The organism is Chryseobacterium sp. C39-AII1, assembly GCF_039672645.1.
Lineage (GTDB): Bacteria > Bacteroidota > Bacteroidia > Flavobacteriales > Weeksellaceae > Chryseobacterium.
In genome coordinates this window covers 1-56254 of record NZ_JBDFPQ010000017.1, presented here as the reverse complement: position 1 = coordinate 56254, position 56254 = coordinate 1, and the positions used below count along the sequence as shown (strand labels likewise).

Sequence of the window (56254 nt, the reverse complement as noted above, 5' to 3'; positions counted from 1 at the left end):
ATCACATGTAACTTATATAGTTTTAAACGTTATAAACGAAAGTTTGTAGCGTTTTTTGTTTTAGTAAGGTTTTAGTTAAATAATATAATAGAATATGGAAGCTGGGGGCTGGAAGATGGAAGTTGTGTAGAGTTATAAAAATCAAAGTCTTTCCTTTTTTCCTTATTTTTTATCATCATCAGAAAATGAAGAATTCAACGAGCCTCCATCCTCCATCTTCCAGCCAAATTCTTATTCTTGAATTTAGTTATTTAAGAAACTTTAAAATTTTGTTAAAATCCCACATTAAATTTCACAAAAACTAAATCCTTGCCTAATTTTGTAATCTTAATAAATAAATTCAGCGGGTTATTTTCATTAATCGCTTACGATTTTCAGAATCCTATTAATCATTTTTTCATTAATAACAGCTCCTGAATTTATTGGGAAATACTATACTATGAGCGTTTTGCTGTTTACTCTTTTTGTTTTATTAGGTTCTGTCTGCGCAGGAGTCATCGGTTCACTGTCCGGTCTGGGTGGTGGAATTGTTGTCATTCCGCTTTTATCAATTGTCTTAGGCGTAGATATTCATTATGCCATCGGGGCGGCTTTGGTATCGGTGATTGCAACCTCTTCAGGTTCCGCAGCAGCGTACGTAAAAGAAGGAATTGCCAATATGCGATTAGGAATGTTCCTCGAAATTGCAACCACAGCAGGCGCGGTAGCCGGAGCATTGATCTCAAGCGCAGCACCAAGTTCGTTTATTGCAATTCTTTTCGGATGTGCCTTAATTTTTTCTGCCGGAAATTCTTTAAGAAAAAAAGGAGAAGCAGTTGTGGAAAATTCAAGCAAAATGGCCATTGCACTAAAATTGCCTTCTGATTATCCGATTAATAAAGAAACGAAAGTAAAGTACGGAACAAAGAATGTATTAGGCGGTTTCGGAATGATGGGATTGGCAGGAATGCTTTCGGGAATGTTAGGAATTGGTTCCGGTGCCTTCAAAGTAATTGCGATGGACACGATTATGAAAATTCCGTTCAAAGTATCGACTACCACGAGTAATTTCATGATGGGAGTTACGGCTTTGGCGAGTTGTGTGATCTATATTCAGAAAGGCTATATCGTTCCTGATATTTGCCTTCCCGTAATGATCGGCGTTTTAGTAGGCGCCATGATCGGATCTAAAATATTAATGGCAACCGACCCGAAAAAATTAAGAACAATTTTCGCTTTTATCATCTTCTTTTTAGCAGCGAATATGATTTATAGTGGAATTAAAGGAAAAATTTAAGAAATGACAGTTACAGACGATACTATAAAAAAACTCGTAGGAAACGTCCTGAAATATGGTGTTCGTACCGTTTTATTCATCGGGATTTTAGGTGGCCTTGTGTATCTTTTCAATCACGCAAACGATACGGTAGATTATTCTCATTTTGAAGAAAAGGAAGAAAGTATTTTTGCCGTGATTGGAGATATTTTCAGAGGTGTTAAGCAAATGAATGGAAGCAGCATTATTTATGTGGCCATCATTATTTTGTTTCTTACGCCATTTGTAAGATTGTTGCTTTCTTTAGTGAGTTTTATTCTGGAAAAAGATAAATTATATGTCGGAATTACACTTTTGGTACTTTGTATTATCTGCCTGAGTGTATATTTTGGTTTTGGGCATTGATTTTTTTAATTTCATTCAAAACAAATTCTATATTTTTTTGTGTAAGATTTTTATATCCATGTTCATAAATACTTTGTAATTGAGAATTATTAAAAGCATCTTTTTTACTTTTAAGTAATAAATCACGTAGTGAGATGATTTCTTCTGCAGCCTGAACTTCGGTATTTAAATAAGATGAAATATTTTCAATATTTCCGACGCATCCTGATTGATATTTCATTATTAAAGGTTTTTCAAAATAATATTTATAAATTTCTAAAAATCTTCTATCATTTCTTTTAAATAATTCTTGACTAGAATATAACTTTAATGAATTACTGCCATTTTGAGCCAAATAATAAAGCTCATCATTGGTAGCGCTTGCAGATAATTTTTGAAAGTATCCATAAATTTTACTTTTCTCTCCGTCAATTCCAATATTATAAGATTCTGCATATGAAATTGTATCTAAAGGTTTTGCCAATTCTATTGTTTTTTGAGAAAGTTGAGCGTCCACAAAAGTAAATTGGATTATCAAGATTAAAATAAGTGGTAATTTCATTCAATAAATATATAAAAATGTATAAGATAAATTTTTCAATGGTTTTACTATTTAGAAAAATACCTACATTCGTATAGTTTTAAAATTCAAAATTATTATAAAATGAAATTCTCAAAAATAGTAATCATATTAGGATTGTTCCTGTTTCAACTCAACTTTGCGCAGGAAAAGGCAGATGTTGTGCTGAAAAAAGCATTGACCGAAGCCAAAGCTGGCAATAAAAATGTTTTATTGGTTTTTCACGCTTCGTGGTGTAAATGGTGTAAACTGATGGAGCATAATATGAATCTTCCGGAAACAAAACCGATTTTCGACAAAAATTTTGTCACGGTTTATATAGATGTTCAGGAAAGAGGCGAGAAGAAAGCCTTGGAAAATCCGGGCGGACAGGAAATCATGAACAAATATAAAGGTCAGAATGCAGGATTACCATTTTGGTTGATTCTGAATCCTAAAGGAACTGTACTTGCCGATTCTTTTGATCAGAAGGGAGATAATTTAGGTTCGCCGGCAACCCCAGACGAAGTGCAAGCTTTTCTTGCTAAACTGGAAAAAGGAGCCAAATTAAATACAGAACAAAAGCAAACCATCCAGAATGTGTTTGTGAAAAAATAAAAAAATTCCTCGATATGCTCGAGGAATTTTTAAATTAAATTTTATTTACCAAAGAATATTCTATCCTGTTTTTGCTGATCATTATAAATGATCTGGAAACTGATTGGCATATACTGATAAAGCAGTTTCCAATGCTGAATTTTTGCATGCTTTTTAAAGCTTTCAAATGACCTTACGAACAGGTTTTCAATCATTCCTTTTACATAAGAATCGCCACCTTTGTAGATCATATCCATCAGTTTGATGTGGTGGGCAATGATGCTTACTTTTGCTTCTAATAAAAGCTTTTTCAGATAATTTACGGTCGCCTGAATAACGCCCGGAAAGTTATCCTGCACAGACAACTGTGATATTTCGCCTCTTAGGGGTGCATAGAAAAATTTTAAATATTCAATAGCTATTTTTTGATTAATAGTCTGCATTTTTACATTCATCATAATTAATATTTTTCAGAACTAATTTATTTCCGCGAAAACTGTACCAAACTTTACAGGCAAGCCGCAAAAATAAATACTCCTACAATCACGGCAATGTGAGTTGCTAATATCTCGAAATTGTGTCTGCGGGTCGTAGTTTTGAAGGTTTTCCAGTCGGATATTTTTCTGATCTTTTTTTTCATAAATAGTTGATTTTTAATGGTTTTTTATTTTGATGAATTGGGTGCTTTTGTAATGAAAGTTTTTAAAAATGTAACAAACCTGATTTTTACTATGTGCCATGGCTGTAGATTTGTCTCGAATGTATTTTCTGAAGTTCCTGAGAAATGTGACTAAAGATCACTTTTCGGTATTCTTCGCTGCAAAAAGCAGTTGAATTGTCCAGAGAATAAATAAACGTACATTCAACGGCGTATTTTAGCATAATGTCGCCGTCGCGGTAAATATTATTCATCTTTTTAAGACATTTGAACAATAGATTTCGGTCATTTTGCCGAATCATCTTTTTAATATGATCGTTGAAAGTATGGATCACGCTATATGAGCTTGGTGTTTTATTTTCTTCCAGTTCTTCTTCAATACATGGGATCACTTCCGAGATCTCCTGAATGGCTTTTAAATAATTCATATTCTATCGTTTTGAAAGACATGATACCAATGGCGTACCTTTACAATTTGTTTTAATTAAATATCAATAAATCAGTATTTTAATTTTTGTTTAATTGAATTTTAGTTAAAAAAATCCTGTCAAAATGATAGGGTTTTTATCAGAATGAAAAGAAACAGAAAGAAGGATCTTATTTTTATGTTGGAAAGGATAGAATGAATATCTTTGCAATCCAAAATATTCAAGAGATGTTTTCAAAAATCATAGTACACAGAGTCGGAAATAAAATCAACGGAGAATCTTTAACGCTTTCTCAGGAAGAATTGCAACTGGAAGAAGGAATGGCAGAACTGCTGGAAGACTATTTTTTAGGTTCGTTCAAGTCGGAGGAAACATTCCATTTTTACAGCGATACCTATTTGGTGAATAACCCTGTTTACAGCTCGGTGTCTGAGATTTTTGATGACAAATCGAAGTTTCTTTGGGAATCTGAAAATATTGCAAAACACCTTTTTGAAGCGGCGGAAAATCCAAGAGTTCAGGGTGGAGAATTGTTTATCGTTTATTTTGAAGACGAAAGAGAAGGCACAGAAAGAGTCGACAAGATCGGAATTTTCAAAACTGAAAAAAGAGAATCTTTTCTTAAAATTTCTCCTCAGGATGAAACGTTTGATATTGAAAAAGATCAGGGAATCGGTTTGTCTAAAATTGATAAAGCGGCTTTAATTTATAACAACGATAAAGAAACCGGATATGTACTTTCTGTGGTTGATAACAACAAAAACGGAGATATGTACTATTGGTTTGAGGATTTCTTAAAGGTAAAACAGCGTGATGATGAATATTTTCATACACAGGAAGCATTAATGGTGTATAAAGATTATATCACTAAACAATTACCTCAGGAATTTGAAGTTTCTAAAGCGGATCAGGCGGATTTCTTAAATAAATCAATCAATTTCTTTAAAGAAAAAGAAGAATTTAAACTGGATGAATTTGCCAATGAAGTATTGGGCGATGAGCACGTAATCGAAAGTTTTAATAATTTTAAAACAGATTATGAGCAGGATATGCAGATTAATATTGCTGAAGAATTCCCCATCAATGAATCTGCAGTAAAGAAAACACAGAGACATTTCAAAAGCATCATTAAATTAGATAAAAATTTCCACATCTACATCCACGGTGACCGTCAGAAACTGGCTACCGGAGAAGATGAAAATGGAAAATATTATATGCTGTATTTCGATAAAGAAGTTTAAGAATATTTAGAACTAAATCAACTTTCACTAAACCTTATAGGTTTCTAAAACCTATAAGGTTTGATAAAATGATGTTTGAAAATCAAATTATTCCAATTATCTTTTCCTAAAAAACAGCGCTCTGCTGTATTCATAATTCATTCTGGCAATATTCAGCACAGAAATTCCCTGCGGACATTCGACTTCACAGGCTTCGGTATTTGAACAATGCCCGAAATGCTCAGAATCCATCTGCTTAACCATATTTAAAACACGGTTGTTTCTTTCCTCTTTGCCTTGAGGAAGCAAAACCATATGTGTAATTTTTGCTGAGGTAAACAACGCTGCACTTCCATTTTTACACGTCGCAACACACGCTCCACAACCAATGCAAGCAGCAGAATCAAAGGCTTCTTCGGCAGTTTGATGACTGACTGCAATTGCCGTTGCATCGGGAGCTTGACCTGTATTCACGGAAACAAATCCGCCCGAAGAAATAATTCTGTCAAACGCAGAACGGTCGACTTTTAAATCTTTTTTAACGGGAAAAGACAACGCTCGAAAAGGTTCAATCACAATCGTTTCGCCATCTTTGAAAGAACGTAAATGAAGCTGGCAGGTTGTCGTATGTTCCAAAGGCCCGTGAGCCAATCCGTTGATCATCATTCCGCACTGTCCGCAGATTCCTTCACGACAATCGTGGTCGAATTCTACGGGTTCGCCGCCTTCTTTAATTAATTTTTCATTTAAGGTATCGAGCATTTCAAGGAAAGACATGTGAGGATTGAGTTCTTTTAAATCATAATTCACAAGTTTTCCTTCACTTTGTCGGTTTCTCTGTCTCCATATTTTTAGGTGTAAATCCATAAGTTCTGTGTTTTTTGTAATCTTTAATGGCAAGTGTATTTTATATCAATGGCTTCTTGTCAATATCTTCACCTCAAGCACTTGGCTCTTTTTACTTTTACCTTTTTACTTCAATATTATTTATAACTTCTTACAGTCGGCTGTATTTCTTCGAAAATCAAAGGCTCTTTTATCAATTCAGGCTCATTATTTTCTCCTTTCCAAGCCCAAGCCGATATGAATTGAAATTCAGAATCATTCCGCAACGCTTCACCGTCGGGAGTTTGAAATTCTTCACGAAAATGCGCTCCACAAGACTCATTTCGTGTTAACGCATCGTAGCACATCAGCTCGCCAATTTCAAAATAATCGGCAACGCGACCCGCTTTTTCGAGTTCGGTATTCATTTGATTGCCTTGCCCGGAAACTTTTACGTCTTTATAAAATTGATGTTTGAGTTTTCGGATTTCTTCGATGGCATATTTTAAACCTTCTTCATTTCGCGCTAAACCACAATAATCATACAGTAATTTTCCTAAGGTTTTATGAAAATAATCAACCGTTTTTGTTCCGTTGATATTGATAAAACCTTCAATTTGTTTTTTAACTTCATTTTCGGCTTTTTCAAATTCAATATCATCTGTTGAAATTTTTCCGGTATGAATTTCATTTGATAAATAATTCGCAATGGTATAAGGTGCAATGAAATAACCGTCAACAGAAGCCTGAAGCAAAGAATTTGCCCCCAGTCGATTGGCTCCGTGGTCAGCAAAATTAGCTTCTCCTAACGCAAATAATCCGGGAATGGTCGTCATTAATTCATAATCAACCCAAAGTCCGCCCATCGAAAAGTGCGCAGAAGGGGAGATCATCATCGGTTCTTCGTAAGCATTGTAACCTGTGATTTTAAGATACATATCAAATAAATTCCCATATTTCTCCTGAATTTTTTCTTTTCCCTGTTCATTAATGGCTTTAGAAAAATCAAGATACACGGCATTCTTCAAGGGACCAATTCCGAAACCGGCATCAATTCTTTCTTTTGCAGCTCTTGACGAAATATCTCTTGGTGCTAAATTTCCAAAAGCGGGATAACGTCTTTCTAGATAATAATCTCTTTCATTTTCAGGAATATTGTTTGGTTTTCGGGTTTCATTTTCTTTTAGAGGAACCCAAATTCTGCCGTCATTTCGTAAAGATTCGGACATCAAAGTCAATTTCGATTGATAATCTCCCGATTGCGGCAATGAAGTAGGGTGCACTTGAATCCAGCTTGGAGAAGCCATCAACGCTCCTTTTTTATGCGCTCTCCAAATCGCAGAACCGTTACAGCCCATCGCTAAGGTTGATAAATAATAGATTTTTCCATAACCGCCCGTCGCCAAAACAACGGCGTGAGCGGAATGTCTTTCAATTTCTCCGGTATCTAAATTTCTAACAATAATTCCTCTTGCTTTTCCGTTTATCATTACTAAATCCAACATTTCGTGTCTTGAAAATAACTGTACACTTTTCTTGCCGACTTGTCGCATTAAAGCTTGATAAGCTCCTAAAAGCAATTGTTGTCCGGTTTGTCCTCTGGCATAAAAAGTCCGGCTCACCTGAACACCACCAAAAGAACGATTATTCAGATAACCGCCATATTCTCTTCCAAACGGAACACCTTGTGCAACAGCTTGATCGATGAGGTTTAAAGAACATTCAGCCATACGATAAACATTGGCTTCACGCGCTCTGAAGTCGCCGCCTTTTAAGGTGTCAACGAACATTCTGTAAACGCTGTCACCGTCATTTTTATAATTTTTAGCCGCATTTACACCGCCTTGAGCCGCCACAGAATGCGCTCTTCTCGGGCTGTCCTGAAAACAGAAGGATTTCACATTATAGCCCATTTCGCCCAAAGATGCAGCGATAGAACTTCCAGCTAAACCCGTTCCGACAACGATAATATCCAATTTTTTTCGGTTGGCAGGATTGACAAGCTTGGCAGTTTTTTTATAATTTTCCCATTTCTGTTCTAAAGAACCTTCCGGTATTTTTGAATTTAACATCATGATTTTTCAATTTAACGGTACGTGAAGAATACATAAATCGGCATTAAGGCAAATCCAACACTAATGATGATTGAATAAGCGATTCCAACGGTTTTAAACCATTTTACAAACTTTGGATGAAACAATCCCAACGTTCTGACAGCACTGTAAATTCCGTGAATTAAATGATAACATACAGCTATCATCGAAATAACGTAAATAATAACATACCACCATTCTTTAAAAACAGTGACAACCAGAATGTACAAATCTTTATTTCCGTTTTCATCCAATGGCGGATTTCCAAATTTGTAGACATACCAAAAATTCTGAAAATGAATCACTAAGAAAAACAACAATATTGTTCCAAGAATTCCCATATTTCTAGAATACCATTTACTGGCTCTTCCTCGTCGATCGGATTTGTAATTCGCTCCTGATTTTTTATTTTTCAATGTAATAATTAAACCATCCAACGCATGAAGAATAATACTTGCATACAAAACATAGGAAACAAGTTTAATGACAATATTGCCCGACAGAAAATGCGAATAGGCATTAAACTGAAGATGCGCCTGTTCCTGCGGTAAAAAAAGCTGAAGATTTCCCAAGAAATGAATCAGCAAAAAGAAGCTCAGGAAAAGCCCTGTAAGACACATCAGCATTTTTCGTGATAAGGTTGACAGCATGTTTTTTTGATTTTTGATTAATGGCTTGAAGATGGAAGATGGATGCTGGAAGTTTATGAAAAGTGATGCTAATATGCACTAATAAAACCTCCAGCTTCCCGCTTCCAACTTCCAACTTTTTAATAATACCCTAAAACTTTCATCCAAAGTCCACCAACTCCCATGTAAATTATTAAGAGAACAATTCCGATTTCCAAGCCGCGAAGCCACCATGCTTTTAAATCAACATAGCCGCTTCCGAAAAATACGGGAGCAGGACCGTGACCGTAATGGGTTAATACTCCATAAATTGAACCTAAAAAACCAAGCATCATCGCCAACAACATCGGAGGAATTCCAACGGCAACACCAACTCCTAACAAAGCGGCATACATGGCTGCAACATGGGCTGTCGCACTCGCGAAAATATAATGACTAAAAAAGTAGACGAGAATAATCACCGGAAATGCGACCGTCCAGGTCATTCCACCAATTTTCATTTTAATTAAATCGCTGAACCATCCGATAAATCCTAATTCGTTTAATGAGCTCGCCATCATCACCAAAACGGCAAACCAAACGATGGTATCCCAAGCTCCTTTTTCAGATTTTACGTCTTCCCACGTTAACACTGAGGTTAATAAAAGTAATGTTAAACCAATAAAAGCCGTTGTGGTTGCATCAATCGATAAAGCACCACCGAAAATCCAAAGAGCCAATAAAATGAAAAATGCTAATAGCATCAGCCATTCATTTTTAGAAATCGGTCCCATTTCTTTTAATTTTTGAGCGGCCATTTTCGGAGCGTCACCCGTTTTCTTCAATTCAGGCGGATATAATTTGTATAATACCAAAGGCACTACAAAAAACGCTACCAATCCCGGAACAAAACCTGCGGCTGCCCAAGACATCCAAGTGATATTAATTCCCAGATTTGCTGCAAATTTCTGACACATCGGGTTACTTGCCGTTCCTGTCAGGAACATGGAAGAGGCGATGAGGTTCATATAATAGCTGTTCAATGTTAAATATGCTCCTAATTTTCTATGGGTTTCAGGTTTGTCAGGAACAGAATCGAAACTTATCGCCATCGATTTCATAATCGGATAAATGATTCCGCCACCTCTTGCCGTATTACTTGGAATGGCTGGAGCTAAACAAACGTCTGCCAAACCTAAACCATAGGCCAAACCCAATGAACTTCTGCCAAAAACTCGGATGAATAAAAAGGCAATTCTGTTTCCCAAGCCTGTTTTAATAAATCCTCTTGCGATAAAAAAAGAGATTCCAATCAACCAAATCACTTTATCTCCAAATCCTGAAAGTGCTTTTGTGATTGATTTTCCTGCATCTCCCGGAGCTACAACCTGTGTAAGGGCGGTAAATCCAATGGCCATCATACACATGGTTCCCATCGGAGCAGCTTTTAAGATAATTCCTAAAATGGTTGCTGCGAAAATGGCGAATAAATGCCACGCATTGTCTGTAACGCCTTCCGGAGCGGGAATAAACCATATGATAAGAGCGACAGCAAAAGTGATTGCTACAGCTTTAATATTTATTTCTTTCATAATAGTTAGTTTTAAAATTTAAAATCTACTTTGTACCTGAACAATAAATAGATTGTTGTTATACTGAGAGGTATTTTCTACTTGATGCTTGTACCTGTCGAATTGCATTCCCAGTTGAATTCGTGCACCATAATTTTTCAAAAATTCTAAACCGAACATTGGCGTAATGGTCTGTCTGGGATTGGAGTTTAATCTGAAATTAGTATCCAAATATTCATAACGGCAAGACAGTTCAAAGGCGCTGAGGTTTTTATGGTTGATTTCATATCGCAAATTCGGAAGGAAATAAGCCCCTCGAATTAAATATTCATCAGGGTTTTCAGGTCTTAGCTCAGGATCTACAGCAAAATACAAAGGGTGATTGGTAGCCTGTTTGGCTTCCAGCTGCATATCTAAGCTCCATTTAGGATCAAAATGAATTAACGAGCTCAGATCAATTCCTACAGCATAGACTTTCTTGCTGAAAACGTCGCCTATCCCGCCATTTAAACCAAGATTTAAATTATATTTTTTAGCTAAACCAAAAACCAATCTTGTGGAATATTGTTTTCCGTTGTCATTATCATTGACCTGATTTTTTCCATTTCCATTCACGACAGAAACAGCGTATTGAAACGGAATTTCACCTAATTCCAATTGTCCTGTTGCGGAAAGCCCGATCTGAAAGCTCGTCCAGCCTAATTTCCCGAATTCGGTGTATTGGTTAGACCAGTCCAGCGATTTAATAATATCAATAGGATAGGTTTCCTCAATCCCGAACCAAGGTCTAAACTGCCCGACGGTAATGGCTAATTTTGGATTAAAAGTATATTTTAGGTACGCATTTTCAAGCACTCTTGATTTCGGATCATTTTTAAAATCTGCGAGATTGGCAAGAACCACAACTTCTGTCCGTTTGCTGATTTGGGCACGCATCTGAACCCTCATGTATTTAATCATGAAATTGTTATCTGTGCCGCTGCCATCGGCATGATGAAGTCCGTTTACATCAACATCTTTGGTCATTCCTACGAGATATCGGGCCTGAAAAAGACCTTTAATTTGAAGCTGAGGATATTTAATATTGTCTTCCTTTGGTTCTGTTTTTACAGAATCAGGAATCTGTGCAATTGCCTTACAGCAGAGAAGCATCAGGCAAAATAACAGACTCTTTTTAATTGGGTAAAAAGTCATAAGATTTGTGTTTTGGTGAAAAGGGAGTTTTTAAATTTAATTCAGTCCTAAAAATTTGAAAGGCTGTGATTCTTTAAAACTGTTGTTGGCTTTTCCGTTATAGGTTTGATAGTTGCTTAAATCTAGCTTCATTACTTTACCTTTCGGGCTCAAATCAAACTCTTTAAGATCAACCCAAAATGTATTGGGTGTAAAAACTGTTTCAAAATAGTAAGTAAGGTTTTTTTGGTCAGAAACAGAACGCCATCTTGTAGAAGAAATATTAGGTTCCGTTTCAGAGGAAATTCCGTACGGAACAGAACAGTTTCTGATGACGCTGAAAACACTTGCTACGGCTTTTCTGGTATCCGAAGTTTGCGGAATAGCATTGATATAATAAGAGGCTCTTACAAAACGGTCGGCGGCACGGTTCGTTCCGGGAAGCATTACAGTTCCCGGAATGCCCTTCCAATAGTTGTTTAAAGCCAATTGTTCTTCAAAAATAGGAGAGTTGGTCATCACATTATAGTCTGAAGAATGATGAATAACTAGTTTACCTTTAATATATTCAAAAACGGCATTATCACCCGAAGCATCTGAGATAGAAAGATGAACGGTGGTAAATCTTTCCGTGCCTGGAATATAATCGCTTACGATAATGAATGGTTCTTTCGCTACATAATCTACCGCTTCTTTCACGGTTGCAAAATTGTCGAGGAAATATTGTGCCCAAAGCGAAATGGCAATCCCTTTTTTTCCTCTTTTGGGATCAAATTTTGGATATTCAGATTCGCCAAGCCACAGAAGATTCGCCACCAGACCTTTTTCGTTCATTCCGTCTGATGAAGCGATGTCCCAAGAACTGCTGATAACGCTTCCGTATTTAGATTTCCACTTTTCAGAACGTGGCCCTACTTCTCCGGTGCGGTCTATGCCTTTAGGAAAAATCCATAAATTGGCCGGAATTTCATCACGCCAATCCATCGAACGGGCGGTGAGAACAGTATTTTCCGGACCTTTGTAGACAACTCTTGTACAGGCTTTGTATTCGCTCCAAATTGCAAATGAAAAAACGAATGAAAAAAGAATTAAAGGGAATTTTTTCATAATATTATCTTTAAGTGAAAGTATGTCTCGAATTTTCAAACGAAGATTCAAGTGTTTTTTATGTTTTCAAGATTTGGTGAAATAAATTTAACTATTTTTGTTTAATTAACATAAATTTTTAAAGAATTAATATTTTATTTATGTTAATAATCATATTTGTAAAAATTAACTTGAAAGAGTCTTAATTTTTTTGTAATTTGTAATGAAATATGCATTTAAATGTTAAATGTTCAAATTATTTCTATCGTTCAAAAGTATTGGATTTTATAGGTCTGGGGCATTTTATACGCATTTTTAACATTTTTAAGAATGTGATACCACAAGGTAATACAGCTGGAAAAAATTCGTTATCTTTGATATATCAAAGAAATATATGAATTTTGTAGAGTGTCATGATGAGCCCATTCATATCCCTGGGTACATACAAAGTTTTGGTTATCTGATTGGCATTGACGCAGCTACTCATTCCATCAACTTTTTCAGTGAAAATATACGGGATATCTTCAAGCTGGAAAACTTCGAACTGCTTTTCGGTAAAAAAGTTACAGACTTTCCCGAACTTTTTAAAAGTATCCTCGAATCTGATATTTTTTCTGATCTCGAAGCCAATACGGCAAGAGAAAATATCACATATTTTGATAAAATTTTTGTTGAAAATCAACAATATCATTTTTCTGTTTTTCGTACGGGAGAAAATATTTTCTTAGAATTTGAAAAAGTACAGGAAAACCCGCATAAACGAATCAATAATAAATATGATAATTTTTATATTATTGATAACGAACAGGAAATTTGGGATCAGCTTTTGAGTACCCTTTCCAAAATCGTGAATTATGATCGAATGATGATCTACAAATTCATGATGGACGGTTCTGGAAAAGTAATTTCAGAAAAAACAAATAATGAGCTGGAAAGCTATATGGGGCTTCATTATCCTGAATCTGATATTCCGAGACAGGCTCGTGAACTTTATCTTAAGAAAAGAAAAAGAATTTTCAGCGATGTATATTCTGAGCCTGTAAAGTTAGTGAGCAGAAAAAATGAAACAGTAGATCTTACTTTTGCCGCGTCACGGGCAATGTCGCCTATTCATGGGCAGTACGTGAAAAATTCCGGGGCGTCTTCAAGTTTCAGTGTTTCTATTATTATTGAAGATCATCTTTGGGGATTGGTCACTTGCCAGAATTCCGAAGCAAAACATATTGATCTAGAAGACAGAGTGCAGGCGGGAATTTTTACCGCTTTGGCAGCCAATGCCTATTCGTCATTCAAATCTAAAAAAGAATTAGATTATCAATTGGCATTAAATGAAAAAGCCTCTCAATTAAAGTCTGAATTTTTAAAATATAATACCCTTTTCGAATCTTTAGTCGAAAATATTTCTAAAATAAAAGATCTTCCGGAAGCGGACGGATTGGCCATTATTTCTCATCAAGATATTGTAAAAGAAGGATTAACCCCTACAAATTCTGCAATCGAAAAAATTGTAGAGTGGGCACACGAAAATACAAACGAAAGTATGTATGTGAGCCGTAATTTTCTGAAAAAATACAGACACGATTTAGATATCAACGAAAATACGGCGGGAATTATTATTTATTTCATCGACAGAGATAAAAATGAGCTGTTGATCTGGTTCCGAAAAGAGTTTGATGAGCACATCAAATGGGCCGGAAATCCTGAAAAAACGATTGGCGTATTTTCTCAAAATGGAGAAGAAAAACATATTATTTCGCCACGAACTTCTTTCCATGCTTTTACGGAAAATATTAAAGGAAGCTCTAAAAGATGGGACTCTCGCAATATAAGTGCCGCGCATGCAATTCGTGATGTCATTTTGGAGACGTCTCACAAACAATATACGGTCATTAAACAGTTGAATGAAGAGCTGAAGCAGGTAAATGAAGAACTCGACAGCTTTTCGTATACAATTTCTCACGATTTGGGAACGCCTTTAACGGTAATGAAACTGAATGCCCAAATGTTGTTGAATTCTTTAACGGACGGTTCAGACAAAAGCAAACGCAAAATCAATTCTATTATTGAGGAGATTGATAATATGGCGGTGATGATGCATGATGTTTTGCAACTGAGCCGTGCTAAACACAGCGAAATAGAACTGGAAGTTATTCAAACTGAATCTACTATTCTGAAGATTGCTGAAAATGCTAAAATGACGTTTGACAGCCCGGCAAGTGAGGTTATTATTAAAAATTGTCCAGATGTTTTGGCAGATAAAACGATGCTTCATCAGGTGTTTTTAAATATTATCAATAATGCGGTAAAATATTCTTCTCATAAAGAGGAACCCAAAGTAATCATCGAAGGTCTTGTACAAGGTGATTTTGTGATGTACAGCATTTCAGACAACGGAATCGGGATTCCTGAAGAGGAAAAACATAAGATGTTTAAAATATTCAACAGGATGGATAATGCGAAAAAATTTAAAGGAAATGGAGTAGGCTTATCTATCGTATACCGAATTATGAAAAGAATCGGCGGAAATGTTGATTATGAAAGCAATAAAGAAGGTACATGTTTCTTTTTAACGTTTAAAAAGCCTTACATTTGAGAAAACTTTTAAAACGTTATTATGGTATCAGAATATCTTAAACAAAACACGGCAGAATATCACGATGCTGCTGAAAAACTTTTTAACTCTGAGAAAATTTTTAACAAAACTTTCACTTTAGATGATTATAAAAAAATCATCAACACCAATTATCTGATGCTTCTTCACAGTGAAGACAAAATATTCAATAGCCTTTCTGGTAATTTTTCTGAAAAACTTCAATTGAATGATCGAAAAAAACTTCCTTTAATTGAAAAGGATCTTTCAAGTTTAGCATTGGAAAACAGAACGGCTTCTCAAACTCTTGAATTCGAAAACGAACATGAAGCATTAGGAGCAATGTATGTAATTGAAGGTTCTACTTTGGGTGGAAACGTTATTGCAAAGCAGCTTTCTAAAACAGAAGGATTTGACAATGTAACGTTCAATTTCTTCGGATGTTATCAGGAAAATACAGGCCCGATGTGGAAAAACTTCAAAGAGGTTCTGGATACTGAAGTTGCTGAAGAAAAGTATAATGATGTACTTTTGGGCGCAAAAAAGCTTTATACGTTCTTATTAAACGTAAACTAATTTCTTAAAAAAATATTAAACAATCGTTTTATATACAATTAAATTCCCGAAAAATTGCTCAATTTTTCGGGAATTGTTAAATTTGGGAAGTTTCAAAATTAAAACTAAACTATAAAATAATTAAAAAATAAATCAAATGAAAGTAACTGTAGTAGGAGCAGGCGCTGTAGGAGCTAGCTGTGCGGAATACATCGCTATGAAAAACTTCTGTTCGGAAGTAGTTTTAGTAGATATTAAAGAAGGTTTTGCGGAGGGTAAAGCAATGGATTTGATGCAGACAGCGTCTCTAAACGGATTCGATACAAAAATTACCGGAACAACAGGAGATTACAGCAAAACTGCAGGTTCTCACGTTGCTGTGATCACTTCAGGGATTCCTAGAAAACCTGGAATGACGAGAGAAGAGCTTATCGGAATCAATGCGGGTATTGTAAAAGAGGTTACTGCTAACTTGGTAAAGCATTCTCCGGAGGTTATCATCATCGTGGTTTCTAACCCAATGGATACAATGGCTTATTTGGTACATAAAACTTCAGGTCTTCCTAAGCACAAAATCATCGGAATGGGTGGTGCGTTGGATTCTGCAAGATTCAAGTACAGATTGGCTGAGGCTTTAGAAGCTCCAATTTCTGATGTAGACGGAATGGTAATCGCGGCTCACAGTGATACAGGGATGCTTCCTTTATTGAGCAAAGCTACAAGAAACGGAGTTCCTGTAACTGAGTTCCTTGATGATGAGCAACAAAAATATGTAATCGAAGAAACTAAAGTAGGAGGTGCAACGCTTACTAAATTATTAGGAACTTCTGCTTGGTATGCGCCAGGTGCAGCTGTTTCTGTAATGGTTCAGGCGATTGCTTGCGATCAGAAGAAAATGATCCCTTGTTCTTTAATGCTTGAAGGTGAATACGGACAAAACGATATCTGCCTGGGTGTTCCTGCAATTATCGGAGCAAACGGTGTTGAGAAAATCGTAAATATTACATTAACTGCTGATGAGCAATTGAAATTTGCTGAAGCTGCTAAAGCAGTAAGAGAGGTTAATGGTGATTTGAAGTTTTAATGAAAAGCTTTATATAAGTAGACTCCGCGCCCGAAGGGCGCGGAGTTTTTTAATTTACATGACCAAACTTCTCAAAGAATTGATCTCGTTTTTTTTCATTATAAATATATGGATCTGCAAATTCTTTAACCCAATTTTCTTTGATTTCAGAAATATTTTTTCCAACAAATTTTTCCAAGTCTGATTTTCTTACATCAATTTCATAAACTTTGTTTTCAAAAGGTAATATTATTTTTACCTCATTAATGAAATCAAGATTTTTCATTAATCTTGCAGGACTACCAACAAGCATTTTTTTTATCGCATTTCCTGTTGACCAATATGACTTTAAATCATTTTCTGTTAAGCGAGATTGAGGATTTAGATCTTTATATTCTTTGTAATTTTTAACATAAGTAAGTATAGCTTTTCCATTTTCTAATTCAACTGTTTTAATTGAACCACCTCCATTTAATCTTGATGCTTCAGTTCTAAGCTGCTCAATAGGTGTGATTTTCTCATTTTGAGATGAGTGATTGACATTCGAACCCGAACTTTTCTCTTCTTTGTTACTACTAAAGGAAATTAATGCTGTGAAAACAAGTACTACATAGAGTTTTTTATTCATAATCTTTTTTATAAGATTCAAAACTAGAAAGCTTTTTGGTCGCTTTATTACGGTAAACCATAATAGAAAATCAAGCTTAGAATATTTTTAAAAACTTAATTTTGATTGATAATGATCTTCAACTCATCCAAAGAAAGCACATAATCTTTTCTTCTGTGAACAATTCTATGGCAATTAGAACATAGCGGAATAAGATCAGTTTGCGGATTGACGACTTTAGAATCTTCATAACGCTCCAACGCTACCGTATGATGAATTTCAATAAAACCTTCACCGGCTTTTCCGTATCGTTCAACAAAATTAAAGTTGCATCCGAAGCAATTCGTTCCATGTATTTTGATGGCTAAACTTCGCAATAGCGCATCTCTTTCAGCTGCTTTTGATATGATAATTTTTTTCCCGTCTTCCGATCTTACTTCATACACGTCATCAAGATCAGGTTGATTTACATTGAAGTTTGGTTTGGCAATGGTTTGACAAAATTCTATATATCTTCTGAAAGCACTACTTTTTTTCGTACCACTTACTTTTTCTTCTTCTATAATTTGAGGAATAGTATGAAATCTATTAAAGTAATCGTTAAGAATATCTACATCGATTATGTTGAATAGCGAAATAAAACTATTTTCTAAATACGTTTTAATATCATGATACACAACATCTATCGCTAAACCGTAATTGTAAATGGTAGATGGAGCATAATTTTTACCATATTTAACGGCGGAGGTTAGGTACTCCATGAATTTCTCTTTTGAGGTCATTTTCGTGGATTATTAGTTTAAAGCCTCAAAATTAATGAATAACTTAATAAATATCAATTATTTGAATTGAAAATTTTAAGCTATTTAAAATAAGATTATAAAAAAAACACATCCTTAAAAGAATGCGTTTTTATTATAAAAAATGTTTTGTATTAATTAGTTGATGAATACAATCACATTTCCATTTCCTGGAGTCCCTATATAATTCCATGTTGCTGTAATATTGCTTGGGGTGCTTCCGGAAAATCCTCCTTGATTGCTATTAACAAATCCGCAATCTCTTCCAAGTTGTAAAAATTCTCCGTTGTCGAATTTCAAATCAATAGATTGCCACGTTGTTGTGTGAGTGATGATAGAAGGAATAACGGCTCCCGCAGATACGTTGTAAACCTGGCTGGGAATTGATATAGCATCTGATATTACATTCCATTCATAAATAGGTGGATTTCCCAAATGGCTTGTATTGTATTGATTATACGATACACTATTTGAAGGAGTTAAAGGTATCGCAGAATAACCTTCTACGATTGGTTGGCAGTCGATAGGTTGTGTATTGTCATTGGTTCCTACCAATCTGTAATTAACATTATGAGTAGAAAAATTATATATCGTGATTGGATAAATCTGAGAATATGCGAAAGTTCCGATTAATAATAAAAGGAATAATGAAAGTTTTTTCATATTGATGAGTTTAGGATAAAATTATAAAGAAGAATTTTTGTAATTATTTTGGAAAATTTCCATCGCCCAAGCAATGATTTTCCCTTTATCTCCACTGGTAGTTTTTTCTATTTCTTCTTCTTTTACTCCCGTAGATTTTATTAAGTGTTTAGCTGCAGGAACCAGAATATCTTGTCTTTGTTCGCCCATTTCAGGAAAAGAAGAACCTTTTCTTCGTTTTTCTTTTACAATCGGAAGGTCTTTCGAATTGTTCATTTCGATGATCGCACGTTTAAAATTCTGAACAGCTTCAGTTGTTTGATTTTCCTGTGCTACGGTTGGAATACTTTCGTTATTACATGATGTTGCAACAACAAAGCATGCAAAAGCAAATAAAAATGTTTTTTTCATAGTTACTTTTATATTGGATTAATTTGATATTAATTGTAGTCAGAATTTAATTTATAAATACAACAACGTTGTTTCCTAAAACATTCCAGCTTGCCGTTATATTACCAGTAGTTGTCCCGCTGAATATTCCGGTACCACCGCCTCCGCAATGTACACCTACATTGATGAAGCCACCATTAGAAAAGTTAAGGTCAAGAGAGTGCCAGTAGGTTGTATTCACAATTTGTGCTGGAATAACAGCTCCTCCAGCTACATTATAGGTCTGGCTCGGAATACCAATTTCTTCTGAAATTACATTCCATTGATTAATAACAGGGTTTTGAAGATGGCTGTTATTGTATAAAGGATAAGTTACAGTGCTGGAAGGAGCAAGAGGTGTTGCAGAAAACCCTGTTACAACAGGTTGACAGTCAATATTAAAAGAAGTAATATCGGAACCTATCAATCGGTACGTAACATTGTAAGCTGAGAAATTATAGATCGTCATCGTTCCACTTTGCGCATAAGAAAAAGCGCCGATTAATAATAATAGGAATAGGGATACCTTTTTCATAAGAATTTTTGAATTAAAAGTTTAGGATTATAAAGAAGTGTTTTTATAATCATTTCGGAAAATTTCCATTGCCCATAAAATGATCTTGGCTTTATCACCTTTAGTCGTTCTTTCAATTTGTTCCTCCTTTATTCCTGTAGATTTAATGAGATGCTTTGCAGCTGGTAAAATGAGATCTTTTCGTGCGTCACTCATTTGTAGATATTGAAATTCTTTACTGCGACTTTCCTCTGTAATAGGAAGATTTTTAGAATTATTCGCAGTAACAATAGCGCGCTTAAAATTCTGAATGGCTTCTGTAGTTTGATTCTCCTGACTCATGGTCGGGATGCTTTCATTGTTGCATGAGGACATGACAAAACATGAAATTGCTAACAAAAATGTTTTTTTCATAGTTATTATTTTATTTTTAGTGTGACGTAAAAATAAATAAAATACTATATATTTCAATTAAAAGTGATAAAAATATTAAAATTATGTTATGTTTTTTATGTATTGAATTAGATATCAGTTGATTATTTGATGATTAATGAAACGATCTCTTAGTTATTAAATTTCTTTTGCTCTTTAAACTCTTTTGCTTCTTTCAGAATTTCGCTGTACGTTTTTCCTTCCACAGGTAATTTTCTGAATTTTGCGATAATAAGATAGGCTGCCATCAATTTTTCTTCGTCCTGATTCATTTTTCCGGCTTTGGAAATTTCGGTGAAATCTTCTCCGAGCGTTGCTTCATTATATTTTTTGTCCATAGGATTAGAGCAAGAAATGATAACAAGTGCAGAAAGGCACAGAATAATTTTTTTCATAATGGTTTAAATATTAGTTTTTTTGAATTCAAATTATGTTGGACTTTTCAAATGTAAAAAATAAACCAATCAGGTTTTCAATTTTTCTTTAATCTGTAAAATAATAACAATAAGGTAAGTAATGATGAAAATAGCCAACGGGACAGTGAATACCCAATAATTAAACGATTCAACAGGAGCCTGAAATAAACGTGAAATAATAGGTGAAATCATAAACAGGAAAGCAATAATTGATTTTAAAACACCTTCTTTCCACGAAATAAAAGTCAGAACAATTCCAACGATTCCCAGTATGGCAAAAACCTGATCTATGTTTCTAAAATCTATGGCTGTACCTATCAAAAATAAGATCATCGGAACAGCAATCATCATTCCCATAATCAAAATGCAGCAGTAGGAGAGTACTGAAATAATTTTTATAATCCTCATGATTATTTTAATTTTCATCAAGATATTAAAAATTAAAATATATTTTTCTATATATATTAAACTTTCAAGATTTTAAAGCTGTTAGTTAAAAGATTGTCGAAATTCCAAAGGCGAAACCTGCGTTTTATTTTTGAATAATTTACTGAAAGACTGTGGATGTTCAAACCCTAATTCATAAGCAATTTCACTGATGGATAATTGAGAAGTAGAAAGTTTTTCTTTTGCTTTTTCGATCAGTTTTTCATGAATATGCTGCTGAGTGCTTTGTCCCGTTAATACTTTTAATAATCCGGTTAAATAACTTGGCGAAACGTTCAGTTTTTTGGCAATTCCGTGTACAGTTGGAAGACCTTTTGTGATGAGGTTTTCATTGTTGAAATAATCTGTAAGTAGCTCTTCCAGCGAATCCAGAATTTTATGATTGGTAATTCTTCTGGTAATAAATTGCCGCTGATAAAACCGTTCACCATAATTCAGCAAAGTTTCAATTTGTGAAATAATAATGTTTTGGCTGAATGCGTCAATCGAAGAATGGTATTCGCTCTGAATATTCTGAACGATATTTTTAATGATATTTTCCTCTTTTTCAGAAAGAAATAAAGCCTCATTTACTGAATAATCGAAATATTCATACTGCTTTATTTTTTTAGCTAAAGATGTATTCCAGAGAAAATCTGGGTGAATCAATAAAATCCATCCCGAATGTTTTGATGATGAATTTTGGGTTACTTCCACACTGAAAACCTGTCCGGGAGCCATAAAAAACATCACGCCTTCATCAAAATCATATTTTTGCTGACCATATTTGATCTTCGCGTGAGAATTTCTTTTGATGGAAATCGAATAATAATCCTGAACCCAGCTCGCAGAACCACTTTCCTGGGTATGCTTAATCAGGCTATAATCGACCACGCTGATGAGCGGATGCTCAGGCTTCGGCAATCCACGAAATTCATGGAACTCACTGATGGTTTTTATTCTTACCGGCTGTTTCATAAGATAAAGGTATTGATTTTCAGTTAATCGACTTCGGAAAATGGAACGGTAAGAAAATTAAAGCATAATCCGTTAAAAAATTCCCACTGTTCGAAGCGCGAGAAAAATTTTGAATTGAAAGAGAAATTTAAATTTCGCGCAAGTTTTGGGAATTTTAGGATTAGGCTTTAATTTTTAGTGTAAGTTTCCAAGTCTTGAATTTTTGTTTCTTTTGTTTCAAGACAAAAGAAATTTAATTGTGATAAGCTTTCGCAAAATCCTCAGCAAAATCTTTTACTTTAATTTTGCCTAAAACGGGTCTGTTTTTGTAATAATCTTCATATAAAATGCTTCCTCTTCGTGCTTTATTCATTTCCACAAAACCCTTTGCCGTTTCGGGATTCATTCTGATATTAATTAAATTGTTTAATAAATCCTCGTCCAAAATGGTGATCCATTGCAAGTCTGGATTTCCGATTGCTTCACCTAAAGTTTTGGCAATTTCGTTGGGGGAAATTTCTTCGCTGGCGATGTAGCGGATTTCTCTTCCATTAAATGGTTTTTCCACTTCTTCGACAATCACAGAAGCAATATCGAAAGGTGAAACCCAAGGTTCTTTTTCATCTCCTCCGTAATTTTGAATAATTGCATTTTGAGATTTAATGGTCGGAATAAAAGCATACATATTATAATAAAAACCAACTGGACGCATGAACTTTATAGAAACCTCCTCAGGAAGTTCATTCAATATTCTTTCCGTTTCATAATGAAATTTCAAGATTCCGTTTCCTTCGTTTGTATGAGCACCAATACTGCTTAAATGGATAATATTTTTCACTCCCGATTTTTCAATAGCTTCTTTATAATTTTTTGCAATTTGAATATTTGCCTGAACAAAATCAATTTCATGATTGAAAAATACGCCAGCGTTCAAAGCTTCCATGGCATAAATAATATCCGCTCCTTTGAAATTTTCAGTTAAAAAATCAATATCTTCCATCGTACCGATTGCAGCTTTTGCTCCCAAGGCTTCGATTGCTGGTTTTCTTTCAGAATTACTGCTGATTACCGTTACATCATGACCTTTTTCAAGCAATTCTATCGTTAATGGTTTGCTGATATTCCCTAAAGAACCTGTTACAATAATTTTCATTTTTTAAATTTTTATTGAAACAAAGTTCAGAATTGTCAGAATTTCCGATGTAGCCAAATCTGCTTTTTACTTAGCTGAATTTTAATGAAAATATGAAGTCTTAAATTCATTATTTGTAATAAAATTCTATTTTCAGTTGTCTTTTATTTGAAAAAATGAATAATTAATTCAAAAAAACATTATTTTTAGAAAGAATTCATTTAATTAATATTCAGCTAAACTAACATCATGAAACGCACCATTTTATATATATTCACCATTGCAGCGGTCTGCTTCAGCTCTATGAATCAAAAATTAGATCCCAAAAATACTTTTGAAAAGAATGTTGAAAAATTGGCAGATAGTATAAAAGTGAATGATATTGTGGTGAAAAATTTGTTTAAATATCAAATTTTGGCTCATAAAGACAGTGCTTTTAATGCTGAAATGATCGCAGAAAAAGTGTATCAACCTCATAAAAAGCTTTGGGATAGCTGTTACGCAAATATTTTTGGTGAGGAAAATGCGTCAAAATTTAATAACGCTGCGGGAATGATCGAATGGAATAAAAATTTATATCCCAAAAACAAAAAATTATTTGATGAAGGAGCTCAAAGTCTTTTAAACATCAACCTCAACAAAGTTTTAAAAACGAATCTTAAAAAGTTTGGTCAGTTAGTTCCTTATCAGCCAAAAGCGACGGTAAGTATTTTGTATAGTCCGTTAACAGGTATTGGTTTCGGCGGTTGCAATGCCGATCAGTTTGCTTTGGAACTGAATTATGAAAATGCCGATCCTGAATATATGATTGAAAAAGGATTGCCGCATGAGCTCAATCATTTGGTGTATGAAAAATTCAGGACTCAGGATGCTTATAAAAATTCCGCGTTAAGTCAGACGATCGATGAAGGTTTCGCCTGTTATTTTACCTGGGTTTTCTTCGAAGGGAAAATTCAGAAATATGAAGCGGTGGAAAATATGTCGAAAAAAGATTGGGAATGGTTTCTGAAAAATGAAAAGAAAATCTTTACCAATGTGAAAATTTTTTTTGATGATGAATCTGGAAATAATCCGCTTTTAAGGAATGATCAATTAAAATTATTTCCTGACGCTCCGAAAGCTTTGAATTATTGGTTAGGTTTTCGAATGATTGAAAAATATGTCGAAAAGCACGGTGTTTCATCATGGACGGATATTTATCAGCTAACTCCTAAAGAGGTTTTGCAGAAAAGTGATTATGAAAAATTTGTAAGTTCTTTATAGGCTGAGTAAAAAGAGGGAAAAATCTGCCATCTATTTATCTAACAAGTATATTTAAAAATATTCAATAAAAAGAAAATTTGATTTTGTATTTTCGAAGACAGAAAAATTAAAAAATCGAAATGAAAATCCATCATATTGCTATTATTTGCTCAGATTACGAAGTGTCGAAGAAATTTTATACAGAGGTTTTAGGATTAAATGTCATCCGCGAAGTATATCGTGAAGAAAGACAATCTTACAAGCTTGATCTTGCAATTGGAGATCATTATGTAATTGAATTATTTTCATTTCCAAACCCTCCGGAAAGGCCTTCCAGACCAGAGTCTTGTGGTTTAAGACATCTGGCATTTTCAGTAGATAATGTAAATGAAAAACGAATAGAATTAATGAATAAAGGATTAGTTTGTGAAGAAATTCGCATAGATGAATTCACAGGTAAAGAATTTTTCTTTACCCAAGATCCGGATCAGTTGCCGTTAGAATTTTATGAAGCTTAATTACATGATATTTAATGCCACGAATGCTCGAATTTTAAACATTAATTTGTGTATTCGTGGCTGATATAGCTATAACAAAGCATATCTATTCATTGAAAATAATTTGGAAAGGATATTTGTGATTTGATAAACCAAATGATTTGAAGAAAATTAATGTGCGTAGCCTGTAAAAAAGCTTATCGCCATAATTGCCAAAACAATAGAAGAAATGACAACATATACGTAGTCCTTTTCTTTTAAATAGCCTATTAGCGCAAAGACAATTCTCATTAACGGGGTGAAAATCAACAGTAAAATTCCTAATTGAATAATCGCAGAACCTTCTCCTTTACAAAGAGAATTCCAAAAATGTCCCCAAACTTTATCTGAAGAATTTCCTATTGCCAGACTTGAATATTTTTTAGGCATTTTAAAGCCTTCCATGAATAATTTTACGAAACCAATCAGAGAAGTAACTACGGATAGAATTACACCCAGTCTCAGAAGATTTCCGACGGAGCGGTTCAAATCCACATCTGTGAAGTCTTTTTTCATTATCTGAAACTTTTATTAATACCGTTATACATCATATAAATAGACAAAATTGTGATTACAATAGCGAAGAATGTTTTCAGTTTTTTTGTCTTTGAAGCCATTAAAGTTTTAGAACCAATAAAACTTCCCACCACAACTCCGATTAATACAGGAGCTACAATTACAGGGATAATTTCACCTCTTTGAAAATAAATTAAAGCACTTGCCACAGCAGTTACCCCAATCATAAAATTACTCGTGGTAGTAGAAACCTTGAAAGGTAGTCTCATCATATTATCCATCGCTAAAACCTTCAACGCTCCGGAACCAATTCCTAAAAGCCCGGACATTGCCCCGGCAAACATCATCATCAAAAATCCTGGAATGGTATTTCTTGCAGAATAGCTTTTCACGACCCCTTTATCAGGAAAAGTTCCGTATAATTTTAATTTATCTTCCAGACTTCCTTTTATTAAAGGTTTTTGATGGTCTGGCTTTCCTTTAAGATTTAATATTACTGTTAAAAGAAGAATGCTAGCAAAGATAATTCCGATTGTATTAGGATTTAGTGCACCCGAAACTACAGCACCCACAATAGCTCCTGCCGTCGTGGCTATCTCCAAAAACATACCGATTCTCATGTTGGTAAATCCTTCTTTTACGAAAGCTACCGCCGCACCTGAAGAAGTTCCGATTACAGAGATAAGAGAAGCGCCGATGGCATAATGCATAGGAACGCCGAAACCCAGCGTTAATAAAGGAATGATGATAACTCCTCCTCCTAAACCCGTTAATGAACCCAAAAGCCCCGCGGAAATTGCTCCAAGGAAGAGAATAATGATTTCTGACATGTTACAAATATAAAACTATTGCAGTACTCTGCCAAACGTTTATAAAAAGATAAATTTGACGTATTTTTGCAGGATGGAAAATCAGTTAAAATTATTCTATATCATCCTTGGTGCAACGCCAAAAGGCAGAAATATTGAGCAGCACGATGTATTTTTCGGTATTGCAGCAAGCCTTAAAGATCTTGTTCCGGATATGAAAAATTTCTGGAAAGAGGCAGACGGAAAAATACATTTAGACTGTTATCAGGAGGTAAAATTTGCCGATGGCTATCAAGTGAAGATTGTTGCAAAAGGAACAAAAACTTCTGAAGAGCAACTGTATTTTATTAATCTTGGAGGATATAAAAAAGGTTTTTTCGAAGAATTTCATGAGCAACATTTGATGGTTGGAAATTCGATGGGAGATATTGTGAAAAAAGCAAAAGCAACTGAATTTTACAAGACGATGGGTTTTGAAGGAGCCGTAAGCCATATTGATGATAAGCATGGAGTAGACATCGATGATATTTTTAATGTAAGCGATATTTTACCTCAAGAAATGAAAGAAAAATATTCAATTTCATTGATAAAATCTGATGCTGAAAATCAGGAAAACCCAATGGGCTTGGGATATTTAAAAATAGATAAAATTTAATAAAATCTTTACGGACTTTTTATTTTCAAAGTTTGTCATCCTGAAAGGATCTAAACATAGTATTAGAGAGTAGTATGGAAAAGTTCGTGTGTAGATCCTTTCAGGATGACGCTTTGTGGATATTTTCGGATGTTGAATAGGCGAGGACAACCATAGCCCCGATTGTAACGGCATCCTTTTGTGTAGCGAAGCGAAACCAAAGATATAGTGAAAAGCGGGAAAAAGCTCCTAAAAAAGTTTAAGCAAGTTTAAAAGGTTTTAAATAAATTTAAATCAAAAATTAAATCTAATAGAAAAAAATAAAAGTAAAAATGAAAATAGGAATTTTAGGAGGAGGACAGCTGGGAAGAATGCTGATTCAGGAAGCGTTGAAATATGACGATCAGTTTTATACATTAGATCCGGCTTCTGATGCGCCTTGCCACACCATTTCTAACTTTACTCAAGGAAATTTTAATGACTACGAAACGGTTTTAAATTTCGGTAAAGATAAAGACGTTGTTACCATAGAAATTGAGCACGTAAATGCAGATGCTTTGGCTGAATTGGAAAATCAGGGAATAAAAGTGGTTCCGAATTCTAATATCATTAAAACCATTCAACAAAAAATCCTTCAGAAAGAATTTTATAAAGCGCATGATATTCCTAGTCCGGAATTTGAAGTGATGGACGGAAGTTCAGACGAGATTAAAATGCCTTTGCCTTTTGTTCAGAAAATGAATACGGGAGGTTATGATGGAAAAGGTGTACAGGTAATTCGTACGGCTGAAGACATGAAAAATCTTTGGGTCCAGGATTCTGTTATTGAAAAATTGGTTGATATTGACAAAGAACTTTCTGTGATCGTTGCAAGAAATGAAAATGGTGAAACAAAAACATTTCCCGTAACGGAAATGGTGGCAGATCCGAAGTTAAATTTATTAGATTTCAATGTTTGTCCGGTTTATTTAACAGAAGAAATTGAAAATCAAATTCTCGCTATTACTGAAAAATTTTTAGCTGCTGTAAATTCTCCGGGGCTTTTTGCGATTGAATTATTTTTAGATAAAGAAGGCAAAATTTGGGTAAATGAAACGGCGCCGAGACTGCATAATTCAGGACATCAAAGTCAAGAAGGTAATGCCAATTCTCAGTTTGAGCAAATGTATCGTGTGGTGAAAAATTTACCTTTGGCAGATACAGATGCAATCATTTACAGCGGAATGCTCAATTTGGTGGGCGCAGAAGGATTCTCAGGAAAAGTAGTTTACGAAGGAATGGAAGATGTATTAAGATTGCCTGAAACGTACGTTCACCTTTATGGAAAAACTGAAACTAAACCGGGAAGAAAAATGGGACACATTAATGTATTAGCAGATTCAAGAGAAGAACTGATGGAGAAATTGGTACAAGTGAAAGCCATGGTAAGAGTGATTGCTGAATAATTATTAAATTTAAATATTATATTGAAAAAGACTGCATTGCAGTCTTTTTTGTTTGATACCTTAGGAACTAAGTCGTTTCAGTTTTTCAATTAATTTTGTTGCCTGATCAAGGGCTTTTCTTTTCACATCATCTTCTGTATAGCCTGCATTAACAGACGTTCCGTGGAAGTAAAACGGCTCTACATAATTCATTTTTGCAAAATAAGCGGTTTGCTCTAAATTTTTACAAAATTCATGTACCCGAAAATGATGTTCCCCCAATGTATAATATTCACTTTCCGGCCCGCCAACAGTGAAACTGGGTATGAAATTTTTGCCTTTCAGTTGATCTCCTTTCGAACCATAAGCAAATTGATATTCAAAAACAGCATCAAACCAATGTTTCAGAATAGCGGGCATATTATACCAATAAAAAGGATATTGAAATACAATATTTTGATGTTTTAGTAAAGCTTCCTGTTCAGATTTTACATCAATATTATAATCAGGATACATTTGTGAAAGATGTCTTATTTCAACCTCTACATCACTTTTTTCTAATTCTTCAATAATTGTTTTATTGGCTATCGATCTTTCAATATTGGGATGCCCAAGAATAATTAGTGCCATATTTATTTATACTATAAAATTTATAGTTGCAAAATTATTTAGAGCTTATTACATTTGCAATAACTATCTAATTGGATAGGTATCAAAACAATGAAAAAGGAATGTACTGCTAATTATGTGAAAATCGGGGAAAAGCTTTATCCATGCTCGGTGAGCTTGGCAATGGATTTTCTTGGAGGAAAATGGAAAACCGTTATTTTATATCACTTGAAAGATGGTAAGAAAAGATATAGTGAACTGAGAAAAGAATTATTTTCAGTAACAGAAATGACGTTGAGCATTCAATTAAAACAATTAGAAAAAGACGGATTGATTTCCAGAAAAGTTTTTGGTGAAAAGCCGCCGGTAAAGGTTGAATATTCCCTCACCGATTTTGGTAAAACATGTATTCCCGTTTTAGAAGCGATTACCAATTGGGGAAATTTAATTGTAGATGAAAAAGGAGAGTTTGTGGAAGCTTAAATTCCCGCAAATTCTTTTAATCTGCAGGAATTTAAACTATATTGAATTAATTTTCAGGCTAATTATTAAAAATAGCAAATGCTTCTTCTGTCGCTTTAAAAAAGTTATTGTGAACCATTTCTGTATTTCCCACACGAATTTCATAGATATTTTCCTGTAGTGCTTTTACCAAATCACGAGCTACATCCGAGGCCGGAATTCCGTTTTCTCTGCCGCCGATTTCTACCGAAAAATCTGTGTTTACCAAAGGTGGCATCAATTCAAAAACTTTTACATTAGAGTTTTTAGCGAGCTCATATCTCAGCAATCGGGTATGGGAATGCAATGCCGCTTTAGAATCGGAATACGTCGGGACATGAGAACCGGGAACGAGCCCAACAATAGAAGAAACGTTCACAATGGCCGCTTCATTTTGTTCTTTTAATAACGGTAAAAATTTATCTGTTAAACGAATCGGTGCAAAATAGTTCGTCGTAAACTCGGCAATTGCTTTATTATAAATATCGCCATCGCTTGCAAGATTGTAAACATAAGCATTTCCTGCATTATTAATTAAAATAGTAATGTTTCCAAACGTTGTTTTTACTTCTTCGTATAATCTGTTGATGTCTGCTTCATTCGTGATATCGGCTTGAATGGTAAAAATGTTTTTAAAATCTTTTGCAACGGCATCCAGTTTTTCTTTATTTCTTCCGACAATAATAATTTTATTTTCAGGACTTAATGCTTTTGCAATTTCTAAACCAATTCCTGAACCTCCGCCAGTAATTAAAATTGTGTTGTTTGTAATGTTCATAATAATTTGTTTTTGTTACTATTAGTAAATTTAAAATTGTACCATTTGGTACAAAATTTTATAAAAAATTTTATTTTGTCTAAACTGGAAGCTGAAGGTTTGATAATCGAAGTTTATAACTCATCGAATTGATAATATTATTTTAACTTTCAGCTTCCATCATCCCGCCTTACTCTAATAATTTCAAATTAATATCGATAAGCGAGTGAAGCATCTCTGGCGAACTTTCCATCCGTCGGGTAACATGAATTCCGTTCCAAAGGTTGGTAAGGTGCCAAGCCAGAATTTCAGGATCTTGCTGAGTTTTTAATTGTCCGTTATCTTGAGCTTCTTTGATGGATTTAGCAAATATTTTCTGCAAACCTTTCAGTAATTCTGCCGTTATTTTTTTTATTTCAGCATCTTTTTCAGAAAGCTGAACCAATGCATTTCCAAGATAGCAGCCCCGTTCAATATCACAATCTTCTGCGTGAGCCAAGGCAAAGAAAAGTTTTTTAATAAAATCGATTTTATCTTCAGAATTTTCAATAGCCAATGCTATTTTTTGATTGAAATTTCCTGCAAACTGCTTAATTGATCGAATATACAATTCCTGTTTTCCTCCTTTAAAAGCCAAATAAAAACTTCCTTTTCCTATTCCCATGGCGCTCAATAATTCGTCTGCAGAAGCTGTATCGTAGCCTTTATTTCTAAAAACCTCGGTTGCTTTTTCTACAGCTTCTTGTTCGTCAAATATTTTGGGTCTGCCTGCCATGTTTTCTGTTTTGATGAAGCAAAGGTATATAATTGTACTATTTGGTACAAAATAAAAATTAAAATATCAACTATTGGTTTTGTCTATAATATATCATAACTCATAAATAAAGCTGTTTCTATAGAATTATTATACAGTTTTGTATTGATTCCTGTGATTTGAAAGCCTGCTTTTTTATAGAATTTTATCGCCGGATAGTTCGTATTTTGGGTTTCAAGTTCTACGATTCTGCAATTGAGATCTCTGGCTTCGCGATTAATATTTTTAATAAAAAGTCTTCCGATATTTTGTCCACGAAATTTTTCACTAATCAACATATTTTCGATAAAAAGACTGTTGTTCCAAGCTCTGAAATCACAAATAATCCATCCAATTAATTCGTTTTCGTGGTAAGCTCCGAAAGAATGACCTTTTTCAATAATTTTATTTAAATCATTAATATCATCAGAATTTGTTTTCCAAACTTTTCTGTAATGTTGATTTTTTTCTCTTAAACTAAATTCAAAAGAAGTTCCGATTTCAATAGCAGAAATTACATAGATTTTATCTGTTTCATAACCATTAAAACCCCAGTTTTCTGTTGGATTAAAGTGTAATTTTTCCAGTTTTTTTATTTCCATGCGAAAGGAAAATTTATAGTTTAAAGATGATTAAAGATTAATGAATTTCAGTGCAAATTTCAACTAAATAATTATCAAGATCTTTAATATAAGCTACTTTTTGTCCCCAAGGTTTTTCTACAATATTTTCATATAAAGTTGCTCCATTGATTAAAGATTTTTCTACCAAAGATTCTACATCATCGGTTACAAAACCGAGCTCAATTCCGAAAGGCTTTTTCTCAGCATTAGATTGTAAGAAACCTTCTTTAATATTAGAATTCGCCAATTCTAAAGACGCAAAAGATAGAGTAGTGTCGCCTGTTATAAGCTCACCATAATCTTTTTCAGGAGTGATGAATTTTATTTCTGTATTGAATGTTTCTTTATAAAAGTTCATAGATTTTTCCAGATCCTGAACGTAAAGGATTACATATTTAAATTTAATCATGTTGTTTATTTTAAAATGGAGTTCCAGAATAAACCAGAACAGTTTAAGCTGACAAAAATTTTAAGAACATTTTCAAAAAAATAATCTAAAAATCTGTTGCTTCTGAACTCGAAAAATTAGTTTTTGTAGAGTAAATAATAATTTGCAGCAATACCAAAAATAAAATAATGATGGTTCTGATAATTGCATTTTGAGAATTCTTTTCACGAACAGATTCCAGATAATTAATCTTTCCGATAGAATATTCCTTGATTTTATCAATATCTGTAAAACTGTTTATTTTGGCGATTTCAGATTTTATTTCGGCATCATTTAACGTTGCTGCTACATTGATCTCGTTGGCATTGCTCACAAAAAGCCATCCGAATAAGATAATGGAAATAAATAAAAGAAACGGTCTCAGTATTTTCATGTTTTTATAATATAATATTTGAGGGCGAATATTAATGATGTTTTGTCATTCTCAAATTTAATTAAATTTATTTAAAACCTTTCTAATACGAAGAAAATTTAAAATTGATAATTTATGAATTCTACTTGAAAACCAGTAGCCTTTGATTATAATCATTTTAAATAAGATAAATGCTACCTAAATTTAAATAAAATTTCATATTCCAAAACTTTCAAAAGGCTTACATTTGTCTTCAATAAAAATTTTACTGAATGCTTAGGAAAATTTCGATTGCGGCGGCTACTTTTCTGTCCGTAATGACAATCAATGCGCAGAAGAACAAAAATTCTCAATTAGAAAGACCCAAATTGGTAGTTGGTTTAGTAGTAGACCAAATGCGTTGGGATTATCTGTATCGTTTTTACAACAAATTTGGTAACGATGGTTTCAAAAGATTATTAAACTCAGGATATTCTCTGAACAACGTTCATATTCCTTATGTTCCTACGGTAACGGCTTTGGGGCATACAAGTATTTATACAGGTTCGGTTCCGGCGATTCACGGGATTGCAGGAAATGACTGGACAGATAAAGAAACGGGTAAAAATGTATATTGCACCACAGACGAAAGCGTAAAACCGGTGGGAACTACCAATGTAAAAGTGGGAAGTCATTCACCCAAAAATCTTTGGTCTACAACGGTTACCGACGAATTGAGATTAGCAACGAATTTCCAGGCAAAAGTTGTGGGGGTTTCTCTGAAAGACAGAGCATCTATTTTACCAGCAGGGCACACGCCGACAGGTGCTTTTTGGTTTGATGATTCTACAGGAAACTTCATCACAAGCACTTGGTATATGAACGATTTGCCGCAATGGGTAAAATCTTTCAACTCGCAGGCATTGCCTGATAAATTGGTGGCAAATGGCTGGAATACTTTGCTTCCGATTAATCAATACACAGAAAGTTCACCAGATAATTCGGCTTGGGAAGGGCTGTTGGGAAGTGCAAAAACGCCAACTTTCCCTTATAGCAATTTGGCTAAAGATTATCAGGATAGAAAAGATAACATCAGATATACACCTTTTGGAAATACATTGACATTGAAAATGGCTGAAGCAGCTGTAGAAGGTGAAAAAATGGGCAGTGATGATGTGACAGATTTCTTGGCAATTAATTTAGCTTCAACAGACTATGCAGGGCATAAATTTGGACCAAATTCTATTGAAGTTGAGGATGTTTATTTAAGATTAGATCAGGATTTTGCTAAATTTTTCAATTATTTAGATGAAAAAGTAGGTAAAGGTCAGTATACTGTTTTTCTTTCTGCAGATCACGGGGGAGCGCATTCTGTAGGTTTCCTTCAGGAGCATAAACTTCCTACAGGTTTCTTTGGGGAGGGAATGGAGAAAAATATCAATCAAAAATTAAAAGATAAATTCGGGGTTGATAAATTAATTAATTCTGTTGAAAATTATCAGGTTTATTTTGATAGAAAATTATTGGCTGATAATAAGCTTGAGCTGGATGATGTAAGAGATTTCACCATTAAAGAATTGCAAAAAGACCCTACGGTTTTATATGCAGTTTCTGTGGAAGAAGTTCAGGAAGCTACCATTCCGGAGCCGATTAAACAAAGAATAATCAACGGAATCAACAGACAGAGAAGTGGAGATATTCAGTTGATTTCTCACGATTCTATGTTGCCACCTTATGCTAAAACAGGAACTACACACAGTGTTTGGAATTCTTATGATGCTCATATTCCATTATTATTTATGGGGTGGGGAATTCAACATGGTGAAAGCAATAAGCCGTATTTCATGACAGATATTGCCCCTACGGTTTCAGCTTTATTGAAGATTCAGTTTCCAAGCGGAAATGTAGGAAATCCAATCACAGAAGCAATCGGAAAGTAGTTGAAATAAAATCAAACATATATTCACAGAAAAATCCCTGACGAAAGCCAGGGATTTTGTTTTTTCGCTTAATAATAAATCTTCGTACTGTCGATTTTTACCATATCAAGCTTTTCCATTTTCTTCACGGTGCGAATTACGGTTTCTATGCGTAATCCGGTAAGCGAGGCAAGCTGCTGTCGGGTGTAGGGAATAAGAAAAGAATGCTTTTCTTTACCTCCGAAGTAGTCTTTAAGATATTTCATCACCAGATCTATTTTGGTTAAAGGATCTTTGAAAGAAAGTGCCGCTGAGGTTAAATATCTGTAATGCATTCTATCCGCAGTGTACGAATAGATGTTAAAGATTTGCTCAGGATACTTCATCAGAAACTTAAAGAATTTATTTTTTTCCATTCTCAGTATTTCACAAGCTGTAACTGCAATGGCATTTATAGCATAATTTGAATTGTGAAATACGTAAGTTTCTGCAAAACAATGTCCTTCAAAAGGAATCCCGTGAATAAATTCCTTCCCGTCGTCTAAAATACTGTTGATAACTACCGTACCACTTTTTATCTGATAATAATAACGTGGTGTAGCCCCTTCTTCAAAAATAAATTCACCCGAATTGTAATTTTGCAGCTCAGCCCCATGAGAAAGCAAAAGTTCTTCGCAGATGATCATATTTGAGATATTAATTTCCGATAAAATTAGTGATAAAACTTATTGCCTGAAAATTAATAAATACCACATAAATGCCTCATTAATTCTAATAAATCGGAAAAAAGAAAGTTTATTATTAAAAATAAAAAAACTCACATTAGAAATGTGAGTTTTAATAAAATAAGAAAAAGTTATTTTTTTATAATGCGGAATGATTTTACATTTCCTTTTGTTACATTTTTTATTTGTATGATGTAGATGCCGGCTAGCTTATCAGAGAAAGGTATAGATAGGGTGGTTTCAGATATTGTTTTTCTGAATACAGGTGTTCCCAAGCTATTGACAATCTGTATCTCATACTCTTCTTTTTCATTTCCTAAATTGATGTTTAAAACATCTTTTACAGGATTTGGATAAACAGTGGGCTCCTCTAATTGCTTTTCGGAAGCGTCTGCTATTCGTGCTTTACTACAATTATTAGCTTTCCATGTCACAGTATTAGATGCGGTATAGCAGCCATTTAAACCATAGACAACAAGCCTTGCCTGATTGGGATGACTGGCGTAATAGGATGAAATATTGGAAACTGTCATGGTAGGAGTTCTGGTTCCTGAGAAAGTAGCATATCCCGTGACTGTTTTTTCAGGATAATTACTCCATGTACCGTCCGCATTTTGAAACTGCCATTGATAAGCGATTCCTTTTGCTGAAGCAGCTAACTGTAACGATCCTCCTACGCATGCCGATGCAGAAACAGGTTGTGTATTTATTCCGTATACTCTCCATACTTGCGGTGAGGAATATTTTGTAGTTCCGTCCGCCTGTTTTATTGCTGCTCGTACTGTATTTGGGTTGTTAATATATGCTTTTGAAATATTAGAAACGGTCATTACATTCGTTTTAGTTCCCGAAAATGTGGCGTAGCCATTTACAGTTCCGTCAGGATAATTGCTCCATGTCCCATTTGTATTTTGATACTGCCACTGCCAATTTGTTCCCGTGAGAGGAGTGGTTACTTTAATAGTACCTCCAACGCAGGCTGCATTCATAATATCCGGAATACCTTCACTATAATTAAAAGGATATGAGAAAAAAGCATATTCTCCGTTTTCTAGAATAATTTCAAACTGTAGATTATAAACGGTTTGTGAAGGTAATAATAGTTCGCTTTTAGGCATACTTATGCTGAAACTATTACCCGAAGGTTTCACAGACCATGCAGTGCGGTTATTAGCACTTGTATTTGGTGTTGCATGAGGATCTTGATAAATATTAACACCAGTTACTACTCTGTTAGAATAAAATGTGCCAGAAATATGGAGTTTGCCGTTAGAAAATGAAGCATTCAAACTTGTTATTTTTGTATCATTTCCATTGTAATAATTTCCGGGTACGTTTGCGAAAATTTGGCAGGTATTCAATATTGCTGATCCTGCACTATTAATAAATGTAGGAGATTTTCCAAATGTTTGATTACCTAAAGCCATAAGATTCATCCCTTGGTTAGGATTGTTGTATTCAGTAATGGTTTGGCGACTGTGGGGAAGATTGATACCATGTCCAAGTTCATGAAGTAATCCTCCTAACCCTGAACGAACCCTTTGCCCATATATATCGGGATTATTTAAATATTGTAAATCAAATTCGGGATAATCTAATCCGTAAGCGGTTCTCCCTAATCCATAAAAAGGAACATTGGAAGCATTAATATTTAGCAATGCTGTAAGGACCAGTGTATGACTACTTGTTTTTTGAGATGGATTACTCGCAAAATAGGCTCCAATTTCCTGTGATTCTTTACTTGAATCTGCATACGTATATGCAGTATGTGGAAGAGCGCCCTTAATGACAATTATTTTAACAATATTCGGATCTGTTTTAGATTTGAAGAGCCCGAATTCTTTAGCTCCGAAGCCGTTTTTAATCATGTAATCCTTATAATAACTTTGTGCATAGAGCATCAATTTGCTTACTCTTGTCTTGTACGTAGGATCTAAAGGGACATCATTAGGTACAAAGTAAACAATATTTAAATTGTAGGGATGGGGAGACGTGTAGGTAACGCCGTCATAAATGTTCGTGTAAACCATTTGTGCATTGAATGCAGCAGCTGAAAGGCAAAGGCACAATAAAGCACCTAGCCATTGGGTAATTGAATTTTTCATTCCTGTGTGTGTTTATGATTTGGATTATAGACAGGTAAAGTTCTTGATCAGAATATTGATAAACAACTAATGTTGCATACAATTGATATTCACCTAATCATTCGTGTGTTTTTAACGGTTTTTGGTTGAAAAAATACATATAATTAAGAAATGTCCTTATGATTTATATTCCAGAGAAAATGGTAGTCTGCTATTGTTGTTGCTTTATTAATTGCTGAATCTTTTGTTTAAGACCTCGATTTTCTTTCCTTAATTTTAATATAAAAAACAGAATAAGGCTTGCAATCATAATACAAATTATAGAAATACAAAAAGTAATAAAATGATAATGATTTTTTAGATCTTCTTTTTTCTTTAAAGTTTCATTATTGTGATTATCAACAGCTTGGTTGATAGAACTTAGCTCATTTTGCTCCCTTTTGAATCGCATTTCAAAATATTTTTTATTGTAAAGCTGATACAGTTGCGGCTTTCCGGTCGCCAGATAATTATCTGCCATTTCCTTGAAAATGCCTTCATTCAAAATCAAATCGTTGGTGTTTTTGCAGAGATCTTCTGCTTTTTTTAAAAGTTCCAACGCGGTAGAATTCTCATGTTTTTGCTTATAGACTTCCGCCATTCCTTTCAATGCGAAGGCTTCCAGACTTTTAGCTTTATTTTTCTGCGCATATTCTATAGATTTTTCAAAAGCTTCTTTGGCTAAAGCAATTTTTTGAAGATTTAAATAACAATAGCCAATATTATAATAAACCACGCTCACGTTAGCAAATGTTGCTTTTGTATCTTTTACTTTTTCAAAATTTTTAATAGCTATAAAAAATTTTTCAAGAGCAATTTCAGAATTCGACTGGCTCTTATAAATCATCCCGCGAATGGCATAGCTGCGGGCAATTTCCACTTGCTTTTCAAATAAATCATCAGGAAGTTTCGTCAGGTAAAGATCGGCTTCGTTTAAAGTTTCCAGGCTTTTGCTGAAAAGTTCCATCTGTTGATATTGAATCGCCACCGAAACCAAAACGCTTGCCTGTGTTTTCAGATCCGTTGTTCTCTGAGCAAATTCTTTAGCTTTTAAGATGAATTTTAAAGATTCATCAAAATCTCTTTTCGCAATATTTGCTGTAGAAAGCAACATATAAATTGCCGTAATATTTTTAACGTCTTTCTCTTTTTCGAGTAAATTTTTTGAAATAGAAATAGCTTTATCTGGACAATCATAAATTTCTAACCGTGCTTTTTTCATTGCAGAATCAAAAGAAATTTCCTGTGCAGAAATTGAAATTTGCCCCAACAGAAATATAAAAAAGAAAATGTTTAGCCTGAATTTCATAAATTTCTGTTTTTACTGATTTCCTGAATATAAACGTTGGGAGACATGCCTGTAACAGATTTAAAAACCGTTGTGAAGGCGCTGTGAGAAGAAAATCCTGAGATTTCGGCAAGATAACTCACTTTATAATTAAGATATGATGGGTTCGATTTTAATAAATGAGCAATGTGGTTGATTCTGAGTTCGTTAATATATCCGTTGAAATTTTTGCCTTTATGATTATTAATAACTTCAGAAAGATACTTTGTATTCACTTCCATTTGAGCAGAAAGTGTTGAAAGTGACATGTTTTTGTTCAAAAAACGATCAGATTGTTCAAATTCTTCCAATTTTTGAAGAATTTCTTCCTCTTTTTCTTTAGAGATTTTGTTAGAATCTTTATCAGTCGTTTTTTCAATCACATCAGATTCTTTTTTAATTAAAATTTCCGCATGTGATTTTTCCCACTTCTTTTGTTTCTCAAAAAAATCGAACTGCTTTTTGAGATCTTTATTTCTGTTTTTAATGATTAAAAACCAAATAGTTAATCCACTAACAATCAATAAAATAATAAAAAATAAAAACCAGAATTTTTTTGATTCATTTTGACGCTGAAATTCCAGATTTTTATTTTGATACGTTTCTACAAGCTTTACAATATATCGAATACCTTCCTTTGTACTCGCATCAATTTTCGTTCGGGAATCAACATATAATTTATTGTAAAAGTGATGTTTCTCGTCATCATGTAGCGCAAAATAGCATTTAGATAAAGACTCGTAAATCCTTGATTTTAAATTATTAAAAGGTAAATTTTCAATCTCGGCTAATCCTTTTTCCAAATAAACAATAGAGGTCTGATAATCTTCTTTTGAAAAATAATAACGCGCAAGATTTTCGTAGGCTAAAGCTTCTAAGTAGCTGTAATTCGTGTTTTTTGCTTCGAGTAAAGCGTTTTCTAAAAGATTTTTAGCTTCTTCAAGCTTATTTTGCCTTGATAAATAGGCCGCCCGAAAAATTTTATTTTCAATTTTGAGAATCGTATTTTCTTCATTATTAACCGTTAAAAAAGAGTCACTTTTTGCAATGTTTTCTAAAGCTAATATATAGTTCCTGTTAATTCCGAAATTCAAAGCTTGTAGCTGATACAATTTTGCAACAGTGGTTTTTATCTTAATATTTTCACTGTTAAGCAGCTTTTTATTGATTAAAAGACTGGAAATTATTTTCTGAGACTGATTGTAAAGATCAAGATTTTGATATTGATCGGCAAGATTGTAATCTGCAAAAAGCTGCATGAAATAAGATAAATTTTCTTTATCTGAATCATCTTTCTGGCTCGAAATATTTACAGATTGTACATAATCTCCCTTCATCGCATAGGCTTGAGAAATGATGTTTCTTAAGACAATTTTATGCTCGTTGTTTTGATCGCTGATTAAAATACTGAGAGAATAATTGATGCAGTCATCCGGATTTTGATACAATTTTTGAAAAGCTTTATCGGCTAAAATAGAAAAGTCGGGACCAGATTGCCCATTGATAAAAACGGAATTCAGTAAAATTAATAGAATAGGAATTGTTTTTTTCCACAGTTTTTGATGAAAAAAGGTTTTTTTTGATTGTTTTTTTTCAGTCTTCTTAAAATCTGTCTTCAAAGTAAAGTTTTTGTATAGTTTTGATTTTTAGTTATTTAAATTTTAAATTCTTTTAAATTTCATGAATTATGTAAGTCTAAATCTTTTCAGCGAGTAAATATAATACTAATATTGTTCTCACCAATTCGAAATATTAAATCCAATAAAATATGAAAAAGATTTACAACATTTCAAAGAAAGTATTATATGCTTGTTGTGTGTTTGGCTTTTCAGTTACCAGTGCACAGCTTACAGTGATGGCGTCGGGAAATTTTAATGTTGGAAGTGTATCTGATAATGGAGTGGTGAGCATGCATACTTCCGCAGGAGGAATTTATAAATGGGATGCCATGAATGGTTTTATGCAAATTGGCAATATCGCCAACGGCTATCCGGCAGCAGGAAAAACAGTGGTTTCTAATGACGGAACTAAGATTGCGTCTTCCACCACAAACAGTGCGACAAGTTTTAATGAAATTTCAACGTATGACATTTCTACTTCTACTTGGACGACACGAGGCGGACTTGTTCCCACAGGTTGGGACGGTAGCGTAAGTTCTACATGGGGAATGAGTCAGGGAGGTGAAATTATTGTGGGCTTGGGTTGGTTAACAGCTTCTAATGCTCATGCCGTAAAATGGACTTCCGAAGGCGGAATAGAAGATTTAGGAAGCATTGTCCCGAATAGAAGTTCAAGGGCTAACGCCGTAAATTCTAACGGAAATGTGATTGTTGGTTGGCAAGATGAAGATAATGGCTCCCGAAGAGGAGCGAAGTGGGTAAATGGTGTTGAAAGTTTTATTACCGACAATAATGGCGAATATGTAGGCGAAGCAGGAGATGTTTCTGCCGATGGAAATACAATTATAGGTGCAAGTTTACCAGAACCGTATGTCTGGAACAACGCAACCGGATTAACGTATATATCACATCCAAATTCCTCAGCCTTCTTTAGAGGAGGGGCAACGGGAATCTCTGCCGATGGCAAAACTGTTATCGGATATTTCAGAGCATTTGCAGCGCCCCCAATGTCTGGAGAAGGCTTTATATGGACTTCCACGGGAGGTCGTGTGAATCTTAATGATTACGCAGTGGGATTGGGAATTAGCACACAGGGAGTTACCATGTCTCTTCCGTTGGCAATTTCTAAGGATGGCAAGAAAATAGCAGGAGTAGGAACGAATTCTTCCGGGCAAATTGTTGCATTTTATTTAGATATTACAGCGTATCTATCTACAAATGAAGCTGTAAAAGCGAAAGATAAGATTTCAATCTATCCAAATCCTGCAAAAGATATCATTTATATTAAAGGAGCTGGTAAAATAGAAAAAGCAAGAATTTATAATATGGTCGGTCAAAATGTACGCACATTTGATACAGTAGAACATCAAATTGATGTATCATCTTTATCAAAAGGTACTTATGTGTTAGAGGTTTTCGTGAAAGGGGAAGTTTCACAAAATTTAAAATTCATAAAGCAGTAAAATCCAAACAACTAAATTAGGCTGAACCAAAAACTCGCGGGAATTTCCTGCGAGTTTTGTTTTTTTGAATATTTCAATTAAAATTATTCTTCGTCTTTTGTTTCTTCATCCTCATCGTCTTCGTATTGCTCAAGATAATAAGTGAAAGTGAAATCTTCAACTTCATCTTCTGCATCTTCTAATGTGGTTAAAAGATCTTCAAAAAGTTCCAGCTGATCTACGCTCATATTCACAAATTCAATGTGAAGAGGCATTTCCAGTTCTCCCGTGATTACATCTGAAAGTGCATCCAGATTATCTCCGAAATGTTCAGGAAGAATTAATTTTTCTTTAAGCTGAGTGTAAAAATCTTCGTAATCTCCAATCTCAGTAAAATCTATGTATATTGTATTCATAATGTTGTATTCTTGTTTTTCGTCATTGCGAGGAGCAAAATCAACGAAGCAATCTCAATAAGGTTTCAATTAATTAAATATTATTTTGAAATTACTTTTGTTAGCAAACATTACTGTTTTTCAAAACTTTTATAATGATCTTTTGTTAAATAAACATCACCATTTTGAGTGAAAACAATACGATCAGCATTTCTGTTTCCACAGTGATAATTCACATCTGCTTCAAAATATTGTACACCTTGAGGTAATGTTTTTTCTCTATTGCTAAACTTGTCGCCACCAATGGCCTTACCCGGTAAAACTTCACAAAGATTACCTTTTGCAGGATTCCAGCCCTGATTTCTGGCTTCATTTTTTGTGATGTAATAATCAGGAAGCTGATGATTTTGTTTCACATAATTAATGACCGTTTTTTCATTCGTTAATTCATCAATTGATTGATCGTTATTGTTGATATTTCCTGTTGATGAACCATATTCAATCTTTGGATTTACATTTTCAGTTTTTTGCTCTCCAATGAAATTATTATAAATATACATCACGGCCATTCCAAAAAGAAGACCTAAACAAATGAAAAATAACGGACGTGTTTTGCTGTTCATGTTAAAATTTTAAATATAACAATTTACCAATGTAGCAGTTTAGCAGTGTAACAATTATTGGTAAACTGGTGGATTGTTCCATCGCTACATTAAATTCTCCACTCTTCAGGAATATCGCAAACCGGAATCGGATTCATTTTATGCTGAGCGGCTTTATGCATTCTGTCGAAGATTTGGAAAACTTCCTTGTCTCTTCCTTCATAATCATCCGTAGTTTTTGTTCCGTATTCTTTCTGAATTTTCTCAAGCTCAGGATATGTTGCTCCAATCTGATCTTCATCTGTTCTTTCGGCATCCCAAAGCCCATCGGTAGGAATGGCTTCCTGAATGCTTTTAACTAAATCTAAAGCAGTTGCCAGTTTGTAGACTTCTGTTTTGTAAAGATCAGCAATAGGAGAGATATCTACACCACCATCACCATATTTTGTGTAAAAACCAATCCCGAAATCTTCTACTTTATTTCCCGTTCCGCAAACCAAAAGACCATTGATTTGTCCGTAATAATACAGCGTAAGCATTCTCAAACGAGATCTTGTGTTGGCAAAAGCCAGTTTTTCGTTTGGATAAAGATCATCGTGTACGTCAAACGTTTTGTAAAGCTCTTCAAATGCAGGAGTAAGGTTTACAGATATTGTTTCAACATTCGGGAATTTCGATTTCAAATCATTCATATGTTCCCAAGCTCTGTTTACCTGATCTTCTTTCTGGCGAATCGGCATTTCAATTAATAAGGTTTTTAAACCCGTCATTGCTGCCAAAGTAGAAACAACACCGGAATCTACACCACCTGAAACTCCGATTACATAACCATTTACTCTTGATTTTTCAGCATAATCTTTCAACCACGCTACGATATGATCTATTACTTTTTGTGTCTGCATTGTATGTTTAAATTTTTTATTCTATTCCAAATTCTTTAGGATATTTTACCATTCCTTTTATGTTTTTTAAGCCATTTTCTACTAATTCAACTGCCATGCCGTTTGCATCGGGAATTTCAAAAGGAAAAGTAATTCCAAAATCACTTGCTTTTCTATATTCAAATTTCGGATAATATTTCTCATGGCCAATCAAAACCACAGATTTAAAACCCAATTCCTGAGCAATAACATGTCCGAAAGCGATCAGATGCCCGCCAATTCCCTGATTTTGATATTCAGGTTTTACAGATACAGGTGCGAGTGCTAAAGATTCAAAAGATTCTGAACCGTTTTCTATTGTCACTTTTGAAAACAAAATATGTCCCACAAGCTCTTCTTCGCCCGTATCGTCATTCACAAAATCGGCAACAATAGATAATTCAGGAATGAAATCTTCTGATTTTCTCAGTTTTTCAACCAAAAAATGTTCCTGATGATCACTGTTTTCTACATTTCTAAAAGCTTCTTCAATTACCTGAAAAATCTTTTCATAATCTCTTTCCTCTTCGGGTCTTAATGATATCATTGTTTTGTTAAATATTTTTCCAAAGTTAATTCATACCAAAAGCAAATGCCGTCTGGTTCTTCAAATTCTCCGGTTTTTTCAAATCCTAATTTTGTTAAAATATGAAGAGATGCCTCATTTTCACAATGGGCATACGCATAAATAATATTGGCTTTTATCTGATGAAAACCATATTCTAACGATGCTTTTGCGGCTTCTGATGCATAGCCTTTTCCCCAAGTTTCTGGCAAAAAGCGATAACCTAATTCGTATACATTTTTATAACCGTTGGTTTCTTGTGTTAAAAGTTTTAACCCGCACCATCCGATTAATAAACCTGTAGATTTTTCAATTACAGCAAGCCTTCCTAATCCTGTTTCCGAATATTGTTTCTGAATGATTTTAATAACTTCTCGCGATTGATCTGGTTCGGTCAAAGGTTCAACGCCAATGTATTTCATTACATCAGAATTGGAGTCAAGCAAAAACATTCGCTCAACATCGTTTTCCTCTAATTTTCTTAGGATTAATCGTTCTGTTTCTAATCGCATGGTTGTTATTGTTCGGCTCCAAAAAGGGTAAAATCTGTTTTTGCCCCTTTTTTAATGTCGGTTTCTTTCATTTTATTTCCACCGATATTCAATGTTTGCAAATTTAGATTTTTAGAAATATCCAATTTCTGAATCTGATTGTGTTCTACGTTTAATTTTCTTAAATATTTCAACGAACTTACATCAATACTTTTAAGCTTATTCAACGAAATCGTTAATTGATCGATTCTCGGTGATGTTTTTAACGAAAAAGTTTCAATAGAATTGTTATCCAAATATAATGAAGCTAAACTTTTAAGGTTTTCTGCAGAAAAAGTTGAAATTTTACATCCCGTGCAGGAAAACAAATCAAGTCTTTGTAGGTTTTTTAAGTTGACATTGTGAATGGCATTATCATCCAAAACGATCATTTTAGCATTCGGAAAAAGTACCAGATCGTCTGTAGAAGTGATGTTTTTTTGAACTAAAAACAAATTAGTTACTTGATCGCCTTCAAATTTATCGATGGAGCCGTTCTTATTCAAATCAAAGTTTTCAACCACTGCTTTTTCAAGATTTTTATCCTTGAATTCTAGTGCCTGGGCGGGAACCATAGCAACTGCAGCGAAGATAGATAGTGCTGCAAATATTTTCTTATTCATCATGTCGATTGTTTTAATAATCCGTATTTTTGTGAATCAAAATTTTTGTAAAAATAATGAAGATTTTCAGAACTATTGCGCTTTCTCTCATTTTAGTTTTAGGATTGAGTTCTTGTAAGAAAGAATCTCAAAACCAATGGAATGTAGAAGTGAAAAATCCGGCGGAAAAAGTAGAGATTACAGATATTTCCAAAGAGTTTTATGATCAAAATGTACCTTTAGATCAGTTTAAATCAAAATTTCCTTGGTTTCAGGGAACGGTTTCTGATGCCGATTTCGGAAAAAGAAGAGCTGACGCACAGGAAGTAAAAGTGTATAAAGAAGCCATTGCCAAGATTGATGTACAAAAACTTCAGAAAGAGCTTCACGAATTATTTTCACATATTAAATATTATTTTCCGCAGTTCAAAAGCCCGAAAGTATTTTTATTTTCCTCAGCTTTACAAATGGTTCAGGATCCGATTTTTTATGAATCAAAAGAAAACTTACTGTTTATAGATGTGACGGGATTTATGGGTGAAAATAATGCCAATTACAAAGGGTTAGAAATGTATTTTCAGAAATCGATGAATCCGAATAATATTGTGCCGAAAGTTTCTCAAATTTTTGCTGAAGGTTTTGTAAAAGAATCGCCGGACCATCAGAAATTTATCGATCAAATGATGCTAAATGGTAAAATTATGATTCTTCAGGATGCTTTTTTACCGAGTTTCCCAGATTATCTTAAAATGAATTATACTCAAAAACAGTATGATTGGGCTGTTGCCAATGAAGCGAATATCTGGAATTATTTTGTTGAAAATAATCTGCTTTTCGGAGATGATCATAGATTAGAAGAACGTTTCCTTTCACCGGGACCGTTTTCAAAATTTTATACAGAGATAGATAACGAATCTTCGCCTCAGATTGGGATTTATACAGGATGGCAGATTTGTAAATCTTATTTGAAAGAGAAACCGGAAACAAAATTATTAGATTTCCTGAAAATGGATGCAACGGTGATTTTTAACCAATCGGGATATAAGCCGAAATTAGAAAAATAGAATTAAAAATTTAGAAATAAATAGAAAGTTATGAGAAAAACTCAGATTACGATAGATGTAGAATTAGATGAAAACCACATTCCGGAAACAATGACTTGGAATGCGCAGGATGGCGGAGTAGAAAAGGAGGAAACGAAAGCGGTCATGATTTCTGTTTGGGACGAAAAAGCAATGGAAGCTTTAAGAATCGATCTTTGGACGAAAGAAATGCCTGTTGACCAAATGAAAATGTTCATGCATCAGATTTTCGTTTCTCTTGGAAATACTTACCAGAGAGCTACAGGAGAGGAAGATGTGGCACAATGGATCGAGCAAATCGCTGAGGAATTCGCGATTAAATCTGCAATAAAAATGTAAATAAGCGATAAGCTGTAGGCAGTAAGCGGTAAGCTTTTTGCATACAGCTTTTCTTTTTAATAATATTTAAGCTTTAATGCAATAGAATAAAAGCCTACTGCATACAGCTTAAAGCCTAAAGCAAAAAAGTATGAATTTTAATACAAAAGTTATTCACGGAGGACAACACCACGAATCTGCAACAGGTTCTGTGAACGTTCCTGTATTTTTAACGTCTACATTCGCACAAAAATCTCCGGGGGTACATTCCGGTTACGAATATTCAAGAGCGGCAAATCCTACAAGACAGGCTTTGGAAGACTCTTTGGCAAGCATCGAAAACGGAGCGAGAGGTCTGGCTTTCGGTTCTGGTTTGGCTGCTATCGACTGTGTTTTAAAATTATTAAATCCTGGTGATGAGGTAGTTGCAGTTGATGATCTATACGGTGGAACATACAGAATGTTCACGAGATTATTCGAAAAATATCAGTTGAAATTTACGTTCGTGAATTTTGATGATGCTTCAAAAATCGCTGATGTTATCACAGATAAGACTAAATTAATCTGGGTTGAAACTCCAACAAACCCGTTAATGAAATTGGTTGATATTAAAGCGGTTGTAGAAATTGCAAAAGGAAAAGATATTTTGGTTGCAGTTGATAATACTTTCGCAACGCCATATCTTCAAAGACCAATTGATTTAGGAGCGGATATAGTAATGCACTCTGCAACAAAATATTTGGGAGGTCACTCTGATGTTATTGCGGGAGCTTTGATCGCTAAAGATGCTGAATTGGGAGAAAAACTTCACTTTATTCAATTTGCAAGTGGTGGAATTTTAGGACCTCACGATTCTTATTTGGTGTTGAGAGGAATTAAAACATTGGCGTTAAGAGTTCAGAGACATTCAGAAAACGGGATGGCTGTTGCAAAATATCTTGAGTCTCATCCGGCAGTTGATCAGGTAATTTATCCTGGATTGGAATCTCATCCGCAATTTGAATTGGCAAAAGCTCAGATGAAAGATTTCGGAGGAATGGTTTCTTTCACTTTCAAGTCTGGTAAAAAAGAAGATGCGATCAAGTTTTTAGAAAAAGTAAAAGTTTTCACTTTGGCAGAATCTTTGGGTGGAGTAGAATCTTTGGCAAATCATCCGGCTTTAATGACTCACGCTTCCATTCCTGCTGAAAAACGTGCTGAACTTGGGATTACCGATGATTTGGTTCGTCTAAGCGTAGGAATCGAAGATGCGGAAGATCTTCTCGCAGATTTGGAAAGAGCTTTTTCTTAAATAAAAGAAATTTGTAACGCTTTGTCATTCTGAACAGAACAAAGTGGAGTGAAGAATCTATTTAAATTTTTTTGAAGCTATTTCCCGCTTTCCACTATATCTTTTGTTACGCTTCGCTGCACAAAAGGATGCCGTTGCAATCGGGGCTAGAGTTGTAGTCAATTCTTTAAACGCCGGAAAAATACGATCAAAGTTTGTCATCCTGAAAGGATCCAAGCATAGTATTAGAAAATAGTTTGGAAAGATTCGAGCTTAGATTCCTACGGAAAGACAAACTTTGAAAATAGAATTTTAATTAGTTTATCAAAAAAGATTCTTCCTAACGTCAGAATGACAGAATGTTGAACAATATTCAAAATAAACCATAATGAGAAAGATTCAGATTTTATTGTTATTAATTTTAAGTCAAATTGCATATTCTCAGGTAAAAAATACCGACGAATTATACAAAAAGGCAAAGAAATTAGACAGTTTAATATTCGATATCGGATTTAATACATGTGATCTTTCTCATTATGATTCTATCATTAGCGACGACCTTGAATTTTACCACGACAAAGGCGGAATTACTTCCGGAAAAGCAGCTTTCACCGCTTCCATTAAAAATAATATTTGCGGCGGGCCCAACAAAGTAAAACGTGAGTTGGTTCCCAGCAGTATGAAAATTTATCCTTTGTACAATAATAATGTTTTGTATGCCTTTATTCAGGAAGGTGAACATGAATTTGCAGAGCTTTCTAATGGAAAATGGATTAAAGGAAGCTTGGCAAAATTTACCATTCTCTGGATTTTAGATGGAAAAAGCTGGAAAATGAAACGTGTGCTGAGTTACGATCATCATTTATAATTTACTTTGTTAAAGTTTTGTTTTCAACGATTGAGCTTTGACAAAATTTTAAAATTAATTATGACAAGAAAAGTCGAAATTAAAGATATAGATCAATTAGCTGAACTATTCGATCAATACAGAATTTTTTATCATAAAGATTCAGATATATCTGCTGCCAAAAAGTTTTTAACGGAAAGAATAGAAAACAAAGATTCTGAAATTTTTGTCGCTGAAAGTGAAGGGGAGTTGGTGGGTTTTGTTCAATTATATCCATTATTTTCATCAACAAGAATGAAACGTTATTGGTTGCTGAATGATTTATATGTCAACGGAAATCACCGTGGAAAAGGTTTTTCAAAAAAATTGATTGAAGATTCAAAAGAATTGGCAAAATTTACCGATGCAGCCGGAATTCTCCTTGAAACCGGAAAATCTAACGATATCGGAAATCAATTATATCCATCTTGCGGATTCGAAATTTACGATGAAGTGAATTTCTATGAATGGACGAATAAATAAATTAATGTAACAATGTATCGATTTAACAGTTTACCAATATTGTTACATTGTTAGACTGCTAAATTGTTAAATTTATAAAAAACGATGTCTGATTTTAAAAAATACGTTCAGAGATATTTAGATCATATTCCATCCGAAAATTGGTTGGAAGAATTGAAGAAATCGGGTGAAAAAACCGTTGAAATGTATTCAAAACTTACAGAAGAACAATCACTTTTTGCTTATGCAGAAGGAAAATGGACTTTGAAAGAATTGCTTTTGCATTTATCAGATACAGAAAGGATTTTTCAATACAGAATTTTAGCTTTCGCAAGAGGTGATCAAAATGAATTACCCGGTTTTGATGAAGAATTATATGCAGATCAATCTTTTGCCAATGAAAGAAGTTTAGATTCTTTGTTGGAGGAATATCAATTGGTGAGAAAGTCTTCTCAGATTTTACTGGAAACTTTGAATCCTTCTGTTTTAAATAACATCGGAATCGCAAATGGAAATCAAATTTCTGTGAAAACTATCGGAAAATTGATTGTTGGGCATAATATACATCATTTGAATATTATTAAGGAAAGGTATTTGGTGAAGTTGTAAATAATAAGCTTAATTGTATCAATAGGAATGGGCTTTAGCCCATTTTCAATTTTAACACAATTCAATTGGCTTTAGCCAAAACTTAAAAAAAGAATTTATATTTTTGGCAAAACAACACAAATGCCATTTATTAAAATTTATATTCATGTCGTTTTCTCGACAAGAAATAGAATACCATATTTCAACACTTCAGAATTAAAAATAAAAATATGGAAACATATCAAAGAAAATGCTTCTGAAAAAGGAATTTTTCTTGATATGATCAATGGTTATTCAGATCATTGCCATTGTTTAATTTCTCTTGGTTCAAATCAAAATATTGAAAAAGTTGTTCAATTATTGAAAGGTGAATCTTCTCATTGGATCAATAAAAACCAATTAACAAAAGAAAAATTTGCTTGGCAGGATGAATATTTTGCCGTTTCCGTTTCAGAATCTATGGTTGAATCTGTTAGAAATTATATTAAAAATCAGGAAAATCATCATAAGAAGAAATCATTTACGGAAGAATATCAGGAGTTTATTGATAAATATAATTTTAAATAGGTTTTGGCTAAAGCCAAATGAATGCTTAATTTTGAAGACGGGCTAAAGCCCGCCCCTATTGAATATGGAAAACATCATCAACATACTAAAATCCGGCGGAACAATTTTATATCCAACAGACACAATCTGGGGAATTGGTTGCGACGCAACAAATATAGAAGCCGTCAACAAAATATTTGACATCAAGAAGCGTGAAAAAAATAAATCCATGATTATTTTGGTGGAATCTGAAAAAAGATTGCAGGATTTGGTTGACGTTCCGGAAATGGCTTGGGAAATCATTGATTTAAGTGAAAAACCAGTAACAATCGTTTACGAAAACCCAAGAGGTTTGCCTAAAGAATTATTGGCAGAAGACGGAAGTATAGGAATTCGTTTGGTGAAAAATGATTTTTGTAAAAAATTAATCACAAAATTAAATAAGCCGTTGGTTTCAACTTCAGCGAATTTCAGTGGAGAAAAAAGTCCGTTGAAATTCTCGGATATTTCTCCTGAAATGATCGATTTAGTGGATTATGCCGTGGAAGAAAATAGAGACGTTGTTTCAAAATATTCAGGTTCTTCGGTGATCAAAATCTGGAGCGATAACAGAATAAAAGTTCTTCGCGAATAAAAGAAAAGATTTTAATTATCTTTGCAAAACCATTTAACCATTAAGAAGTCGGAAATTTAGCTTTTAACCTAAAATCGGATTTCTTAGTGGTTTTACATTAGATATAAGTTAACAATTATAAAGCATATCGTTGTAAGTCTAATATCTAGCATCTAATATCTAACATCTATTAAAAAATGTTCATCAATTTAAATCAAAATAAAAATCTAAAACTTTTCAAAATAATTTCTGAGGTTGCAGCCGGAAACAATCAGTCTGTGTATGTTGTTGGCGGCTATGTTCGGGATTTACTGATGAAAAGAAAAGCTTCAACGGATATTGATTTTGTGACTGAACAAAGCGGAATTGAATTGGCGCAAAACGTAGGAAAGGAAATCGATCCGAAAATGAAGGTTTCTGTCTTCAAAACCTACGGAACGGCGATGATTAAATATAAAGATCTTGAATTGGAATTTGTTGGTGCAAGAAAGGAAAGTTATTCCGAAGACAGCCGAAAACCTGAAGTTGAAGGAGGAACTATTGAGGACGATCAAAAAAGAAGAGATTTTACGGTAAATGCGATGGCGATTTCTTTAAACAAAGATAATTTTGGTGAATTAATTGATCCTTTCAACGGAATTGATGATTTGGAAAAAGGGATTTTGAGAACGCCTTTGGAACCTGCTCAAACCTATTCCGATGATCCTTTGAGAATGATGAGAGCGATTCGTTTTGCTTCGACTTTGCAGTTTCAGATTGAAGAAAATTCTTTGGAAGCAATTAAGCAGGAATCGGAAAGAATCAAGATTGTTTCGATGGAAAGAATTATGGTTGAATTCAATAAAATCATGCTTTCCAAAAAGCCTTCAATTGGTTTAAAATTAATGGAACAGACAGGTTTAATGAAATTAATTATTCCTGAATTAATCGATCTGAAAGGAGTAGAAGAAGTCGAAGGACAAACCCATAAAGACAATTTCTACCACACGTTGGAAGTGGTTGATAATATTTCTGAGAATACAGATAATTTATGGCTTCGTTGGTCGGCATTGCTTCACGATATCGGAAAAGCTCCGACAAAAAAATTCGTTGAGGGAACGGGGTGGACTTTCCATGGGCATGAGTTTTTAGGCTCAAAAATGGTGAAAACTTTGTTCCAACGACTGAAATTACCTTTAGGCTCGGACATGAAATATGTTCAGAAAATGGTGAAATTATCATCACGTCCGATCGCTTTAATTACCGATGATGCTTCGGATTCTGCGTTGAGAAGATTATTATTTGATGCAGGTGAAGATCTGGAAGCTTTATTCACGCTTTGCAAAGCCGATATTACAACAAAAAATTCTAAAAAGCAGGAAAAGTTCAAGAAGAATTTTGAATATGTTGCGGTAAAGATTAAAGAAGTGGAAGAAAAAGATCAGGTTAGAAATTTCCAGCCGCCAATTTCCGGTGAAGAAATTATGACTATGTTCAATCTTAAACCTGGACGAGAAATTGGTATTTTAAAAGAAAAAGTAAAGGAAGCCATTCTTGAAGGAGAAATTGGAAATGATAGTGAAGAAGCTCGAAATTTTGTGATTGCTGAAGCTGAAAAACTTGGACTAACACTTGTTTAAAATGTTTTTTGGAACATTTGATTATATCATTTTAGCATTAATTTTCATCTTCAATTTCGGAGTTTGGAAATATAAAATAATTAAAAAACGCAATTGGATTTTATATTTGGTTGCGTTTTTATTTTTTGGATTTATAATTCCTAATTTTTCCATGGATTTTGAAATTCAAAAAGCCATAAAAGGTCAACCGTATGTTGATAATTTTACCTTGCTTTATACCTTTTTTAGGTTTCCGATTTGGTGGTTGATAGGAGCTTTAGAGATTATATTTTTGAGATATTATATTAAGAAATAAAAACAGGCTCGGCGGTTTCGAAGAAACCGCCGAGCCTGTTTTTATATGAAAATATGGTTAGTTCTTATAAAAACCATTCGTAGCAATACCCGTTGCGAAAGTTTTTAATAAAGTACCAGAAGTAGCATCATATACATTTACTTTGCTGTCTCCTGAATAATTAGCATCCGAAACATAAATTCTTCCGTCTATAACATTAAAGCCATACAGGTTTCCTGTAGACGTAGCTAATGGAGCCGTCGGAACCGTGGTAGATCCAAAGTTCATCGTATAGATTTTGTTACCTGATGTGGTAAAGTAGATTTTATTGTCAGTAATTCTTAATTTTTGAGCTTGAGGAATGGCTGTAAGCGTAGTCGTTTGATAAGTTCCCGCAGAAGTATTCAACTCATAAATATAAGAATTGGTGTTGTCTGAAGCCAGTACATATGGTTTTCCATTGTAAGAAATCAAATCGCGGATAATTCCATTAGAGGGAAGAGTGATCACTTTATCAATGTTATTTGAAGAAGAAATAACTGTAATTGTGTAACCAGTTGGTAATTCTCCATAAGGAGCGGTAGTCTCGTAGGTAACACCATCAGTCTGAACAATAATATTTCCGCCCGCTTCTACAATTTTTTCTGCAGAACGAGGAAAGTCGATGCTTTTAACAAAAGAGTTATCAGCGGTATTGTACACATTCATTTTCATCACATCGTAGAAGTTATTGTTAGTAACGTAGTATTGATTTCCTGAAAATGCAATATATCTTGGATTGTCAAGATTACTGGTTACAGTAGTTTGTTTTTTAAACGTATATCTGTTAACAATATCAATTTTATTCGGAACGTTTGAAACTAAGTATGCTTTATCTCCACTGAAATCGATGCTTTGCAACACATTACCTAAGTTTTCATTACTGTTATTGGTAGAATAAATTTTAGTATAAACTTTTCCAAGATCATTACTTACAAATGATACATTAGAAGTAGGTGTGCTGAACCCTCCTTCATCACTTATAAGAATTCCGTTTTCGTATGTTACGGGGGCAATTTCGTCACTATCACTGCTACACGCAACGTTGAAAACCAATGCCGAAGCAAATACAAAAGGTAAAATTTTTCTGATGTTCATATCTTCTATTTTAAAAATTAATATTTAGAGTTACGCTGTAGTTTCTTTTAGGTAAAGGATAAGACAGCATCGTATAGTAAACCTGATCAAAAATATTATTGACTTTAAAGCCTATCGTATAGTTTTTAAGAAAGGTTCCGGAAACTCCAGCATTCATTACAAAATATGGATCCAAAGAAGCCTCTTTTTTAGCATCACTCGAGGTGTAGGTTAATCCGTTAAATAATCCCTGAACATACAATCTAAGGAAATCATATTTATAATCAATATTTCCAAAAAATTTATGAAGAGGAACATACATCAGCTGTTTATCTTTTTCCAGATCAATAGATTTGGTGTAAGAATAGCCTAAACTGGACTGAAAATTATGTCTCCCTATTTTTTTTGAATATTCCAATAGGGCTTCAAGTCCATACGATCTTACATTCGAAATATTGGTCGCAGAATAATAAGGAGTTCCGTTCTGCTGCCAGACGATCATATCATAAACTCTTATATAATATGGCGTTAAAGACAATTTTACATCGGCTATTTTAAATTGATTTCCCCATTCTGCCTGATAAGAAGTCTCTGGCTTCAGGTTTAGATTTCCTCCCGGCTGCCAATAAAGATCATTAAATGAAGGGTACCGGAAATTTCTAGAAAAATCTAAATTTACATGGTACCACGACGCAGCATTCCATTTTCCTGAAAAAGAAAAAAGGAGGGGTGAACTGATATCTTCCACAAAATCTTTTTTAATTCCAGATTCAAATCTCAGGTCTTTTGTGGTGAAATAACGAATCAAAGCAGCAAAAGAGCCTACATTTCTGCTCACATCTCCAAGTTGAGATTGTTTAAGACCTTCGGCTTTGTTTAATTGAAATTCAGAGATAAGATTAAAATTCCATTTGGGAGTGATGAAATAGTTAAAATCATTTTTTACAATATAATTTTTACCGCTTCCTCCGCTGAAATAAGATTTATTAATATCAGAAAAATATTGAAAATTTTCCTCAGTATACGCTGCTTTGAAGGAATTCGAAAACTTTGATTGAGTCCAGTCCCAGGAAATTAAACTTCGTATATTCTGAGTTTCATATTTCGTTTTAGTTTGGCTTTCAAAAAAGACAGGATAATTCTGATTTCCGTTAAAAAACTCCGAAATCCACGAAATCTGATGATGCGGAGCTACTTTATAAGCTGCCGAAAAATTGAAGTTGGTATTATTGTATTCCCCATTTCTGTTGATATAATTCTGTGATTCTTCAACCTCATAATCATTTTCGCTTACCGAATAGTTTCCCGAAACTTTAAAACTGAATTTATCATTGCTATAAGAACCTTTCAAAAGATTATTAAAGGTTCCGAAAGATGCCGCCTCAGAAAAAAGAGAAGCGTGAAAACCTTTGTTAAAATCCAACGTATTATTAAGGTGAATGCTTCCGCCAATGGCCCCGCTTCCATAGATTACACTTCCGCCGCCGGCTTTCACATCAAGCTGATCAAAACCACCGAAAGAAATATTATTAACATCTGCCTGACCTAAAAAATTGGAATTAATATTGATTCCGTTCCATACAAAAGCAGTCTGTTGAGCAGTAGTTCCTCGAAAAGACGGCGACGAAACAGCACCCCGACCGTTTTCCTTAATGTAAACAGGCGTTTGAAAACGTAAAAGTTCTGAAAGATTGGTAGAATTTTTCTCAATATCTTGTGGTGTAATGGTTTGTACTTTATGAAAAAGTTTTACCTTGTTCATTTGATTGTCAAAAACATACACCGTGTCTATCACCTTTTCCTGACCAAACAGAAAACAGCCATAAGACGAAAAAAGCAGGACTAAAGATCTTTTTATATTCATACCTTTTCACTTTTCCACCGAAAGCAATTATTTTAGTTAGATTTTGGCAGGTCTCCTGACTTTCGCTTTTCCACACCTTCCCGTTTGCACAGTGGTTTTCCGTAGAAATTTTGATTGCGATTTACAGTTGCGGGGACAGCTCAGGATTTTCACCCGATTCCCTTTTCATTCCAAATAATTGGAAACCAAAATTTTTGCAAATGTAAGTTTATTAAATTATAAAAGCAAAATCAGAAAAAAAAGGATTTTACCTTGAAAATTTGATGCTGAATATTCTTTTTTTAAGCTTTTCCAGCTTTTCACTATATCTTTTGGGTACGGCCTCCGCTTCGCTGCGGCCGCACCCAAAAGGATGCCGTTTCAATGGTAAGTTTGCCTTGCGAAAAATAAAGGAGTATTTTAGTTAAAAAAATTAACTTAAGATAAAAAGCAGCAGGATAAAGACAGAAGCTCAATTGATACTTAAGATATCGACCGCGATTTTATTCCCCTGCTGCTGTTTTCTTCCAAATCCGGATAGAACGTTGTTTGGTCATCACTTTTACCATGGTGGATCAGAAGAAAACCTCTTAATAAAAAGAATTTTATATGTCAAAAATATCAA

At 34.1% G+C, this 56254-nt stretch carries 63 protein-coding genes and 1 riboswitch; of the genes, 23 read left to right on the top strand and 40 right to left on the bottom strand.

What is annotated here, in order from left to right; genetic code table 11:
• Window positions 1–439 precede the first annotated feature (439 nt).
• Both ABEG63_RS18890 and ABEG63_RS18885 read left to right on the top strand, forming a co-directional pair.
• Window positions 440–1276: a sulfite exporter TauE/SafE family protein gene (locus tag ABEG63_RS18890; protein WP_267401598.1), complete on the top strand. Its 837-nt coding sequence runs from the start codon at window positions 440–442 to the stop codon at window positions 1274–1276.
• Window positions 1277–1279: 3 nt separating this feature from the next.
• Window positions 1280–1660, top strand: a complete 381-nt coding sequence (locus tag ABEG63_RS18885) for a DUF1634 domain-containing protein (RefSeq protein ID WP_346586887.1) — start codon at window positions 1280–1282, stop codon at window positions 1658–1660.
• On the opposite strand, the gene ABEG63_RS18880 is transcribed toward ABEG63_RS18885, so the two are convergent.
• Entirely contained in the window at window positions 1623–2201 is a 579-nt protein-coding gene (locus tag ABEG63_RS18880; protein WP_346586886.1) for a hypothetical protein, read from the bottom strand. The genes ABEG63_RS18885 and ABEG63_RS18880 overlap by 38 nt on opposite strands.
• A 102-nt stretch (window positions 2202–2303) precedes the next feature.
• On the opposite strand from ABEG63_RS18880, the gene ABEG63_RS18875 reads away from it, so the two are divergent.
• On the top strand, window positions 2304–2816 hold the full coding sequence (locus ABEG63_RS18875; RefSeq protein ID WP_346586885.1) for a thioredoxin family protein: 513 nt from the start codon (window positions 2304–2306) through the stop codon (window positions 2814–2816).
• 41 nt (window positions 2817–2857) lie between these two features.
• Here ABEG63_RS18875 and ABEG63_RS18870 read toward each other — a convergent pair whose 3' ends face one another.
• The 3 genes from ABEG63_RS18870 to ABEG63_RS18860 form a co-directional block, all read right to left on the bottom strand.
• Window positions 2858–3253, bottom strand: a complete 396-nt coding sequence (locus ABEG63_RS18870; protein ID WP_346586883.1) for a hypothetical protein — start codon at window positions 3251–3253, stop codon at window positions 2858–2860.
• 50 nt (window positions 3254–3303) lie between these two features.
• Window positions 3304–3435, bottom strand: a complete 132-nt coding sequence (locus ABEG63_RS18865; RefSeq protein ID WP_346586882.1) for a hypothetical protein — start codon at window positions 3433–3435, stop codon at window positions 3304–3306.
• 89 nt (window positions 3436–3524) lie between these two features.
• Window positions 3525–3881: a hypothetical protein gene (locus ABEG63_RS18860; protein ID WP_346586880.1), complete on the bottom strand. Its 357-nt coding sequence runs from the start codon at window positions 3879–3881 to the stop codon at window positions 3525–3527.
• A gap of 227 nt (window positions 3882–4108) precedes the next feature.
• Here ABEG63_RS18860 and ABEG63_RS18855 point away from each other — a divergent pair, with 227 nt between their 5' ends.
• Entirely contained in the window at window positions 4109–5122 is a 1014-nt protein-coding gene (locus tag ABEG63_RS18855) for a nucleoid-associated protein (protein WP_267401586.1), read from the top strand.
• Between the two features lie 96 nt (window positions 5123–5218).
• On the opposite strand, the gene ABEG63_RS18850 is transcribed toward ABEG63_RS18855, so the two are convergent.
• From ABEG63_RS18850 to ABEG63_RS18825, 6 genes are all read right to left on the bottom strand, one after another.
• Window positions 5219–5968: a succinate dehydrogenase/fumarate reductase iron-sulfur subunit gene (locus ABEG63_RS18850; protein ID WP_346586878.1), complete on the bottom strand. Its 750-nt coding sequence runs from the start codon at window positions 5966–5968 to the stop codon at window positions 5219–5221.
• 116 nt (window positions 5969–6084) lie between these two features.
• Window positions 6085–8001 (bottom strand): fumarate reductase/succinate dehydrogenase flavoprotein subunit, encoded by a 1917-nt coding sequence (locus ABEG63_RS18845; RefSeq protein WP_346586876.1) that lies wholly within the window; start codon window positions 7999–8001, stop codon window positions 6085–6087.
• A gap of 11 nt (window positions 8002–8012) precedes the next feature.
• On the bottom strand, window positions 8013–8669 hold the full coding sequence (locus ABEG63_RS18840) for a succinate dehydrogenase cytochrome b subunit (protein WP_346586875.1): 657 nt from the start codon (window positions 8667–8669) through the stop codon (window positions 8013–8015).
• 119 nt (window positions 8670–8788) lie between these two features.
• Complete coding sequence (locus ABEG63_RS18835; RefSeq protein WP_346586873.1) at window positions 8789–10219, bottom strand: anion permease; 1431 nt, start codon at window positions 10217–10219, stop codon at window positions 8789–8791.
• Window positions 10220–10237: 18 nt separating this feature from the next.
• The gene (locus ABEG63_RS18830) at window positions 10238–11392 is read right to left on the bottom strand and encodes a porin (protein WP_346586871.1); all 1155 of its coding nucleotides are present in this window, start codon (window positions 11390–11392) and stop codon (window positions 10238–10240) included.
• Window positions 11393–11428: 36 nt separating this feature from the next.
• The gene (locus ABEG63_RS18825; protein ID WP_346586869.1) at window positions 11429–12478 is read right to left on the bottom strand and encodes a linear amide C-N hydrolase; all 1050 of its coding nucleotides are present in this window, start codon (window positions 12476–12478) and stop codon (window positions 11429–11431) included.
• Window positions 12479–12851: 373 nt separating this feature from the next.
• Between ABEG63_RS18825 and ABEG63_RS18820 the strand changes: the two genes are divergently transcribed.
• The 3 genes from ABEG63_RS18820 (at window position 12852) to ABEG63_RS18810 (ending at window position 16686) form a co-directional block, all read left to right on the top strand.
• Window positions 12852–15050, top strand: coding sequence for an ATP-binding protein (locus ABEG63_RS18820; protein WP_346586868.1), 2199 nt, complete (start codon window positions 12852–12854; stop codon window positions 15048–15050).
• 21 nt (window positions 15051–15071) lie between these two features.
• The gene (locus ABEG63_RS18815; RefSeq protein ID WP_312393785.1) at window positions 15072–15623 is read left to right on the top strand and encodes a biliverdin-producing heme oxygenase; all 552 of its coding nucleotides are present in this window, start codon (window positions 15072–15074) and stop codon (window positions 15621–15623) included.
• Window positions 15624–15759: 136 nt separating this feature from the next.
• Window positions 15760–16686: a malate dehydrogenase gene (locus ABEG63_RS18810; protein ID WP_267401577.1), complete on the top strand. Its 927-nt coding sequence runs from the start codon at window positions 15760–15762 to the stop codon at window positions 16684–16686.
• Window positions 16687–16735: 49 nt separating this feature from the next.
• On the opposite strand, the gene ABEG63_RS18805 is transcribed toward ABEG63_RS18810, so the two are convergent.
• The 10 genes from ABEG63_RS18805 to ABEG63_RS18760 all read right to left on the bottom strand — a co-directional run bounded on the left by ABEG63_RS18805 (window position 16736) and on the right by ABEG63_RS18760 (window position 23041).
• Window positions 16736–17293: a hypothetical protein gene (locus ABEG63_RS18805; protein ID WP_346586866.1), complete on the bottom strand. Its 558-nt coding sequence runs from the start codon at window positions 17291–17293 to the stop codon at window positions 16736–16738.
• A gap of 95 nt (window positions 17294–17388) precedes the next feature.
• A complete protein-coding gene (locus tag ABEG63_RS18800) occupies window positions 17389–18033 on the bottom strand; it encodes a hypothetical protein (RefSeq protein WP_346586865.1) in 645 nt (214 codons plus the stop codon).
• A 177-nt stretch (window positions 18034–18210) separates the two neighbouring features.
• A complete protein-coding gene (locus ABEG63_RS18795; protein ID WP_346586863.1) occupies window positions 18211–18735 on the bottom strand; it encodes a hypothetical protein in 525 nt (174 codons plus the stop codon).
• Window positions 18736–18756: 21 nt separating this feature from the next.
• Window positions 18757–19125 carry a hypothetical protein gene (locus ABEG63_RS18790; protein WP_267401572.1) on the bottom strand — a complete coding sequence of 123 codons (369 nt, stop codon included), beginning with the start codon at window positions 19123–19125 and terminating at the stop codon, window positions 18757–18759.
• Between the two features lie 46 nt (window positions 19126–19171).
• Window positions 19172–19678: a hypothetical protein gene (locus tag ABEG63_RS18785; protein WP_346586862.1), complete on the bottom strand. Its 507-nt coding sequence runs from the start codon at window positions 19676–19678 to the stop codon at window positions 19172–19174.
• A gap of 27 nt (window positions 19679–19705) precedes the next feature.
• Window positions 19706–20071: a hypothetical protein gene (locus ABEG63_RS18780; RefSeq protein ID WP_267401569.1), complete on the bottom strand. Its 366-nt coding sequence runs from the start codon at window positions 20069–20071 to the stop codon at window positions 19706–19708.
• Between the two features lie 149 nt (window positions 20072–20220).
• Window positions 20221–20484 (bottom strand): hypothetical protein, encoded by a 264-nt coding sequence (locus ABEG63_RS18775; RefSeq protein ID WP_346586860.1) that lies wholly within the window; start codon window positions 20482–20484, stop codon window positions 20221–20223.
• 69 nt (window positions 20485–20553) lie between these two features.
• The gene (locus tag ABEG63_RS18770) at window positions 20554–20913 is read right to left on the bottom strand and encodes a hypothetical protein (RefSeq protein ID WP_346586859.1); all 360 of its coding nucleotides are present in this window, start codon (window positions 20911–20913) and stop codon (window positions 20554–20556) included.
• Window positions 20914–20994: 81 nt separating this feature from the next.
• The gene (locus ABEG63_RS18765; protein ID WP_346586858.1) at window positions 20995–21909 is read right to left on the bottom strand and encodes a helix-turn-helix transcriptional regulator; all 915 of its coding nucleotides are present in this window, start codon (window positions 21907–21909) and stop codon (window positions 20995–20997) included.
• 232 nt (window positions 21910–22141) lie between these two features.
• Complete coding sequence (locus ABEG63_RS18760; RefSeq protein ID WP_346586856.1) at window positions 22142–23041, bottom strand: NAD(P)H-binding protein; 900 nt, start codon at window positions 23039–23041, stop codon at window positions 22142–22144.
• A 228-nt stretch (window positions 23042–23269) separates the two neighbouring features.
• On the opposite strand from ABEG63_RS18760, the gene ABEG63_RS18755 reads away from it, so the two are divergent.
• Window positions 23270–24283: a DUF2268 domain-containing putative Zn-dependent protease gene (locus ABEG63_RS18755; protein WP_346586854.1), complete on the top strand. Its 1014-nt coding sequence runs from the start codon at window positions 23270–23272 to the stop codon at window positions 24281–24283.
• Between the two features lie 119 nt (window positions 24284–24402).
• Entirely contained in the window at window positions 24403–24780 is a 378-nt protein-coding gene (locus tag ABEG63_RS18750; RefSeq protein WP_346586852.1) for a VOC family protein, read from the top strand.
• A gap of 150 nt (window positions 24781–24930) precedes the next feature.
• On the opposite strand, the gene ABEG63_RS18745 is transcribed toward ABEG63_RS18750, so the two are convergent.
• Window positions 24931–25314, bottom strand: a complete 384-nt coding sequence (locus ABEG63_RS18745) for a DUF1634 domain-containing protein (protein WP_312393752.1) — start codon at window positions 25312–25314, stop codon at window positions 24931–24933.
• Window positions 25314–26144, bottom strand: coding sequence for a sulfite exporter TauE/SafE family protein (locus ABEG63_RS18740; protein ID WP_267401560.1), 831 nt, complete (start codon window positions 26142–26144; stop codon window positions 25314–25316). Before ABEG63_RS18740 ends, ABEG63_RS18745 begins: the two co-directional genes overlap by 1 nt.
• A gap of 73 nt (window positions 26145–26217) precedes the next feature.
• Between ABEG63_RS18740 and ABEG63_RS18735 the strand changes: the two genes are divergently transcribed.
• The gene (locus ABEG63_RS18735) at window positions 26218–26778 is read left to right on the top strand and encodes a DUF1543 domain-containing protein (protein ID WP_346586850.1); all 561 of its coding nucleotides are present in this window, start codon (window positions 26218–26220) and stop codon (window positions 26776–26778) included.
• 311 nt (window positions 26779–27089) lie between these two features.
• Window positions 27090–28202, top strand: a complete 1113-nt coding sequence (locus tag ABEG63_RS18730; protein WP_346586848.1) for a 5-(carboxyamino)imidazole ribonucleotide synthase — start codon at window positions 27090–27092, stop codon at window positions 28200–28202.
• 60 nt (window positions 28203–28262) lie between these two features.
• On the opposite strand, the gene ABEG63_RS18725 is transcribed toward ABEG63_RS18730, so the two are convergent.
• Window positions 28263–28811, bottom strand: a complete 549-nt coding sequence (locus tag ABEG63_RS18725) for an NAD(P)H-dependent oxidoreductase (protein ID WP_346586847.1) — start codon at window positions 28809–28811, stop codon at window positions 28263–28265.
• 90 nt (window positions 28812–28901) lie between these two features.
• Here ABEG63_RS18725 and ABEG63_RS18720 point away from each other — a divergent pair, with 90 nt between their 5' ends.
• Complete coding sequence (locus tag ABEG63_RS18720; RefSeq protein ID WP_267401555.1) at window positions 28902–29273, top strand: helix-turn-helix domain-containing protein; 372 nt, start codon at window positions 28902–28904, stop codon at window positions 29271–29273.
• Window positions 29274–29331: 58 nt separating this feature from the next.
• On the opposite strand, the gene ABEG63_RS18715 is transcribed toward ABEG63_RS18720, so the two are convergent.
• The 5 genes from ABEG63_RS18715 to ABEG63_RS18695 all read right to left on the bottom strand — a co-directional run bounded on the left by ABEG63_RS18715 (window position 29332) and on the right by ABEG63_RS18695 (window position 32285).
• Window positions 29332–30069: an SDR family NAD(P)-dependent oxidoreductase gene (locus ABEG63_RS18715; RefSeq protein WP_346586846.1), complete on the bottom strand. Its 738-nt coding sequence runs from the start codon at window positions 30067–30069 to the stop codon at window positions 29332–29334.
• Window positions 30070–30238: 169 nt separating this feature from the next.
• A complete protein-coding gene (locus ABEG63_RS18710) occupies window positions 30239–30823 on the bottom strand; it encodes a TetR/AcrR family transcriptional regulator (protein WP_346586844.1) in 585 nt (194 codons plus the stop codon).
• A gap of 83 nt (window positions 30824–30906) precedes the next feature.
• Window positions 30907–31443 (bottom strand): GNAT family N-acetyltransferase, encoded by a 537-nt coding sequence (locus ABEG63_RS18705; RefSeq protein WP_346586843.1) that lies wholly within the window; start codon window positions 31441–31443, stop codon window positions 30907–30909.
• A gap of 37 nt (window positions 31444–31480) precedes the next feature.
• Window positions 31481–31873 (bottom strand): VOC family protein, encoded by a 393-nt coding sequence (locus ABEG63_RS18700; RefSeq protein ID WP_346586842.1) that lies wholly within the window; start codon window positions 31871–31873, stop codon window positions 31481–31483.
• Between the two features lie 85 nt (window positions 31874–31958).
• Window positions 31959–32285: a hypothetical protein gene (locus ABEG63_RS18695; protein ID WP_267401550.1), complete on the bottom strand. Its 327-nt coding sequence runs from the start codon at window positions 32283–32285 to the stop codon at window positions 31959–31961.
• A 251-nt stretch (window positions 32286–32536) separates the two neighbouring features.
• On the opposite strand from ABEG63_RS18695, the gene pafA reads away from it, so the two are divergent.
• The gene (pafA, locus tag ABEG63_RS18690) at window positions 32537–34183 is read left to right on the top strand and encodes an alkaline phosphatase PafA (protein WP_346586841.1); all 1647 of its coding nucleotides are present in this window, start codon (window positions 32537–32539) and stop codon (window positions 34181–34183) included.
• A 68-nt stretch (window positions 34184–34251) separates the two neighbouring features.
• On the opposite strand, the gene ABEG63_RS18685 is transcribed toward pafA, so the two are convergent.
• From ABEG63_RS18685 to ABEG63_RS18670, 4 genes are all read right to left on the bottom strand, one after another.
• On the bottom strand, window positions 34252–34848 hold the full coding sequence (locus ABEG63_RS18685) for a Crp/Fnr family transcriptional regulator (protein WP_267401547.1): 597 nt from the start codon (window positions 34846–34848) through the stop codon (window positions 34252–34254).
• 170 nt (window positions 34849–35018) lie between these two features.
• Window positions 35019–36992, bottom strand: coding sequence for a T9SS type A sorting domain-containing protein (locus ABEG63_RS18680; protein ID WP_346586839.1), 1974 nt, complete (start codon window positions 36990–36992; stop codon window positions 35019–35021).
• Window positions 36993–37182: 190 nt separating this feature from the next.
• Window positions 37183–38319: a tetratricopeptide repeat protein gene (locus ABEG63_RS18675; protein ID WP_346586837.1), complete on the bottom strand. Its 1137-nt coding sequence runs from the start codon at window positions 38317–38319 to the stop codon at window positions 37183–37185.
• Window positions 38316–39956: a helix-turn-helix domain-containing protein gene (locus ABEG63_RS18670; RefSeq protein ID WP_346586835.1), complete on the bottom strand. Its 1641-nt coding sequence runs from the start codon at window positions 39954–39956 to the stop codon at window positions 38316–38318. Before ABEG63_RS18670 ends, ABEG63_RS18675 begins: the two co-directional genes overlap by 4 nt.
• Window positions 39957–40105: 149 nt before the next feature.
• Between ABEG63_RS18670 and ABEG63_RS18665 the strand changes: the two genes are divergently transcribed.
• A complete protein-coding gene (locus ABEG63_RS18665; protein ID WP_346586834.1) occupies window positions 40106–41419 on the top strand; it encodes a T9SS type A sorting domain-containing protein in 1314 nt (437 codons plus the stop codon).
• Between the two features lie 83 nt (window positions 41420–41502).
• Here ABEG63_RS18665 and ABEG63_RS18660 read toward each other — a convergent pair whose 3' ends face one another.
• From ABEG63_RS18660 to ABEG63_RS18635, 6 genes are all read right to left on the bottom strand, one after another.
• Window positions 41503–41814, bottom strand: a complete 312-nt coding sequence (locus ABEG63_RS18660; RefSeq protein ID WP_346586832.1) for a barstar family protein — start codon at window positions 41812–41814, stop codon at window positions 41503–41505.
• Window positions 41815–41924: 110 nt separating this feature from the next.
• Entirely contained in the window at window positions 41925–42416 is a 492-nt protein-coding gene (locus tag ABEG63_RS18655; RefSeq protein WP_346586830.1) for a ribonuclease domain-containing protein, read from the bottom strand.
• An 89-nt stretch (window positions 42417–42505) separates the two neighbouring features.
• Complete coding sequence (nadE, locus tag ABEG63_RS18650) at window positions 42506–43297, bottom strand: NAD(+) synthase (RefSeq protein WP_346586828.1); 792 nt, start codon at window positions 43295–43297, stop codon at window positions 42506–42508.
• A 16-nt stretch (window positions 43298–43313) separates the two neighbouring features.
• Window positions 43314–43862 carry an N-acetyltransferase gene (locus ABEG63_RS18645; protein ID WP_346586826.1) on the bottom strand — a complete coding sequence of 183 codons (549 nt, stop codon included), beginning with the start codon at window positions 43860–43862 and terminating at the stop codon, window positions 43314–43316.
• Window positions 43859–44392 (bottom strand): GNAT family N-acetyltransferase, encoded by a 534-nt coding sequence (locus ABEG63_RS18640; RefSeq protein WP_346586824.1) that lies wholly within the window; start codon window positions 44390–44392, stop codon window positions 43859–43861. Before ABEG63_RS18640 ends, ABEG63_RS18645 begins: the two co-directional genes overlap by 4 nt.
• 5 nt (window positions 44393–44397) lie before the next feature.
• Complete coding sequence (locus ABEG63_RS18635) at window positions 44398–45036, bottom strand: leucine-rich repeat domain-containing protein (RefSeq protein ID WP_346586823.1); 639 nt, start codon at window positions 45034–45036, stop codon at window positions 44398–44400.
• A gap of 53 nt (window positions 45037–45089) precedes the next feature.
• On the opposite strand from ABEG63_RS18635, the gene ABEG63_RS18630 reads away from it, so the two are divergent.
• The 9 genes from ABEG63_RS18630 to ABEG63_RS18590 all read left to right on the top strand — a co-directional run bounded on the left by ABEG63_RS18630 (window position 45090) and on the right by ABEG63_RS18590 (window position 52396).
• Entirely contained in the window at window positions 45090–46076 is a 987-nt protein-coding gene (locus ABEG63_RS18630; protein WP_346586822.1) for a gliding motility protein GldB, read from the top strand.
• A gap of 30 nt (window positions 46077–46106) precedes the next feature.
• The gene (gene gldC / locus ABEG63_RS18625; RefSeq protein ID WP_267401534.1) at window positions 46107–46433 is read left to right on the top strand and encodes a gliding motility protein GldC; all 327 of its coding nucleotides are present in this window, start codon (window positions 46107–46109) and stop codon (window positions 46431–46433) included.
• 130 nt (window positions 46434–46563) lie between these two features.
• Window positions 46564–47703: a cystathionine gamma-synthase gene (locus ABEG63_RS18620; protein WP_346586820.1), complete on the top strand. Its 1140-nt coding sequence runs from the start codon at window positions 46564–46566 to the stop codon at window positions 47701–47703.
• A 367-nt stretch (window positions 47704–48070) separates the two neighbouring features.
• On the top strand, window positions 48071–48550 hold the full coding sequence (locus tag ABEG63_RS18615; protein ID WP_346586818.1) for a nuclear transport factor 2 family protein: 480 nt from the start codon (window positions 48071–48073) through the stop codon (window positions 48548–48550).
• A gap of 60 nt (window positions 48551–48610) precedes the next feature.
• Window positions 48611–49051, top strand: a complete 441-nt coding sequence (locus ABEG63_RS18610; protein ID WP_346586817.1) for a GNAT family N-acetyltransferase — start codon at window positions 48611–48613, stop codon at window positions 49049–49051.
• Between the two features lie 84 nt (window positions 49052–49135).
• A complete protein-coding gene (locus ABEG63_RS18605) occupies window positions 49136–49639 on the top strand; it encodes a DinB family protein (protein ID WP_346586815.1) in 504 nt (167 codons plus the stop codon).
• Between the two features lie 120 nt (window positions 49640–49759).
• Window positions 49760–50185 carry an IS200/IS605 family transposase gene (gene tnpA / locus ABEG63_RS18600; protein WP_346586813.1) on the top strand — a complete coding sequence of 142 codons (426 nt, stop codon included), beginning with the start codon at window positions 49760–49762 and terminating at the stop codon, window positions 50183–50185.
• 64 nt (window positions 50186–50249) lie between these two features.
• Window positions 50250–50798: an L-threonylcarbamoyladenylate synthase gene (locus ABEG63_RS18595; protein WP_346586811.1), complete on the top strand. Its 549-nt coding sequence runs from the start codon at window positions 50250–50252 to the stop codon at window positions 50796–50798.
• A gap of 176 nt (window positions 50799–50974) precedes the next feature.
• Window positions 50975–52396 (top strand): HD domain-containing protein, encoded by a 1422-nt coding sequence (locus ABEG63_RS18590; RefSeq protein WP_346586809.1) that lies wholly within the window; start codon window positions 50975–50977, stop codon window positions 52394–52396.
• Window positions 52397–52748: 352 nt separating this feature from the next.
• On the opposite strand, the gene ABEG63_RS18585 is transcribed toward ABEG63_RS18590, so the two are convergent.
• Both ABEG63_RS18585 and ABEG63_RS18580 read right to left on the bottom strand, forming a co-directional pair.
• Window positions 52749–53807, bottom strand: coding sequence for a hypothetical protein (locus ABEG63_RS18585; protein ID WP_346586808.1), 1059 nt, complete (start codon window positions 53805–53807; stop codon window positions 52749–52751).
• Between the two features lie 10 nt (window positions 53808–53817).
• Entirely contained in the window at window positions 53818–55650 is a 1833-nt protein-coding gene (locus ABEG63_RS18580) for a TonB-dependent receptor (protein ID WP_346586807.1), read from the bottom strand.
• Between the two features lie 27 nt (window positions 55651–55677).
• A riboswitch (cobalamin riboswitch) is annotated at window positions 55678–55855 on the bottom strand.
• Between the last annotated feature and the right edge of the window lie 399 nt (window positions 55856–56254).

Excerpts from the sequence above, each read along its gene's own strand:
- ABEG63_RS18705 (WP_346586843.1), bottom strand. The coding sequence starts at position 31,443 with ATGGAAATAAAAAAACTGGAAAAATTACACTTTAATCCAACAGAAAAC.
- ABEG63_RS18825 (WP_346586869.1), bottom strand. The coding sequence starts at position 12,478 with ATGAAAAAATTCCCTTTAATTCTTTTTTCATTCGTTTTTTCATTTGCA.
- ABEG63_RS18720 (WP_267401555.1), top strand. The coding sequence starts at position 28,902 with ATGAAAAAGGAATGTACTGCTAATTATGTGAAAATCGGGGAAAAGCTT.
- ABEG63_RS18680 (WP_346586839.1), bottom strand. The coding sequence starts at position 36,992 with ATGAAAAATTCAATTACCCAATGGCTAGGTGCTTTATTGTGCCTTTGC.
- ABEG63_RS18830 (WP_346586871.1), bottom strand. The coding sequence starts at position 11,392 with ATGACTTTTTACCCAATTAAAAAGAGTCTGTTATTTTGCCTGATGCTT.
- ABEG63_RS18715 (WP_346586846.1), bottom strand. The coding sequence starts at position 30,069 with ATGAACATTACAAACAACACAATTTTAATTACTGGCGGAGGTTCAGGA.
- ABEG63_RS18770 (WP_346586859.1), bottom strand. The coding sequence starts at position 20,913 with ATGAGGATTATAAAAATTATTTCAGTACTCTCCTACTGCTGCATTTTG.
- ABEG63_RS18875 (WP_346586885.1), top strand. The coding sequence starts at position 2,304 with ATGAAATTCTCAAAAATAGTAATCATATTAGGATTGTTCCTGTTTCAA.
- ABEG63_RS18800 (WP_346586865.1), bottom strand. The coding sequence starts at position 18,033 with ATGGAGTACCTAACCTCCGCCGTTAAATATGGTAAAAATTATGCTCCA.
- ABEG63_RS18615 (WP_346586818.1), top strand. The coding sequence starts at position 48,071 with ATGAGAAAGATTCAGATTTTATTGTTATTAATTTTAAGTCAAATTGCA.
- ABEG63_RS18640 (WP_346586824.1), bottom strand. The coding sequence starts at position 44,392 with ATGCGATTAGAAACAGAACGATTAATCCTAAGAAAATTAGAGGAAAAC.
- ABEG63_RS18620 (WP_346586820.1), top strand. The coding sequence starts at position 46,564 with ATGAATTTTAATACAAAAGTTATTCACGGAGGACAACACCACGAATCT.
- ABEG63_RS18880 (WP_346586886.1), bottom strand. The coding sequence starts at position 2,201 with ATGAAATTACCACTTATTTTAATCTTGATAATCCAATTTACTTTTGTG.
- ABEG63_RS18855 (WP_267401586.1), top strand. The coding sequence starts at position 4,109 with ATGTTTTCAAAAATCATAGTACACAGAGTCGGAAATAAAATCAACGGA.
- tnpA (WP_346586813.1), top strand. The coding sequence starts at position 49,760 with ATGCCATTTATTAAAATTTATATTCATGTCGTTTTCTCGACAAGAAAT.
- ABEG63_RS18795 (WP_346586863.1), bottom strand. The coding sequence starts at position 18,735 with ATGAAAAAACTTTCATTATTCCTTTTATTATTAATCGGAACTTTCGCA.
- ABEG63_RS18685 (WP_267401547.1), bottom strand. The coding sequence starts at position 34,848 with ATGATCATCTGCGAAGAACTTTTGCTTTCTCATGGGGCTGAGCTGCAA.
- ABEG63_RS18635 (WP_346586823.1), bottom strand. The coding sequence starts at position 45,036 with ATGATGAATAAGAAAATATTTGCAGCACTATCTATCTTCGCTGCAGTT.
- ABEG63_RS18700 (WP_346586842.1), bottom strand. The coding sequence starts at position 31,873 with ATGATTAAATTTAAATATGTAATCCTTTACGTTCAGGATCTGGAAAAA.
- ABEG63_RS18585 (WP_346586808.1), bottom strand. The coding sequence starts at position 53,807 with ATGAACATCAGAAAAATTTTACCTTTTGTATTTGCTTCGGCATTGGTT.
- ABEG63_RS18660 (WP_346586832.1), bottom strand. The coding sequence starts at position 41,814 with ATGAATACAATATACATAGATTTTACTGAGATTGGAGATTACGAAGAT.
- ABEG63_RS18845 (WP_346586876.1), bottom strand. The coding sequence starts at position 8,001 with ATGATGTTAAATTCAAAAATACCGGAAGGTTCTTTAGAACAGAAATGG.
- ABEG63_RS18790 (WP_267401572.1), bottom strand. The coding sequence starts at position 19,125 with ATGAAAAAAACATTTTTATTTGCTTTTGCATGCTTTGTTGTTGCAACA.
- ABEG63_RS18820 (WP_346586868.1), top strand. The coding sequence starts at position 12,852 with ATGAATTTTGTAGAGTGTCATGATGAGCCCATTCATATCCCTGGGTAC.
- ABEG63_RS18850 (WP_346586878.1), bottom strand. The coding sequence starts at position 5,968 with ATGGATTTACACCTAAAAATATGGAGACAGAGAAACCGACAAAGTGAA.
- ABEG63_RS18665 (WP_346586834.1), top strand. The coding sequence starts at position 40,106 with ATGAAAAAGATTTACAACATTTCAAAGAAAGTATTATATGCTTGTTGT.
- ABEG63_RS18890 (WP_267401598.1), top strand. The coding sequence starts at position 440 with ATGAGCGTTTTGCTGTTTACTCTTTTTGTTTTATTAGGTTCTGTCTGC.
- ABEG63_RS18745 (WP_312393752.1), bottom strand. The coding sequence starts at position 25,314 with ATGAAAAAAGACTTCACAGATGTGGATTTGAACCGCTCCGTCGGAAAT.
- ABEG63_RS18805 (WP_346586866.1), bottom strand. The coding sequence starts at position 17,293 with ATGAATAAAAAACTCTATGTAGTACTTGTTTTCACAGCATTAATTTCC.
- ABEG63_RS18580 (WP_346586807.1), bottom strand. The coding sequence starts at position 55,650 with ATGAATATAAAAAGATCTTTAGTCCTGCTTTTTTCGTCTTATGGCTGT.
- ABEG63_RS18755 (WP_346586854.1), top strand. The coding sequence starts at position 23,270 with ATGAAACGCACCATTTTATATATATTCACCATTGCAGCGGTCTGCTTC.
- nadE (WP_346586828.1), bottom strand. The coding sequence starts at position 43,297 with ATGCAGACACAAAAAGTAATAGATCATATCGTAGCGTGGTTGAAAGAT.
- ABEG63_RS18735 (WP_346586850.1), top strand. The coding sequence starts at position 26,218 with ATGGAAAATCAGTTAAAATTATTCTATATCATCCTTGGTGCAACGCCA.
- ABEG63_RS18780 (WP_267401569.1), bottom strand. The coding sequence starts at position 20,071 with ATGAAAAAAACATTTTTGTTAGCAATTTCATGTTTTGTCATGTCCTCA.
- ABEG63_RS18750 (WP_346586852.1), top strand. The coding sequence starts at position 24,403 with ATGAAAATCCATCATATTGCTATTATTTGCTCAGATTACGAAGTGTCG.
- ABEG63_RS18835 (WP_346586873.1), bottom strand. The coding sequence starts at position 10,219 with ATGAAAGAAATAAATATTAAAGCTGTAGCAATCACTTTTGCTGTCGCT.
- ABEG63_RS18775 (WP_346586860.1), bottom strand. The coding sequence starts at position 20,484 with ATGAAAAAAATTATTCTGTGCCTTTCTGCACTTGTTATCATTTCTTGC.
- ABEG63_RS18740 (WP_267401560.1), bottom strand. The coding sequence starts at position 26,144 with ATGTCAGAAATCATTATTCTCTTCCTTGGAGCAATTTCCGCGGGGCTT.
- ABEG63_RS18840 (WP_346586875.1), bottom strand. The coding sequence starts at position 8,669 with ATGCTGTCAACCTTATCACGAAAAATGCTGATGTGTCTTACAGGGCTT.
- ABEG63_RS18765 (WP_346586858.1), bottom strand. The coding sequence starts at position 21,909 with ATGAAACAGCCGGTAAGAATAAAAACCATCAGTGAGTTCCATGAATTT.
- ABEG63_RS18725 (WP_346586847.1), bottom strand. The coding sequence starts at position 28,811 with ATGGCACTAATTATTCTTGGGCATCCCAATATTGAAAGATCGATAGCC.
- gldC (WP_267401534.1), top strand. The coding sequence starts at position 46,107 with ATGAGAAAAACTCAGATTACGATAGATGTAGAATTAGATGAAAACCAC.
- ABEG63_RS18785 (WP_346586862.1), bottom strand. The coding sequence starts at position 19,678 with ATGAAAAAGGTATCCCTATTCCTATTATTATTAATCGGCGCTTTTTCT.
- ABEG63_RS18610 (WP_346586817.1), top strand. The coding sequence starts at position 48,611 with ATGACAAGAAAAGTCGAAATTAAAGATATAGATCAATTAGCTGAACTA.
- ABEG63_RS18655 (WP_346586830.1), bottom strand. The coding sequence starts at position 42,416 with ATGAACAGCAAAACACGTCCGTTATTTTTCATTTGTTTAGGTCTTCTT.
- ABEG63_RS18865 (WP_346586882.1), bottom strand. The coding sequence starts at position 3,435 with ATGAAAAAAAAGATCAGAAAAATATCCGACTGGAAAACCTTCAAAACT.
- ABEG63_RS18595 (WP_346586811.1), top strand. The coding sequence starts at position 50,250 with ATGGAAAACATCATCAACATACTAAAATCCGGCGGAACAATTTTATAT.
- ABEG63_RS18675 (WP_346586837.1), bottom strand. The coding sequence starts at position 38,319 with ATGAAATTCAGGCTAAACATTTTCTTTTTTATATTTCTGTTGGGGCAA.
- ABEG63_RS18760 (WP_346586856.1), bottom strand. The coding sequence starts at position 23,041 with ATGAAAATTATTGTAACAGGTTCTTTAGGGAATATCAGCAAACCATTA.
- ABEG63_RS18730 (WP_346586848.1), top strand. The coding sequence starts at position 27,090 with ATGAAAATAGGAATTTTAGGAGGAGGACAGCTGGGAAGAATGCTGATT.
- ABEG63_RS18815 (WP_312393785.1), top strand. The coding sequence starts at position 15,072 with ATGGTATCAGAATATCTTAAACAAAACACGGCAGAATATCACGATGCT.
- ABEG63_RS18870 (WP_346586883.1), bottom strand. The coding sequence starts at position 3,253 with ATGATGAATGTAAAAATGCAGACTATTAATCAAAAAATAGCTATTGAA.
- ABEG63_RS18695 (WP_267401550.1), bottom strand. The coding sequence starts at position 32,285 with ATGAAAATACTGAGACCGTTTCTTTTATTTATTTCCATTATCTTATTC.
- ABEG63_RS18630 (WP_346586822.1), top strand. The coding sequence starts at position 45,090 with ATGAAGATTTTCAGAACTATTGCGCTTTCTCTCATTTTAGTTTTAGGA.
- ABEG63_RS18605 (WP_346586815.1), top strand. The coding sequence starts at position 49,136 with ATGTCTGATTTTAAAAAATACGTTCAGAGATATTTAGATCATATTCCA.
- pafA (WP_346586841.1), top strand. The coding sequence starts at position 32,537 with ATGCTTAGGAAAATTTCGATTGCGGCGGCTACTTTTCTGTCCGTAATG.
- ABEG63_RS18885 (WP_346586887.1), top strand. The coding sequence starts at position 1,280 with ATGACAGTTACAGACGATACTATAAAAAAACTCGTAGGAAACGTCCTG.
- ABEG63_RS18810 (WP_267401577.1), top strand. The coding sequence starts at position 15,760 with ATGAAAGTAACTGTAGTAGGAGCAGGCGCTGTAGGAGCTAGCTGTGCG.
- ABEG63_RS18645 (WP_346586826.1), bottom strand. The coding sequence starts at position 43,862 with ATGATATCATTAAGACCCGAAGAGGAAAGAGATTATGAAAAGATTTTT.
- ABEG63_RS18860 (WP_346586880.1), bottom strand. The coding sequence starts at position 3,881 with ATGAATTATTTAAAAGCCATTCAGGAGATCTCGGAAGTGATCCCATGT.
- ABEG63_RS18710 (WP_346586844.1), bottom strand. The coding sequence starts at position 30,823 with ATGGCAGGCAGACCCAAAATATTTGACGAACAAGAAGCTGTAGAAAAA.
- ABEG63_RS18590 (WP_346586809.1), top strand. The coding sequence starts at position 50,975 with ATGTTCATCAATTTAAATCAAAATAAAAATCTAAAACTTTTCAAAATA.